A 45,645-nucleotide genomic window follows, 5' to 3' on the forward strand; every position below is an offset into this window, starting at 1 on the left:
GTCAATTTCAGTGAAAAGTTGCGTGAAGATAGTGAAGTTCATGGCATTCCTCGTTAACGAATCTTCAATTTTTTATTTTTCCTGTTGAAATTTTTCAGGATGGATTAAATTCTATAAACCCTTTCAATCTATGGAAGAGAGCTAAATATTATGCACTAACTTTCGCGTTTACGAGCAATAAGGAAAAACAAGATACAAAATGTTGGTCATAAAACATTTTATCTAATAAACCTTATGGTAGGCATTTTTGTATTTTTACTGTTCAAAATTCTTGCGTTGTGCTTGTCTTTTTGCTGTTTGATAAGTGATTGTTCAGAGTTGCGTAAATGTGCGACCATATATAATTTTGTTGTCTCGTTTTGAATCATTGCTAGCGTTCCAATAATGTGTGATTGCAATTCAGCAATACCTTTTAAATCTTTTGTTTTTTCGATTTCATTTAATAGTTTTTCAATTTGTGTAAAACGATTTTTTGTTTCTTGAAAAGTTTGCAAACTTACAGCTTTATCCACGAGGGATGCATATTCAATACGTTTAGCGATAGCATCACGAGATTCTCGGAAAGATGTAAGAATTTCTTCTTCTTTTAAGATATTTGCAAGTGATGCGGATATAGTTGAAGTTAAATAAGTATTTTTATTGTAGAGTGTCTCTGGATCCTTGAGAAAAAAACTGGTATTATCTGTTTGCTCCGTTTTGAGTTTTTTAGTGTTAAATTTTTGGACTCCCGTTATAGACTCGTGTATCCTTTTTGTTTTCTCAAATTGTTTTTTTAATATATCGAGAACTGGAGTAATAGGTTGCACTTTCTTTTGTTTTGGAGTTTTTTTAGACTCTGGGGTGCTTGAAGATGTTTCCCAAGACCAAGAATTTGCAATTTCTTCTGCCAAAGTTGCTGTTCCAAGGCCAAAACTCCAAGCCATTGCTAAATTTTGTGTTCCTAAAGTTACGGCTATTGCTATTGAAATGACTTGCTTCTTCATGTTTCCCTCCTGTCATTTTTTACGTGCTGTAAGAAAATAGGTAACCATATTGCTGGATCATCACCAACTTCCATGATAATTCTTTCAGCTAACTCTGCGTTATCAGGTGTGCCTGATAACACCAAAAGCTCGTCGCTAAAGTCATGTTCGATGGTTTTTCCGTCGCTTGTTATATGGAATTTACCGAGATTCAACTCTGCAAGTGCAGATTGGTTGCCCTGCTTAATGAGAAATTGGCGACTGAATTCACCAAGTCCTTTAATGAGTTCAAATTCGGTATCTGTTAGTTTAAAGCCTTTTGTATAATCTTCATAGTTTGCTTTGGGGTTGGCTAGAAAAATGTAAGTCGCACACTGTTGAATGAGTGTTTTGGCAATATTACTTTCCAAGGCATCACTAGGCTCTTGTGTTGCGTAAACAAAAATACCATTTTGTTTACGGATAGTCTTTTGTTTATTTTTTGCCAAATCCTCAAAGTATGGGTCTTGCAACGGTTTCCAAAACTCATCAAAGATATACATAAATCGCTGTCCGCTAATCATGCCTTCTGTGCGGTAAAGCAAATACATCATCACTGGAGTGCGAGTTTCCAGATTATCTAAGAATTCTGTAATATCAAAGCCGTAAATTTGATGTGTTGAGAGATCAAGAGCATCATGGGGATTATCAAATAACCATCCATAATCACGACCTTCACACCATTTTAGTAAGCGAGCGTGAACAGATGGGGAAGCATTATAATCACTTAAACGTGGATTTGGTAAGAATTGCACCAGAAAAGACAAACGACGCAGCGATGGGTCAATATTACTGCTCATAACAGACATGACAGCTTGGTCAATTTCTTCTTCGTCGTGATGCGTGACTTCACCACCAGCTTCTGCCAACTTTTTAACAAATTGTTTTAGAAAAATTAGATTATCTTGTGTGGGAGGAAGTTGGAATGGATTAAAGCCACTTGATCTACCTGGCTTGAATGTTAGGTATTTTCCACCCATTGCTCTAATGGCAATTTCCATGCCACGATCTTTATCAAAAACAACAGTTGTTGGCTTAAATTTTTGCGCTTGTGCTAACAAAAAGCCGAGCAGCACAGTTTTACCAGATCCAGATTGTCCGATAAGTGCGGTATTACCGAGTAATCGCTTATCAGTTGAATCCTCTTCAAGTCTGGAGGCATGAAAATTGAAATAAAGCGGCGTTTTACTGGTTGTTTTAAGAATTGTGACGGCTGGTCCCCATGGGTTACCTGTGGGTTTTCCTGACATAAAATTATGAAAAGATGAAAATGATAAAAAGTTCAGTGACGTAATTGGGGCGGGGCGGGGCCTCCATTTCCAATTGCCAGGAAGTTGTGCCCAATAGCCAGCCTCGATGGCTAAATCTACAGGTTTGGGCAATACTGCAACGTCTAACAATGCTGCACTTGCTTTGGCCATATAGTCGCGGACTTGTTGAATTGTATCACCATATATGGTCAATGTGCAGTGATGTTCCCCCATGACAAAATGCCCACTGATAAGCTGATTTAGCGCTTCATCAATTTGTTTAATTTGGCTCGTTGCTACATCTCGTGCATCAATAAGATTACGCTGATGTCGTTGTAAATAATCTTTAGCAGCATGTCGGGAGAGCACCGAAAAGCTCTGAGTCAATACGAACTCGAAGTCACTTTCCAGTAAAACATTCAGTTGTCCTGGTTTGGTTGTTGCGTCGTATTCTTTAATTTCTAGCATTCCAAATCGACGCAGTCCACTGGTTGTTCGCAGTTCACCAAGAGCACCCCATTTTGAGAAAAAAGGTCGATTGATAGACATATAGTCAGCGAAACGGTCATGGCAAATTGGCATGGGACGATATTCACCATTGACAAGCATTCCAAGGAATTCAAGTGCGGAAGAATAAGCATGTCCATTTTTTTCATAAGTACCAAGAATTTCCGCACCATAACGTTTTAACGATTGGCCTAAAGTACGATTGACGTCATTGAGCTCTTTGATACATGAATCTTGTCGCATCTTTTTTTGGTCAAGCGTTTCGCGTTCATGTTGAGAAAAGAACGACATAATTTTATCTGCTATCGGTTGAAAAACGACAGTCAGATACAGATCATTGACCATTAAATTATAACCAATAAAACTCTGCCGATATTTTTCATCCAACTGATAGCAAAACATTTGATCAAATGTTGAATCAGGATATTCATAAACACGGCGGCGCACAATATGCGTCCAAAATGATAAATTGGCAGATGCAATACCACGTAGAGTATTATTAAGCTCTTTTGTCCACTGAAAAATATCTTCTTCTGAGGCACTTTGATGCGAACGCCCATCAATTTTCCAAACTGACAGATATTCCGCATTCTTTGTAGAGATAATCGTATCTGTAATATGATGTGAATAGGGCAGGAACAGGCTTACAGGTGTCTCTGATGCGAGACGTTTGCTGCTTTCAACAGCTGTCATTCTTATCTCCTTTTACTATAATTAGAGGGACTATAACTTGATGCGCCCCAAAAGCCTTTGTTACGATTGCGAAATTTAGTATCGATCCATAACCACCAGATACGAAATGCTTTATCATCGTTTTTAGTAATTTGCACCATAATGAACCATAATGGTGGCGCTATAATCCACAAAAAGATATTTATTGTCATAGCAACAACAGCTACCCCCATAACCATAACAATAAAAGGCATCATGGGAACACCCCACATTGTTGGAACGCGTGTTGCTCCCTTGAATAAGGGGAATGATTTTTTTTCTTGTGATTTCATGGGGTGCTCTCGTTACTGGATGTAAAATAACATATGGCTAATATAGAAGGCTGCACCAGCAATGATGACACTGAATGCCCATCGTATAAATGTAGCTCTTGCGATGATGCGAAGTATATAAATAAGCAAAAGAAATAAAAGAATGATGGCAGCAGCGATAGGAACAACCATACTTAACCCATATTGCACACCTATTAAAACATCTAAGCTCTTTGAGCCCGTTTGAGCATATACAGATTGAGTCATTAAACATGCAATTGAAGTGATAACAATAGTATTAATATTGTTGCATGTTTTTGCTTGAAGAATATTTGATTGTTTCATATCTTTTATTCCTATTTTTACTAATAGTCATTATAAAGAACATTTCCTTTTTTGCAATATGTTGGAATTATTGTTGGTTCAAACTTACAATTGATGAATATGTTAAAAACATTATGTATTATACTTTGTGCATAGTTATGTTCATTAACCGTTTAATAACAACTGAGCAAGCTGGGTTGCTGAGCCGGCAATGATAACACCGATTGCCCACCGTATAAATGTCTCCTTTTCGATGTAGCGCCCTGCATAGCCAATTGCTAGACATAAAAGTATAACGGTAGCAGCAACAGGAATAATCTTACCAGTAAGATCATCTTTCAGAGTCTCTAAAGCTTTTTTAGCAGTATCTAGTTTTTGTGCATACACAGGGTGCATTATAAAAAAAGTGCTTATAACTGTAGAAATTACAGTGATTCCGTTTTTGGTTTTTGAGTAAAGATTACTTATTTGTTTCATATTTTTTACCTTATTTCAGCTAAGGGTGTTATGAGCACATTTAATTTTCCAATATGTATTATACTTTGTGCATAGTTATGTTCATTAACCGTTGAGTAATAACGTAGCGAGCTGGGTTGCTGAGCCGGCAATGATAACACCGATTGCCCACCGTATAAATGTCTCCTTTTCGATGTAGCGCCCTGCATAACCAATTGCTAGACATAAAAGTATAACGGCAGCAGCAACAGGAATAATCTTATCAGTAAGATCACCTTTCAGAGTGTCTAAAGCTTTTTTAGCCTTTTCTAGGTTTGCATACACAGGGTGCGTTATAAAAAAGGCACTTATAGCCGCAAAAAGCGTGGTAATTTTGTTATTATTTTTTGATTGGAGACTAATTAATTTTTGCATGTTCTTCTCTTATTAATAGCTTTAATCATATTTCATATATTCAATCTAAACGAAACTATCATTGGCTTATTTACAATTGATAAATAACTTTACCTTTTATAAAAACATTTTGTGTTATATGTTGTCATAGTTAAACTTAACCGGCTGCACCTGTGAATAAAAGCCTAGCAAGCTGGGTTGCTGAGCCAGCAATGATAACACCGATTGCCCACCGTATAAATGTATCTTTTTCGATGTAGCGCCCTGCATAGCCAATTGCTAAGCACAAAAGTATGACAGCAGCAGCAACAGGAATAATGTGTGTAATGAGATCATTCTGTAAAGTTTCTAGCGCTGTTTTAGCTTTTTCTAGAGTTTTTTGGGCATACACAGGGTTACTCATAACGAATACAGCTATAAATGCAGAAATCGCGATAATTTTTTTATTATTTTTCTGAAAGTTAATTAATCTTTTCATGTTATTCTGTCTCATTAAATTGTAGTTGGCATAAATACCCTTTTGCGTGACAAAAAAATTTATTGCACAATAAAAATACTGAAATCTAAGTTTTTCCTTTTATGAAAGAAACATTTCATGATTGAAATAATAAAGCGACAAGCTCACTTGCTGAACCAGCGATGATGACACCGATTGCCCACCGTATAAATGTATCTTTTTCGATGTAGCGCCCTGCATAGCCGATCGCTAAGCATAAAAGTATGACGGCAGCAGCGATAGGAATAATTCCAATCAACTGTGTCTTGAAAGTATTTAAAGCCTTTTGAGCAGGATCTAAATTTTGTGCCTGAGCACACATGGGATGTGCTAGAAAAAAAGCAGTCATTATTGTAGCAATTGAGATACTTTTATTAGCTGCTATTTGAAAGATATTTGATTGTTTCATGTTTTTTATCCCAATTTAGATTACAGTTGGTATGAATGTCTATTTTTCTATATAATTTTATTGATATGCATAAAACCTTTGAAATTTAGCTTCCTTTTTGAATAAAAAGTACTTTATCATTTTGTGAATAACATATGCGCAAGCTCACCTGCTGAGCCAGCGATGATAACACCGATTGCCCACCGTATAAATGTATCCTTTTCGATGTAGCGCCCTGCATAGCCAATTGCTAAGCACAAAAGTATGACGGCAGCAGCAGCAGGAATAATTCCAATCAATTCTGTTTTGAACTTATCTAAAGCATTTTTTGCATTTTCTAAACCTTTTGCTTGGGCATATACGGGCTGTGTTATAAAAAACACAGTTAAAACTGCAGAGATTTGAGCCGTTTTATTACGAATTATTGTTTGAAGAATATTTAATTGTTTCATGTTTTTTATCCTGATTAAGACTAAAATTTCCACAAATAACACCTCTTTCATGAAGAAATTTAAAGAGATATTTCGGATCTGCCCAAGTTCTTAGTTTTCCTCTTTGTGTAAGAAGCGTATATTTATTTGGTTCTCCGGTGATCGGATCATCGGCAACAAACGTAAAATACCACTCCCTTTCCGAGCGCATCACAATTGTAATTTCTCGTGCTGCTTTTTGATTAAATGCTCTATCAACGCTATTCTGTTCTATCATTTTCATTTTTTTGCCCTCAATTAGAAAAGATTTTGTCCAATCTTACTAATTAGAGCTTTAATATTTTTTTATCTACCTTTCATTGTAGTATCCTATCAAAATTTTAGTTTCAATTTTTGATAACATCAATATCACTCTAGTTGCTCTCTTAACGAAGAAGAATTCTCCGTTGTAAAAGCATCATGGGCGCTACTTGTTTTATGTGTAAATGCATCTTCTAGTTCTTCTTTGGAAAGAGGAAGAGAGTCTGTATTAGTTGTTTGTTCTTGTTCTTTTTCGTGAACTTCTATAGATTCTTGTGACATTTCATCATCTGCAAGTAGAGCCATTTTTACTTCAAAAAATGAAGAAATTTTTTGCATATAAGGATTATCTAAATTTTCCACATTGTAGAAATTTAGCACGGACTGCAATGTATCCTTTTTATAGTTGTATACGGATGTTATTCGTTCATAGCGGTAGGTTAAAGCGGTTTGTTCAGCTTTAATATTTTTACAGAAATCAAAAGTGCCAAACCATTTCATATCTTCAACATTAACTTGTTTCAAGTTTACATCAAAATTATGTCTACTTTGTTTAAACTGTTCACTTGTTGCAATTGTTTCTCTAAGCGAAGATGATTGACGCAATAATTTATCATTATCACCTGTTATATAGACATTGTTCCGCGATTCTCGTCCGATGAGAGCTAAAAGTGCTGTGAGCGGTGTATTGGATATGTATGCAGTAGCAAATATTGTGAAATCTGGAACAATCATCAGCAATACACCTTATTATGAAGAATTTTATTGGTACGAATGCCAATTCTGCGTGGTGCTTTTTGTCGCTGTCTTTTGATTTTATAAATTTGCAGAACGAGATTGTTTAGCTTAAAATATTCTTTATGATTATTTGCCTGTTTTTTTCTAAGAGGATTTCTAATGTATGCCAATGTACAACCAACGAGATCAGTGTGAGGGATCAAACAGGGCACATTACGCCAACCAGTATTATCAGATTTACGGAAAAAAACGCTGTTTTTAAGTAAGAATGGTTTTTGAAATTCTATTGAAGATGCTTGTTTTATAAAATTTTTTAGTTGCAAAAACCTTTTCAAAAAACATTTATATGAAGTAAAAAGCCGTTGTATGTAAGGGTTTCTCTTATTGTTATAATAAACTACACCATCATTATATCGAGAGGGCTTGTTCTTTGTTGCATATTGCCATAGTTTATAGAGTGGCGATTTATATTTACCTTTGACTGCTGATTCATGAGGGGCAGAGAGGTGTGATGTTGTTTGCGCACTGCACTTACCAGTTCCAGCGACTGAACTGAAAAAGAGCTCAGTAGTGATGACTGATATACAAACAAGTAGCTCTTTGTAGTCCAAAGCACATCTCCGTCAAAGTGATATATTATCGTAATTTTAATTTCGATAACAAATGGACAGAAATCGTCTATAATTATGTTTAAAATATGGCAAGGAACAATTCTTTTTTGCAAGGGGAGTAATTAAGGTGAATGATCTCAAAAATATGAATTTTGATGAACTACAAGAGATGCGTGCACAAATCGATGTGGAATTGAAAAAACGGCAAGCAAAGGAAAAGCAAAATGCGCGACGAAAAATTCTTGAAATTGCTAATGCTCATGGAATTGATATCGCTGATCTTGTGAACAAAGAGCGTCATTATAGAAATCCCAATAACCAATGGGAATTATGGAATGGGCGTGGACGTAGACCTAAGTGGATTAAAGAGTGGTTGGAGAATGGATATACACTTGATGAACTAGAAGTAACATAAAACATAGGCGATATTTACAAGATAAGGGAATACCAGGAAATATAAAGGTAAACAATATGCTCTTTTTGGTCATTTGATATATAAAGGTAATGAACGGATATAAAGTATTGAGTGAGCATATAAAATGATAGGAAGTATGAACAAATGTCTTTAAATGCAAAAGGTATTGTTGTAATAAGCTGGCATCATCATTATGTTTACCAGTTCAAAATATTGTAATTGCTCTTGGCATTTGAGAAGGGGAATTTTATCTCTTTTTTATTTTATAATTTTACTGACGTTGCCTTTTTAGTTTATGCGAAGTAAATAATTTTATTGATTCTTTAAAAAAATTGAAATGAAAAAAATTTATTGGGTAAGGATTCTAACCCAATATGTAAAATGAGAATTTTATAAATTAATATGTTGATAAATTAACATCCTTATATTTTTGAAATATTGTTTTGTAGAATAAAAACCTTATGTTTCTAATGGGTTTTGTTTTGGCTTTTTTCTGTAAGATTATATATGTGAGGTATTCATTTTAATTTGTCGTTCGTATAGTTAATTATGAGTAAATGTGTAGAAAATGGAAATTTTCTATGGCTAGTATGGGATTTAATAGAATTTTATGACATATTTCTAAGTGTTTGTAATTAAAATTCATTGATGTGCATGTATGAATAGTGCATTGAAAATAAAATGGTTGAGTAATTTTTACTTCTGTCTGTTTTTTATGGTGTGAGATAGAGGGTAATATGCACGTTTACAATTATGTGTGATGATTTATGTGTGGTGGTATAGAGTATGGAAACCTTTGTTGTATATCAGAGTTTTTTTAATCGTGGCATTTTCATATAAATTAAAGGACTTGTCGTAAAATATTCTTTTCCATCCGTAATCTGCTGAAGCAACATCGATTATAGTCAATACACGACGGATGAAGTACTAAACATATTGCATCGCGAACCTAAAAAACTCTTTATTTAATAGCAAAAAATTTAATAGCAAAAATGTTTTTTTAACTTCCTTCTCATCCCAAAAAGTAAAAATTCTCATTCAATCAGGTCTATAAACAGTTTAGGTTTTAGAGGATTCTACTTGGCTTTTATCCCTTATACTTCATTTTACATGAGGCTCGACTTAAATATTTAGCACGCACTTTAAAAATATTTCATATATCAAGCCTTGCATACTTTTATACCACAACGCTTCAAATGATATTATTTCACATTTATCAATTGATTTATAACGATAAATTATCATTTTTTAACGTGAATCATAACGCCGAATACAGTAAGATTTTTCATCATATATTCTTTCATATTGAATCAATTCAAATCATTTGCGTGCATGCGTTACAAACGAGGTGGACGTGTGGATAAATTATATAAGATAAGAAATAAAATATCTCTTATGCATCGTCTCAAGTGCTAAGGAGCTATCGCAACATTGAGAGTTGGCATGAAAGTTGGTAAAATGTGTGGTGATATCGGCTTTTCCCGCGTAGTAGGGTAAACACCTCTTTTTATAAGATATTATAAAAAAACGATTATAAAGATTTTTCAAAAGCGTTCTTCTTCGGCAGGAACTAAAATTTCTCGTTTCCCTGCATGATTTGCTGGACTAATGATTCCTTCTTCTTCCATCTTCTCAATTAATGTTGCAGCACGGTTATAACCAATGCCTAAACGACGTTGAATATAAGAAATCGAAGCTTTACGGTCACGAAGCACAATAGCAACAGCTTGACTATAGGGATCATCTTCTGAAGGAGAAGACAAAGAAACATCAGCACCATCCTCTTCAACTTCTTGCGTAATTGTTTCTAAATAATCAGGTCGCGCTTGCGCTTTAAGATGCGCAACAACTTGCTCCACTTCATCATCCGCAACAAAAGGTCCATGCACACGCTGAATACGTCCTCCTCCCATCATGAAGAGCATATCTCCTTGCCCTAATAATTGTTCGGCACCCTGTTCGCCTAGAATTGTTCGGCTATCGATTTTTGAACTCACAGAAAAAGAAATGCGTGTAGGAAAATTGGCTTTGATCGTCCCAGTAATAACATCAACGGAAGGACGCTGTGTTGCCATAATCACATGGATACCGGCGGCGCGCGCCATTTGTGCTAAGCGTTGAACCGCACCTTCAATATCTTTACCAGCGACCATCATTAAATCAGCCATTTCGTCAATAATGACCACAATATATGGCATAGGATTAAAATCAAGGGTTTCCGTTTCATAAAGAGGCTCACCAGTATTATGATCAAAGCCCACTTGAATTGTACGCACCATTGTCTCTCCTTGGCCTTCTGACTCCTTGAGACGTGCATTAAATCCATCGATATTACGAACGCCAAGTTTTGACATTTTACTATAGCGCTCTTCCATTTCACGAACAGCCCACTTTAAAGCAATCACAGCTTTTTTAGGATCTGTCACTACCGGTGTTAATAAATGAGGAATACCATCATAAACTGAAAGCTCAAGCATTTTCGGATCCACCATAATGAGACGACATTGTTCAGGTGTCATCCGATAAAGCAGTGATAAAATCATTGTGTTGATAGCAACAGACTTTCCTGATCCTGTTGTACCAGCAACCAAAAGATGGGGCATTTTTGCTAAATCCGCAATAACAGCTTCTCCCCCAATCGTCTTGCCCAAAGCAAGCCCTAATTTTGCTTTGCTTTCAATAAACTCCTGTGCTTGCACAATTTCTCTTAAATAAACCATCTCACGCTTTGCATTGGGCAATTCTATTCCAATCACATTGCGCCCTGGAACCACAGCAACACGAGCAGAAATTGCACGCATCGAGCGCGCAATATCATCTGCTAGACTGATGATACGAGAAGACTTAATGCCAGCAGCCGGTTCGAATTCATATAAAGTAACTACCGGTCCAGGACAAGCATCTATAATTTTCCCTTTGACTCCAAAATCTAATAAAACCCCTTCGAGTTCCTGAGAATTTGCTTTTAAAGAAGCAGGAGAAAGTTTTGTATCCCTAACAGATGGTGGTGGAACCGAAAGATAATCTAAAAGTGGAAGAACAAAACCACCATTTGAAGAAGCTGTTAAAAACTTTCGATTTTTAACAGGAGAAACATGTATTTTATTTTGATTTTCCTCACACTTTTCTTTTTCGCTCAAAAAAGTTGGTTCAATACGATCAAATGATTTTCCTTGTTTTTTACTCTGAGAACGCCTTTTGAAACAGAAAAGGCGAAAAAAACGCGCTTGTAAAAAATAGAAAAGGTGTAAAATAGCGCCAAAAGTTGTGGCAAAAAAACTGTGCTGCACATGATCATCCTCTACAGCATGTTCTGTATCTTCTTTCTCCTCAAAGATTGGATCAATGATTTCGTTTTTGAAAATGCTTTTTTCTTTTCTTTTCTTTGTTTGACGTCGCCATATCACATTGCCAGCAAAAGCAGCGATAACAAAACCTAAAAGAATAAAGACAACGCTGAAGCATATAATGTAAAGTGGAGAAAGAAAAAGAGGAAAGATTGAAGAAATAACACTTAAAGCTTTATCTCCTAAAACTCCTCCCAAGCCCATTGGCAATGGCCAATAGGTAAAAGAAGCAACAGGTGTCATAAGGGAAAAAGAAATTAAAAAACAAATTGTTGATACCACCCACAAAAAAAAGCGCAAAGGCAAATTGTAAATACTCTTTTGTGCTAACAAAAGAAAAGACCAAAATAATGGCGGCAATAAAACAGCAAGACTTGCCAAGCCAAAAAACTGCATAATAAAATCTGAAAAAATTGCTCCCAACCACCCCATAAGGTTTGTAACCTCATTGGTATTTGCATGGGTTAAAGAGGGGTCTGCAACATTCCAAGTTGCCAAAGCAAACACACAAAAAATAATAAAACCCAAAAGCCCAAGCCCAATGAAAACGCCAATTTGGCGTAGAAACATTTCAATAAGCCGCAAACCTTGAGAATTTCGCGTTTCTAATGAATCATAAGGAGAAGAACTTCGGTGCATCCATCAATTCCAAATACAAAACTTTTATATTTAAAGAGTTATAACTTCCTCCCTCTTAAAAAAAAGGACGAAGCTTCAATTTAAGCGTCGATCTATAAACAATCTGGCTTCTTATCTAGCGGGTTCTAGCCTCTAACCACTTCATATTGTTCATATATCACCACCCTAAGGGACAGTACTTTATAAGGCATAAGGCGTGAAAAAAGTCCACCTCTAAATATTTATCACACGATCAACCTCAAAACACCTTATGTGTAAAGTTTTACATGGACTCTATAGCGCCCTCCTAAATAGATGATGTTTTATGCTACATCATGATAATGGCAAAATATTAATACCGTTTTAACCATCACGAATGAGCACAATTTTCTTTATCTATCATACTCACTAAATGTATCCTTTCAAGGACGGTATATTAAAGTACATTTATACAAGTTAAAAATACAACACCTTCTTATTTAATTTTAGTTTTCTTTTTTATCAACCAAGTGTAAAAAGAGTTGAAGAGGGCATTCAAAAAGGGCTTATCCGATAAATCTGTGAATGAGTCATATTAAGTGGAAGGATTCTGAAAAAATAATCTGTCATAAGATTGGCGCCAAAAAGAAACCTCACCTTTGTCAAGTAGGGAGAAAAATGAAAGTTATGAGATTTTAGAGAATTAAAAAAATATTCTTTTTAAAAGAAAGCAAACTGTAAACAATGGAAGAAGCATTGTGTATTCTAATTGCCATAAAGATGTAAAAAACAATAAAAAAATAAAAGTTCATAAAACCAAACAATGTGATCTTCTCATTGCAGGGGGTGCGGCTGTTGGCTTAACACTAGCAATAGCGCTCAAGCAAACAGCCCCTAATCTGAAAATAAAAATCGTTGATGCTGCTCTGCAAGGAGATATTTTGGCTTCCAACATACGAACCGTTGCTCTTGCTGCTGCTTCTATTCGTATGTTAAAACAGTTACAATGTTGGGAACTTATAAAATCCTATGCACAACCCATTCATTCAATGGTCATTACAGATACAGGCACAAATGATCCTGTTAAACACCCTCTTTTAACCTTTGAAGGCGACATTAATCCGGGTGAACCCTTTGCTACTATGGTAGAACATAGAGAACTCATCAACACTCTAAAAAAACGTGTCAAAGATCTCAATATCCCTGTTATTACAAATACGCGTGTCATTGATTTTCATCAAGAAGATCAACATATAACCGTCACTTTAAATAATGAAGAGGTTTGGCAAACAAAATTACTTATTGCAGCCGATGGAACTCACTCGAAACTACGCAAAAAAGCAGGTCTTAAAAATTTTTCTCATCCCTACAAACAAACAGCAATCATCTGCACAGTTGAACATGAAAGACCCCATTATGGTCAAGCAATTCAGCATTTTTTACCTGCAGGTCCTTTCGCTCTTCTCCCTCTCAAAGGCAACAGATCCGCCATTGTGTGGAATGAAGACCATAAAACTGCGCAATATTATCTCAAAGCTGATTCACTTATTTTTGAAACAGAACTCGAAAGACGTATTGGTCATCGATTAGGAAAACTCTCTTGGAATGGTGAACGTCAAGCTTTTGCTTTGCGCCTTTCTTTAACACGTCAATGCATTAAGCCACGTTTTGCCCTCGTTGGTGATGCTGCCCATACCATCCACCCCATTGCAGGACAAGGACTCAATTTAGGATTACGCGATAGTGCTGCTCTCGCTGAAGTGATTATTGAAACAGCACGATTAGGTCTTGATATTGGCTCCCTCACTGCTTTAGAGCGCTATCAAAGCTGGAGACGTTTTGAAATTGTCCGTATGGCTTTAAGCAATGACTGGCTTAATAAACTCTTTTCTAACGATAACCTTTTCTTACGGATGCTTCGCGATACTGGTCTTGGAATCGTCAATCAAGCGCCAAAAATAAAAAAATATTTTATTCAAGAAGCTGCTGGACTCACCCCAAATGCTCCACGTCTTCTACTTGGCTTCCCACTTTAAGAAAAAATCTATACCATTTTACTTTTTACACCCTTTAAACTTCCTCACATACTTCAAAGAACAAAAAAATTCTTCCTGATCCGATCTGTTTACAGACTGGATTCTTGTCGAGAGGGTTTTCCTTGGCTTTTCACTCACGTATTTTACTTAACATTAAAAATCGACAAACAAGCTATACTTTAAGAATATTCACTACGCACTGAAAAAAACATTTAGTGTTTCAAGGAGGTTGCTTTATAGCAACTATGTTGGGATTATCATCTTAACCGGTAAAACTAACCAGAGGGCGATGGGGCAAGATGCTGGACAAATCATCGGCTCTTTTAACCGCAACACTGCAGTAGCCCACTAGGCTGTCGCACCGATAGATACTACATCGCTTGAGAGAGCCGTGCATAATCGCTTAGACATGATCAATAATTTATTGGATGAAGGATTGGGATACTGGGACAAAATACGCGCAATCACAAATGTCAAAGAGCATCCAGTGGGTGAGGTTGAGCATGATGAAAATGGCAATGTCCTCTATTTAACTGATGAAAATGGAGAGTATATAAAAGACAGCGATGGAGAATATATTACTTTGTATCACTTTTTAAAAGCTGAAGAAAAGCAACATTTACAAGCTGGCTCTGATGGCAAGGTGCATGTGTTCCTCCAAGCCGATTCTGCCATATCAAAACTTCTGGTCGCGGGTTATCAGAAGTTTATGGAAAATAACTTTTGGGGTTTGACCAATTCCGACACAAGAAGCAAAAGATTTGGTGTATAGCCATGGTATTACAGGGTTGGAACTTTATGGACATAGCCGTGGTACCATGACATTGGGGAATATGCTGTATTTCTTTCAAACAAGAAGGTGTTCACAGTATAGCCGACAACACGAATATCAATTTCTATGGATCAGCCTTTAATGTTTTAGTTGCATCCGGTCTGTTAGGTTATGTGAGTGATGGCAAACAAACTACCATTGGCTTTGATGGGCATAGATTTGACTTTGTCAGCAGAATTATTGGCGGCAATGGCTATACTTACGAGACAGCACCTGCTGGTAGTAACATGTTTAAAGAAACATGGAATATGTTCTCAGATCCTATAAATCCCCATACTTTTCTTGGAGATGTAGGTTATAAATGTAGATATGGTTCATCTCATCGTGAACAATTTCCTTTAAGTAAATCATGGGGTAAAAAATGAAACACATCGTAAAATTATTAAATGCTGTAACTTTGTTAAGTATAGCTGGATGTTAGTTTAATAAGCCTCCTTCAGGATATTTGACTGCTTGGGAAAAACCAGGAGCAGATTTTACAGAGATAGGAAAAGGCTTGTTAAAATGTGGTATGCCAACCCCTTATGATGTCGATCCAGAAAGCAGCAAGCTCAGTAATAATGCAATAGCAACAATTCATGCTTGTATGGTTCAATCAGGATTCCGCTATAAAGATGAAAGGGGGGGATGGTGTGTAGATCATAAAGCCGAAAACTTACCCATTTGTCGTCCGGGCGCTGTGATCCCGAGGCCCAGTGTCAAGAAGCGCTTAAACAGCCCTTTTTGTAAAAAATATAAAAATGCACCTGAATGCAAACCTTAAGTTTTGCTGTTGGTGATGGTCAACAATCCGCTATCCTTGCTTTTGCTTGGAATGGCGGGATTGTTTCCTCAATCCACCATCTCAATATTGTTCACCGTTGTTTTAATGAAGCGGTGACAGAAAATATCAACAGGCTTGTGAGCTCTGTTTTATTGTAAATAAATCCATTGAAAGAGGGGAAAAATGAAGAAAATCTTAAAACTATTGAGTGGTATAATGCTTTTAAGTATCGCTGGATGTGTTAACCAACCTCCTCCATCAACTTTAGCATTATGGGAAAAACCAGGTGTCGATAAAGCGATGATCCAACAATCTTTATCAAAATGTGGCTGGAAACCGGTTTATGCTTCTTCTAGTGATATGAATTCGTATGCGAGTGAATTTGCCTCAGTTTATGAGTGCATGAAAAAAGCAGGTTTTCGGTATAAATTGCAAGATTCAAAAGGGCTCTATTTTGTACAACCTCTGAAAAGTGACTCGTTTTTAGCTAATTTGATGCTAGCTGGATATCAGCAATTTATGGACAATGACACCTTTGGTGTGACCAACAAAACGAAACAGGAACGCGCTTTACTAACGCATTTTGAGGATGAAAGAAAACGTCAACAAACGACAAAATCTTTACAAAAGCGATCACCAAAGCGTCCTCCCCATCGTTAAAAGCTCGTTGGATAAAATCACGAATGAAGTAGGGGATCGAAAGCCGTTTCCTTCTTTATTCACGCGGAGGGGCACTTTTAATTTGGTGGTTAAGATAGTCGACAATAATGAAAAAATCTTATGATATTTGGGGCTCTCATTTAATATGAATGACGCTAAATTATCATTATAATTAATATGTTATCTCTATTATGCGCTTAGTAAATCAGCAAAAAAGTAGGAATTGGGGGACTTTCAGAACCTCAAAAGCTGATTGATTATTGGAAAATAATACCGTAAGCGGTTGAGAATATAGGAGGGATGTTTCTTTAGCAGATGATCTCTATTGTCAAGCTGTTGCTATTGTGCTTCGTGATCGTAAGGCTTCAACTTCTTATATTCAATGTCGTTTAGGCATTGGTTATAACCGTGCCGCAACATTGATTGAAAGGATGGAAGAAGAAGGCATCATTAGTCCAGAAAATGATATGGGTAAGTGAAAAGTTTTGGAGGCTGTCGAAGAAGAAGACTCTTAAAAATCTTTTGATAGTTTTTTCAAACAATATCTTTATCTTATAAAGAAAGGTATTTATTCATCGTTGATCACTTAAGTTATGAATTATAAAATCAATTAAGTATTGCTTGGGAGCATTTTTTATGAAAACGTCTTTTTTACTGCAAAGAAGAGTCTTTGGGTTGGTGGGAATTATTATCTTTTGGTGTTTAACTTTTCCTGTTTTTTCGCAAGTATCTAATAAAGTGATAAAGGCACAAAATGTTGTGAATCACTTTGCGGCAATCAAAACAATGACAGGTGATTTTATTCAGTTTAGTCCAAAGGGAAAAATGTCTCAGGGGACATTTTATTTAGAACGTCCAGGGAAAATTCGTTTCATTTACAAAAAAATGCCTTTACAAATTATTGCAGATGGCCAATTTGTAGGTATTAACAATCGGGCTTTGAATACTTGGAACTTTTCACAACTTTCGCAAACGCCAATGAAGTTTTTGTTGGATGATAAAATTGATGTATCTTCTGGGCGCTTGTTCGCATTTCGCGAAGATCCAGGGGCTGTAACGATTGTTCTGCGTGATAAAACGATTGGGACAGGGCAAATAAGGATGGTTTTTGATTCTAAAGGCTCTGCTTTGCGGCAGTGGACAATTGTTGACCAACAAAATTTGGAAACTACTGTGCAGATTATGAATGTGCGGACAGACGTTCGGTTCGCTAATGGGATGTTCACACTTCCTTCGAAGAAATGAAGAAAGAATGTTACGTCATTGGGATTAAAACAAATGTTCTTTCGTATTGCGACTTGGAATATTAATTCTATTCGTTTGCGTCTTGCACAAGTTTTTCAGTATTTGGAACTCTTTTCCGCAGATATTTTGTGTCTACAGGAAACAAAATGTCCAGATGCTTTATTTCCAGTGGAGGCTTTTGAAGCAGCGGGTTATAAGCATATCGCATTGAGTGGACAAAAATCTTATAACGGGGTGGCTATTGTTTCTCGTTTGCCTTTTAAAAAGGTAGAAAAGCGTTTTTTTTGCCAAAATCAAGATTGCCGTTATATCTCAGTTATTGTGGAAGCCCATGGGAGAAGTTTGCGGATTCATAATTTTTATGTTCCTGCTGGGGGAGATATTCCTGATGCTGATGTGAATGAAAAATTTCGTCATAAGCTTGATTTTTTAGAAGAAATGTCCTCCATTCGTGCGGATCAAGGCGATGGTCTTTCTTCTCTTTTGGTGGGAGATTTAAATATTGCTCCTTTGGCAGAGGATGTTTGGTCTCATCAGCAATTGTTGAAGGTTGTAAGCCATACTCCCATTGAAACCGAGCGTTTACAGGATTTGTGTTGTCAAGGTGGATGGGTTGATCTGATGCGGTTGCATATTCCTGTTCCTACCAAGCTTTATACATGGTGGAGTTATCGTGCTCGCGATTGGGCCTTTACCGATTATGGGCGGCGGCTTGATCATGTTTGGTCTTCTCAAGATTTAGCTCCTTTTGTTGTAGATCTTTCGACTTTTCGTGATGCGCGCGGATGGGAACGTCCTTCAGATCATATTCCTGTGCAAACTGTATTTGATTTTTCACGTCAAGTTTGAAATAAGAGGTAAATAAAGTATTAATATTAAATAATGATTCTGAAAGAATGCGGAAGACTGGATGTATATCAGAAATCTCAAATGGAGTGCTTCTCGTGGATTATTTTCTAGTGTTTTGTTGTGTTTGCTTTTGTCAGGATGTATGGTTGGTCCTAATTACCAGAAAACATCTTTTCGTGTTCCAGCAGTTTGGGGAGAAAAATCTGCACAGACTGCAGGGCAGCCGGTTGCCCTTGCCGGTTGGTGGCGGCGTTTGAATGATCCTGTTCTAGATGCATTAATGGATTACGCGATTTCTGGAAATAATAATGTCGCTGTTGCCAAAGCTCGGGTACGTGAGGCGCGTGCGGGGTTAGGGCAGGTTGTGGGAACTCTTTTACCAAATGTATCCAATTCAATTTCAGGAACCCGTAGTCGTTCTGGACAGTCTGATGCATTGTTAAACCAGTATAGTAGTGGTTTTGATGCAAGCTGGGAGCTGGATTTTTTTGGTGGGCATAAACGTGCGGTTGAAGCAGCGCGTTATGTCCTTGATGCGGCTGTGGAAGATATGCGCGCTACCATGGTGACATTACTTGGAGATGTGGCAACAAATTATGTGCAAATGCGTGGTTGGCAACAAAAGTTGTTGATTGTGCGGCAAATTGCTGTATCACAACGTAAAACTTATGAACTGATGCGCACTAGATTAAAAGCTGGTGATGTTTCAGAGCTTGATGTTTCAAATGCGCAAGCACAAATGGCAAATACAGAAGCAGATATATCACAGATGGAAGCAAATTTAGCAATGAGCGTTCATCGCCTTTCTGTCTTAACTGGTCGTGTGCCTACGGCATTGAAAGATCTTTTACAAAAAAATGCTAAGCATGCAAAGATTCCACAACCACACTGGCCGATACCAGCAGGAATTCCAGCCGATATTTTGTTAACACGTCCGGATTTACGACGGGCAGAGCGTCAATATGCGCAAGCGACAGCACGGATTGGTCAACGTGAAGCAGATCGTTATCCATCACTTACTTTAACAGGTAATATTTCGACAGCAGCAACGGCAATTGATCAATTATGGAAAAATTCAACGATTGGCTGGTCTTTTGGACCTGGTCTTCGTTTTCCTCTTTTTAATGGAGGTCAGGTCGAGGCTTCTATTGCGGTAGCGCGCGCGCAGCGTGATCAAGCTTTTATTACTTATCGAGCTGCTGTGTTGGAGGCTTTAGAAGATGTAGAAAATGCGCTTGTAAGATTAACGAAGGAACATCAACGCTTAGAAAAGCTAATCGTTGCGAATGAAGCTTCTCTTCATTCCTTAAAACTTTCACGGAGTCTTTTTGAGAATGGAAATACTAGTTTTCTTGAATTGTTAAATGCTGATCGCTCTTATTATTCTGCACAAATGGCGCTTAAAGATAGCCGTGTTTCTTTGGTTACGCAATATATCACGTTGATGAAAGCATTGGGGGGAGGCTGGGATGGCGTTGTTGATGTATCGCGTCCAGAAGTTGTTGATAATGCACCTCGTTCGCGTGCAAAGGTAGGGAAATGAAAAAAAACTTACTCAAAAATTTCATTACAAAACACAAAAAACTTTTCTTCTTTTTAACTGTTATATTTCTCATTTTCTCGTTGTTATGGTTACGTTCTGTTTTTTTTGGAACATCTACTCCAACTTATATAACAGCGGTGGTGAAGCGTGGGGATATTGAGGAAAGTGTTTTAGCTTCAGGTCTTGTACGTCCTTACCGGTTGGTGGCTGTTGGTGCGCGTGCAACAGGGCGTGTGGTGTCAATGCATGTTTCCCCTGGGAGTGTGGTGAAAGAAGGCGATCTCTTGGCAGAAATTGATCCTACAGATCAGGAAAATGATTTAAAAAGAAAAAAAGCAGCATTATCACATTATTATGCGAGTTTGGTAGAACAAGAAGCCTATTTTTTTCTTGCTCAGAAAAATTTAGAACGTCAGAAAAAAATGATCGAAACACGTGCGATTTCACGGGCGAATTTCGATGAAGTTGCGACACAGGTGAAAATACGTGAGGCGCAAATTGAACAACTTCGTCAGCAGATTGTGCAAGCACAAATTGATGTGGAGAGTGCAGAGGTTAATTTAGGTTATACACGCATCACTGCCCCTTTAGCAGGAACAGTTTTGGCAACAGTTGTGGAAGAAGGGCAGAATGTGAATGCGGTTCAGTCGGCGCCAACAATTGTTATTTTGGGTGATTTATCAAAGATGACGATCAAGGCGCAAATCTCAGAAGCTGATGTTCTTAAAGTCCGAGCTGGACAACCACTTTATTTTACAGTTTTAGGTAATTCACAGCGTCGTTATGAAGGCGTTTTAGAAAAAGTAGAGCCGGCTCCTGAAGAAATTCGTGCTGATGTGAGTATTAATCCTGGTATGGTGGGTGGTTCTAGTGCTTTAATATCATCGGCTATCTATTACAATGGAATTTTACATGTTGATAATGCGGACAATTTTTTGCGAACCTATATGACTGCTCAAGTTCATATTATCTTAGGGCGCGCGCAGAATGTCTTGTTGGTTCCAAGTGATGCTTTACGCGATGAGACAAGAGAGCGTAAAGCATGGGTTTCTGTTTTGGTGGGGGAAAATAAAGTGGTTACTAAACAGGTGAGCGTTGGGTTGAATAATAAGGTTATGGCAGAGATTATTTCAGGACTTAACGAGGGTGATGTCGTCATCACCAATTCATCTGATGGAGTGATGCCAGAGTCTTCTAACATGCATAGCGAAGACGAGAGTTAAAGTATGAACACAAATCAAGAAGATGCTGTCTTCGTCTTGGAAAATATTGTGCGAAAATTTCCTGCGGGAGAAACGTTTGTTACCGTTTTGCACAACATTAATCTTACCATTAAACGTGGTGAAATGGTGGCAATTGTAGGTTCTTCTGGTTCAGGTAAATCTACTTTGATGAATATTTTAGGCTGTCTTGATCGTCCAACTTCTGGCCGTTATTGGATCTCTGGTAAAGAAACAGCTTCTCTTTCTGCGGATGAGTTGTCCGCTTTGCGACGTAATCATTTTGGCTTTATTTTTCAGCGCTACCATTTGTTGAATGAATTAACAGCTCTTGGTAATGTTGAAATTCCGGCTATTTATGCGGGATGTGCCGTGGAAGCAAGAAAAAAGCGTGCACAGGATCTTTTAACGCGTTTGGGCATGGGTGATCGGATAAATCATCGTCCAAATCAGCTTTCCGGTGGTCAGCAACAACGTGTTTCTATTGCTCGGGCGCTCATGAATAATGCGGAGGTCATTCTTGCAGATGAACCAACTGGTGCATTGGATAAAAAGAGTGGGCAAGAAGTATTGCATATTTTGGATGAACTTCATCAAGAAGGGCGTACTATTATCATTGTAACCCATGATATGCAGGTGGCTGAAAGAGCAGAGCGTATTATCGAAATCAGTGATGGGGAAATTATTGCCGATAAGCGGTCAAGGGTTGCAAAAACAAAAGTTGGTAAAAAATCTCTTCAGGAACAACAAAATCTAAAAGGCCGACAAAAACTGGGCTTTTTTCGTTCTTTTGTTGAGCGATTCCGTGAGGCGTTTGTGATGGCTCTGTTGGCAATGAATGCACATCGCATGCGGACTTTTCTAACAATGCTTGGAGTGATTATCGGTATTGGGGCGATTATTGCTATGGTAGCTTTAGGGAATGGTACACGAGAGAAAATTCTGGAAAATTTTAAAAGTTTGGGCTCTAATACCTTGACAATCTTTCCTGGGAAAAGTTTTTCTGATCCACAAGCAGAAAAAATAACCAGTTTGGTTGAAGCTGATGCAGAAGCCTTGTCTGGATTACCTTATGTTTCTGGTGTAACACCACAGATTTCAGCAAGCTCGAAAGTGCGTTTTGGTGCAGTTGAAGTCAATGCCGTCATTGCGGGGGTGGGAGAACAATTTTTTCAAACACAGGGGCTCAAGGTTTTCAAAGGACAGTTTTTTGATCAAAAAAGTGTACGTGATCGGGCGGTTGATCTCGTGATCGAGAAAGAAGCATTGTCTATTCTTTTCCCCCATAGCCATGAAAGCCCCCTTGGAAAGGTGGTGCATGTGGGGAATGTTCCTGCGCGTATTATTGGTGTTGTTGATTCGCAAAATAATGGAGGGACTTCAAATACATTGCAGGTTTATTTGCCCTATACAACCTTGCAAACTCGTTTTCTTGGAACAACGCAGGTTCGTGCCATTATGGTTAAAATTGCTGATGAGGTTGATTCACATTTAGCAGAGACTATGGTTCGACGTTTTCTCATTATGCGCCATGGTGAGGAAGATTTTTTCATTAGAAATTCCGAATTTTTCCGTGAACGTGTCATGGAGAGCACGCATATTTTGACACTTTTAGTGTCTTCAATTGCATCAATTTCACTGATTGTAGGGGGGATTGGGGTGATGAATATTATGTTGGTCACAGTTTCTGAACGGATCAATGAAATTGGAGTACGTATGGCTGTTGGTGCACGGCAGAGTGATATTTTACAACAATTTCTCATTGAAGCAATTTTAGTGTGTATGATTGGAGGTGGTTTAGGGATCTTGCTTGGGCTTTCTATCGGTGGCTTATTTCTTCTGTTTAAGGCACCTATCCATTTGGTTTATACACTTGACTCTATCATCCTATCTCTCACTTTTTCGACGATTATTGGGATATGTTTTGGTTTTTCGCCAGCGCGGCAGGCTTCACGGCTTGATCCTGTTGTTGCGCTCTCGCGTGATTAAGCGGTTATTAATTGCGACATGTGTTGTTATATCAATTGAGTGAAGCGTTTGTGAAACAAAGTATGGATGAGAAAAAGTTTGAGAGGTAGAAAGCTTCTCATTTTGAATGATGTATGAATGAAAAGAGCGCTGATTTATTGAAAAAGTCTAAGCTCATACTCAGCAGGTGTGAGATGGAATAAAAGAGCATTATAAAACCATATTGCAGTTAGGCAACCAAAAAAAATAAAGAGAGAAATAATGATCATTGGTATGTGTAATTGGTGTGACAGTTTCGCTCTTAGGTAGGGTCCGAGACTGAAAGATTAATATTTTGCGTATTATAGCGAATACTTTCCGTAGAATGCGATATTTTGTGTGTGAAGTTTCTTCCCTATTATCTATTTCATTTGCAGGTATAGTGCCCATTGCTCCCTTCTCATTTTTAAGATAAATCCTCATATGACAGCACATTTTATTTTGTATTATTACAAAATGCAAAATAAATATTTTTAAAATCATCACACCTTACGTTTATATCCATAGGGATGTAAACATCAGTAAACGTGTCATATGATTTGGGGTTTTAGACCAAGTGAACAAAACGACTTCCTCATGTTATTCAATTAAGCATGAAAAAACTGTCTTAAAATCAAGACATTTAAAGTCTTTTGGGCAGAACGATAGGCATTGACGAAATGGTCTAGACTCGATAATTGAAGATGTTTTTAATAGGGCGGAAAGCATGACGCTACAATCGCTTTTACAGATATATCGTGATAAAGCGCGTACCGAACGAGATAAAGGAACATATTTTGAGCGTTTTGCTCTTGCTTATCTGACATATGATCCTCTTCAGTTTGATCAGTATGAAAGGGTTCAAACCTTTAAAGATTGGGCGCATGAAAATGGTTGGGATGGTCGTGATACCGGTATTGATCTTGTGGCAAAGATTCGTGATGAAGAGGGCTTTGCGGCTATCCAATGTAAATTTTATGATGCAGCTTATCGAATTAAAAAAGCAGATATTGATAGTTTTATTTCGGCATCAGGTAAAGCTCCATTCAAACGGCGTGTGATTATAGACAGTACTGAAAGTGCTTGGAGTGACAACGCTGAAACAATGATACGGGGGCAGGATATTCCTGTTATACGGATTAATCTTTCCGATATGCAACAAAGTCCTATCCGTTGGGAAACTTTTGCAGCCAACGGCAAAGTTGTGTTGGAAGATAAAAAGAAACTGCGTCCCCATCAGCTGGAAGCATTGCATTTTGTGCGTGCGGGGTTTGCTGAAGCAGATCGGGGCAAGCTTATTATGGCTTGTGGTACTGGTAAGACATTTACTAGTCTTAAGATTGCTGAAGATTTGACGGGTGAAGGCAAGTTTGTTCTGTTTCTTGTGCCTTCCTTGGCTTTAATGTCACAGACGGTTCGTGAATGGACAATGGATGCAGAAATTGAATTACGCTCCTTTGCTGTTTGTTCAGATACACAAGTGGGAAAGCGTCGTAAAAATAGTGATGATGTTGCTGAAATTGATGTGTTTGATCTTGCTTTTCCGGCGACAACTGATGCTGCTAAACTGGCAGAACGTGCGAGCGATGGTGTTGCAGATAAGATGACCGTTGTGTTTGCAACCTATCAATCGATACAAGTGGTTTCTGATGCACAGAAAAACTATGGTTTGCCAACATTTGATCTTATCATTTGTGATGAGGCGCATCGTACAACAGGTGCAACGTTGGTGGGAGAGGATGAATCTAATTTTGTTAAGGTGCATTCCAATGATGTTATTTGTGCTAAGAAGCGCCTTTATATGACAGCAACACCACGCATTTTTGGTGATAATGCGAAAAGTCGTGCAAATGAAGCCAATGCAATTCTTGCTTCAATGGATGATGAAAAGTTTTTTGGTAAAACACTTTTTTATCGGGGTTTTTCATGGGCAGTACAAAATAACCTTTTAACGGATTATAAGGTTATTGTCTTAGCAATGGACGAAAAATTAGTCAGTTCCGCTGTTCAGAAGCGCCTTAGTGATAGCAAGTCTGAGCTTGTCCTTGATGATGCAACGAAGATTATTGGCTGTTATAAGGCTTTGACAAAACAAGATATGAAGGCTGATGTTGGTGTTGATCGACACCCCATGCATCGTGCTTTGGCGTTTTGTAAAACTGTTGAAAGTTCTAAACTGGTGCGTGATGAATTTTCTGCGGTTGTTAGAGAATATCTTGAGTATACTCAAGAGAATGCGGAAAACGAGAATTTTTTAAAGTGTGAAGTTGAACATATTGATGGCAAGTTTAAAGCGAAAGATCGTGGTGCATTACTCGATTGGCTGAAAGCTGATAGTGGGGATAATGTTTGTCGCATTTTGTCTAATGCCCGTTGTTTGTCTGAAGGAGTGGATGTTCCGGCTCTTGATGCTATTATGTTTTTAAATCCACGCAAGAGTCAGATTGATGTTGTGCAAGCTGTTGGGCGGGTGATGCGTCGCTCTGAAGGCAAAAAGATGGGGTATATCATTTTGCCAATTGGTATTCCCTCTGGGATTCCAGCGGAACAAGCTTTGAACAACAATGATAAATATCGGGTTATCTGGCAAATTTTAAATGCTTTGCGTGCGCATGATGATCGTTTTGATGCAACGATTAATAAGGCATCCCTCGGGCAAGATATCAGCAATGTGATTGAGATTATTGGGGTGACGCAGAGTACTGAGTTACAGGTTGTTACGGCTGTTGTAGACAATTTTCCTGTTCGCGCACAACCTGCACGAGCGAAAATTGGAACACCGGAGGATGATTTTACTCTTACAGATCAAGTAAACGAGGAGTTTTCTTTTCCGGTGGATGAACTTTCTCGTGCGATTCTGGCAAAGATTGTCAAGAAATGTGGGACACGTGATTATTGGGAAGATTGGGCGAGCAATATTGCTGAGATTGCCAAGAATCATATTACGCGTTTAACAGGCATTCTCGCAGGGCCAAATACTGAGGCGCGTCGAGCTTTTGACAGGTTTGTTGCAGAGCTGTGTGATGACTTAAACAACACGATTACAGAGGCTGATGCGATTGAGATGTTGGCACAACATATCATCACGCGTCCTGTCTTTCAGGTGTTGTTTGAGGGGTATCAGTTCACACGTAAGAATCCTGTATCGCGTGCTATGCAGCGTATGCTTGATGTGCTTGATGAGGCGAATCTTGATAAGGAATCCAAAGATCTTGAGAAATTTTATGCAAGTGTAAAATTACGAGCCAGTGGCATTACGGATCTAAAAGCAAAGCAGAGGTTGATTGTAGAGCTTTATGATAAGTTTTTTCGTTACGCTTTTCCACGCACAGTAGAAAAACTAGGCATTGTTTATACTCCCGTTGAGGTTGTGGACTTTATTATCCGTTCTGTTGATGATGTTTTACAAGAAGAATTTGGGCAAACGCTTGGCTCATTGGGTGTGCATATCATGGATCCCTTTACAGGAACGGGGACTTTTATCACACGGCTTTTACAATTGGGGCTGATTACACCAGAAGAAATGAAGCACAAATTTTGTCATGAAATTCATGCCAATGAAATTGTGCTGTTAGCTTATTATATTGCAGCTATTAATATTGAGACAACATATCATAGTCTTATGGGGGGAGATTATGTTCCGTTCGAGGGAATTTGTCTAACGGATACATTTCAGCTTTATGAACAAGATAAAGACCTGATCAGTGATTTACTGGTGGATAACAGCACTCGTCGCTCACACCAGAAGGAACTGGATATTCGTGTTATTGTTGGCAACCCTCCTTATTCTTCTGGACAAAAAAGTGAAAACGACAATGCGAAAAATATTGCCTATCCTAAATTGGATCGTCGCATTCGTAAAACTTATGCGGCTCAATCTAAAGCAAACAATGTTAATGGACTTTATGACAGTTATATTCGTGCTATTCGGTGGGCTAGTGATCGTATAAAAGACTGTGGTGTTATTGGCTTTGTAACAAATGCAGGTTTTATTAATGGATGTTCTATGAGTGGTTTACGAAAAGAATTGTGTGAGGAATTTTCCAGCATTTATATTTTCAATTTACGGGGTGATATTCGCAAAAATATGATGAGCAAAGGACGTGCTCAAGAAGGGCAAAATGTTTTTGAAAGTGGAAGCATGACAGGAATTGCTGTGACACTGTTTATTAAAAATCCTAATGCCACGAAGCATTGTAAAATTTATTATCATGATATTGGTGATAATCTCACAACAAAAGAAAAGCTACGCAAACTTCAGCGATTGAGCAGTGTTGACGGTATAAAACGTGAATATGGTTGGCAGATGATTACACCCGATGAGCATGGCGATTGGCTGGATCAACGCAATAATGATTTTGAAAAGTTTCTGGCTTTGGGTGACAAGAAAGGCAGTGATAAAAAGCTCTTTGAAACGTTTTCTCGTGGCATACAAACTAGTCGTGATGCGTGGGCATATCATTTCAGCTATGAAAACCTAACAAAAAATATGAATAATATGATTGCTTTTTATAACAGTGAAGTAGAGCGTTTTAATGTTGCGCATCTACATTCTAACCGCAAGATGCGTGCAAATGCTGTGAACGATTTTGTCAATACAGATGCTGAAAGGATTAGTTGGAGTAGTAGTCTTAAAGAAGAATTAATAAGGGGAAAGGCTTTTAAATTTAAAGATACGTATATTACTCAGAGCCTTTATCGTCCTTTTACACAACAATGGCTTTATTATAATCGTGTTTTTAATGAGAGAGTATACCAAATGCCACGTATCTTTCCTTTAGAAAAGGCGGCTGAAAATAAGGTGATACAAGTTACGGGAGTTGGAGCAAGCAGTGGATTTTCTGTTCTGATGAGTAGGGGCTTGCCTAGCTTGGATGCAATGGAGAAAGGCCAATGTTTTCCACGGTATGTTTATGAAGATGTTGCGTCCTTAAGAGCTAAAAAAGGGAATCAGGTTCATTTGTTTGCAAATTTTGCAGAGGAAAGCAAAGTAGCTGGTTTGCAGCAGCGCGATGCACTCACGGATGAAGGGTTGTCCTATTTTAGAGCAGCATATCCTGGTGAAATGATAACAAAGGATGATTTGTTTTATTATGTTTATGGGATTTTTCATTCTGAAGATTATCGTGCACGTTATGCGCATAATCTGTCTAAAGAATTGCCACGTATTCCAACAGTTAAAAAGGTAGAGGATTTTTGGGCTTTTGTAACAGCGGGGCGAAAGCTTGGTGATTTGCATATGAATTATGAAGAGGTGGAGCCATATCCCGTTACCTATAAACAAGGTGATCCACGCACTTGGGTGATTGCTGATGAGGTGCGTTTTTACCGTGTTGAAGCAATGAAATTTGCTGGTAAGCGCGGTGCTACTGACAAAACTACCGTGATTTATAATGCGCATATCACGATGCAGAATATTCCTCTTGAGGCTTATGAGTATGTAGTGAGTGGCAAGCCTGCTCTTGAGTGGGTTATGGAACGGCAAGTTGTTAAAACGGATAAAGCGAGCGGTCTTGTTAATGATGCCAATCGCTATGCTGTTGAAACGGTGGGTAATCCAGCTTACCCTCTGGAATTGTTTCAACGGGTTGTTACTGTAAGCTTGGAAACAATGAAAATTGTGCGCAATCTTCCAAAATTGGAAGTGAGAGAAACTGAAAATGTTAAGTTATTCATTGTGCGGTAAAACTGCGTCTTTGAGATGTGGTGGTACAACATAAGCGTTTAGAGCGGTAATATTAAGGCTTGTGTAAAGCTTTTCACACGAGATGTTTTTAGAGTATGTGGTGAATGTTCTTAAAGTATGGCTCGTTTGTCGATCCTTATGTGAGTGACCATAGTATAAATGGGGAAGCCAAGTGAAACCCGCTAGACAAAAAGCTGGATTGTTTGGTTATTGTTTACAGATCGTTGGAAGTGATGCTGTCCTTTGAGAAAAAAGTCGGCAGTATCATTAAGCATTGAAAAGATTGATAACAAAAACAATCCTGTACGGATTGTTTTTTTAATAAAAGAACAAGAGAGTGAAATAAGGAAGCGAGATCAAAACTGTGCAAAGCCTTTAAATTCTGCTATACGGCATTTTTTTACTCAATAGAAAGAAAAGCTAAATTGGCGGTGCTATTGACTAAGTTTTGCAACAATCTTTAAAAGATCTTGAATAGGCGTAACTTTGATAAGCACCTTTTTTGCTCTTTAAAGAGAGCCTTTCATAAAGAATAGAACGCGATACAAATATACATGTGTTGCACATTCACGTGCTTGTTTTAAAGAGATATCTCTTGGTGCGTCCAAAGCCCATTTCATGATGCTGAAGCGTGTATGATTGTAAAGAGCCTTCGTTGAGAGGAAGATTCCTAGACTGCTAATATTATACCATTGGGATATCATCTATAAATCGGGAACGCCGAGATAAGTTTGGGATGTGAGAGATGTTTTTTAAGCGTGTGAATGTGCAAGTGTATTGAGGCATTCTGCTTTACCTTAAGGGCGGTTTTTCTATCACCTTATGGAAGAAACCTGTGTGGAAGTGAAAAGAGAGAACGCTATGAAGCGGTCAGAAGGTGGTAAGGTTTTTAAAAAGTCAGAAGGATAAAGATTAGAATGCTGTTCTGATATAGACTTGGAGCGTTTTAATATATTGGAATATGAGAATGCGGATTTGATTGATCTGTTGTATTGCGCTTTCAGCATTGTTCTTTTTAACAGGATAGGCAATGAAATGGATATCAGGCATTAAATATTTAAGTTCTCGCATCGAGCGCCACATATGGTAATCATGGGTGACGATATAAAGGGTTTTATAGTGGTGTTTTTTGATCCAATCGGCACTTTCTTTGGCATTTCCTCTGGTGTTAGTCGCTTGATGTCCGATGTCAATACAACAGGAGATAAGCCGTGGGGTAATATGCATGTTATGCATAAAGCCCTTCAGATTGGTTGTGGTGTTTACACCACTGATGAGGAGACGTGAACCAAGCCCCTTTTGTAAGAGATAAAGTCCTGCCTCTATTCGGTTTTCTCCGCCTGTAAGCACAATGATTGCATCGGCTTTGGGAAGAGGGGTTGGGGGATAGAGACGTTCGGTTTTTTCAGAAAAAACAATGAAACCACCCCAGAAAATGAAAACAGTGATTGCAAGAGTAAGGGTTGTCGGTGGAAAATAACGAAATAAGAAGTGCATAGACCAACGATAGTGTGCCCGTTTTGGAAGAGGGCGTTCTAAATTATTTTGCGTCAATGAGTTGAAAGTGTTGTGAGTCATAAAATTAAAATAAACCGTTTTCACATTGATCGATTTTTTTCAGTTGCGCTAAAATAGTCATGCGGTTGGTAAGGGTGGTGAGAAAAGAAACGAAAATAATAAGGAGAATGATTTTTCCATAAGGGATAGAACTGATGGAAAGATGTCCAAACAAAGCTGTTACTTGGCTGGCTTCTACTCTTCCCAAGTTATAATTCGTCCAGAAGCAAAAGGCTGAAAACAGAAATATGCTTGTAAGACCACCATATAAAGCACCACGCAGCGCAGTTTTAAAAAAATGCCAGTCAAATTGGCGCGCAATGAAAAGAGTTTCAGTACCAAGGAAATATAAGACATTGATAATATGTGCATTTTCTGCCAATGCATTGCGGGTGGCAAAAATGATGGTAAGAATAAGAGAGCCTAGAACCAATGCTAAAATTGAAAAACCAATGAAAACAGTGGTGTGTGCCATGGTTGCAAAACGATGAACCCAAACACGATGATCATCAAATTGACCTCCTGGAATTTGGGTTTTAATGGCGTGATTAATAGCTGCAAAATTGATTTCTGTATCCTCTTTTAGAGTGACAATGATAAGGCGGGGAAGAGGTAGTTCATTGATATTAAAACCTGTTCCAAGCCATGGTTCCAGTAACTTTTCTGTGGCTTTTTGGTCAACAATTTTTGCATCTTGTACACCAGAAAATGTTTTAACCAATTGTACGGCATCACGGAGTGCTTTGTTGATATCAACATTGTCAATGGGGCGTATTTGTATTGTTGCTTCATAGCTAATTTGACTGCTCCAATTTTTGGCCGCACGGTGGACTAAATCGACACCGATTAAGGTGAGACTTGAGAGAAATGTCATAATAGCAATCACGGCAACGAGTGCTTTTCCAGAAATATTACCACTGGGAATAATCGCTGTTGTGTTTTTTTTATTGCTTATAAAAATGGGGAAAGATTTATTCATGAATCGTCATCCGTCCGTTATGGAGAAGCATACGCCGTGCTGCAACTTGTTCCATTAAGGCTATATCATGGGTGGCAATGATAACAGCTGTTCCAAAACGATTTAATTCAATAAACAAACGGAGGAGGCGTTTTGCCAAGGGCGGATCGACATTCCCTGTTGGTTCATCCGCAAGGAGGATTTCGGGTTGATCAATGAGTGCGCGTGCTATGGCTACCCTTTGTTTTTCTCCACCGGAAAGAACCGGTGGTAAAACATGAATATGATCTCCAAGACCTACCCAACAGAGAAGATCTTCCACTTCACTGCGATAGGTTGCTTCTTCTTGTCCTTTAATGCGTAAAGGTAAGGAGACATTTTCATAAGTGGTCATGTGGTCGAGTAAACGAAAATCTTGAAAAACCACACCGATACGTTGTCGCAGCGCAGGGAGCTCTTGTCGTTTGAGTAATGCTGTGTCTGTTCCAAAGAGATCAATATGACCGCGGGTGGGTTTGAGTGCCAAAAACATAAGACGCATCAGCGACGTTTTCCCTGCTCCAGAGGCACCTGTGAGAAATTGAAATGATCCAGGAGGAATATGAAAGCTAATATCACGAAGGACCTCAGGGCCCATTCCATAGCGTAGGCCGACATTTTCAAAATGAATCACTTTTTATTATTACTCCTGATTTTATATTGCATCATTTATTCTAAAAACTCTTACTTTCATTGCTTTAGATTTTTGTTGTAAGCTTGTTTATTTTAGATTTCATGGTTTTCAATATTTTTTATACACCCTCGTTATAGATAAATATTTTTGCTCAAGAATATTATCACTTATACTTTCTTTTTTTAGCTTTATTTATGATTTTAGCAGGAATTTCAAAGGGATTCTAGCATAAACATCAGAACTATTTTTCCTTCTTACTCAGAGGCTTTTTTTGCATTGAGTGGATATTGGGTGATTTTAAAAAGCTATGTTGCTCTTTTTATCTTACTTTCTTATTCTTGTTCGCATCCCAATCCTGAGGTTTTTGCTTAAATTATTTCTTACCTGTCATGAAGAAAAGCGTTTGTTGTTAGAATGATTGAGCTTTTCATGAATTGTTTTGTTTTTTATTCTCCTCGGTGGTTTTCGTAATAATGCTGAGATAATTTTAGCAGAAAAACAAAAACCACCGTATGTTGTATTGCGTCGTGTTTTTTAGTTTTGTCGGTTGGCAATCAGATCTTCAACAACTTGTGGTTCGGCAAGAGTTGAAATATCTCCAAGAGTATCAAAATCGTTTTCAGCGATTTTTCGTAAAATACGTCTCATAATTTTCCCTGATCGCGTTTTGGGAAGCTGTGGAGCAAACTGAATTTTATCCAATATGGCAATAGAGCCTATTTCTTGTCTCACATGCTTGATAAGGTCTTTTTTTAATTCTTCACTTGGCTCTGTTCCTTCCATAAGGGTGACAAAACTATAAATTCCTTGTCCTTTAATGGGATGCGGGTAACCCACAATAGCTGCTTCTGATACAGCTGGATGAGAAACAAGGGCTGATTCAATTTCAGCGGTTCCTAACCTGTGCCCCGAGACATTGAGAATGTCATCAACCCGTCCTGTGATCCAATAATAGCCGTCGCTATCGCGCCTACAGCTATCGCCTGAAAAATATTTTCCTTTATAGGAGGAAAAATAAGTTTGAATAAAGCGTTCATGATCCTTATAAAGTGTGCGCATTTGTCCGGGCCATGAATCACTGATACAAAGAGTGCCTTCTGCTTCACCTTCTAAAACATTGCCTTGGGCATCAACAATTTGGGGTTGAACACCAAAAAAAGGACGTGTGGCCGATCCTGCTTTGAGGGGTGTTGCACCGGGCAAGGGTGTGATCATATGCCCTCCTGTTTCCGTTTGCCACCATGTATCGAGAATCGGACAACGGCCATTTCCAACTGTATGATAAAACCATTCCCATGCTTCTGGATTAATCGGTTCTCCTACCGTGCCTAAGAGACGCAACGATGTTCTGTTTGAGTGTTCAACAAACGCATTTCCTGCTCCCATTAAGGCGCGGATAGCTGTTGGTGCTGTATAGAGCGTATTGACTTGGTGTTTGTCGACAATTTCCCAAAATCTGCCTTTGTCAGGAAAGGTTGGTGTGCCTTCAAACATTAAAGTGGTCGCACCATTGCATAAAGGTCCATAAACCAAGTAAGAATGACCGGTAATCCACCCAATATCAGCTGTGCACCAGTAAACTTCATCGGGGTGGTAATCAAAAACATATTGGTGAGTCATCGAGGCAAAAACAAGATAGCCTGCTGTGGTATGCAAAACACCTTTAGGTTTGCCGGTGGAGCCTGAAGTATAAAGAATAAAAAGTGGATCTTCAGCATTCATTGGTTCTGGTGGACAAGCTGTTTTGGCATGAGCTATCTCTTCGTGGTACCAAAAATCACGCTCCTCTACCCATTGAATGGGTCCACAAGTTCGCCGTATAACCATGACTTGGTCCACATGCACGTTTTGGCGCGTGGCTATCTCAATGGCATGGTCAACGTTGTCTTTTAAGTTAATCCGTTTGCCGCCACGCAAGCCGTGATCAGCAGTAATCATAAAGGTTGATTCACAGTCAACAAGGCGTCCTGCTATTGCTTCAGGAGAAAAGCCTGCAAAAATAACCGAATGAATGGCTCCAATGCGAGCACAAGCAAGCATGGCATAGGTTGCTTCGGGAATCATAGGAAGATAAATGGTTACTTTATCGCCTTTCTTAATGCCGTGGCTTTTTAAAAGATTGGCAAAACGACAAACATGTTCATAAAGCTCGTTATAGGTTATTTTTTTATCATGATAAGGATTATCTCCTTCCCAAATGAGCGCGATTTTGTCTCCATGGGTTTTCAGGTGGCGATCAATGCAATTATAGGTAACATTTGTTATCCCATCTTCGTACCATTGAATCGATACATCTCCGTTAAAAGAAGTGTTTTTTACTTTTGTAAAAGGTTTAAACCATTCAATGCGTTGACCATGTTTTGCCCAGAAGCTTTCTGGATCATCGATGCTTTCTCGATACCATTGTTGATAAGTTTCCTCATCGAGTAAAGTATTTTTTTTGATCTCTTCTGATATTGGATAAATTTTTTCAGTCATGTTTCCCTCTTTTTATTGTTTGGAAAAATCTGCCTCTGTATTTTTGTATGGTTATATTTGTGGCAGAGTTTTCCCAAAAGCTTTTCATTGTGAGGTTAGACTAAATGACAAAGATTAGAATAGTCAATTTTTAAAATCTGATACGTTTGTATTCAAAGAGAGTATTTTATGCTTATTTAGGATACGTGAATGCGAAAGAATCTATTGTAGTACAGAGTTTTTTATAAAAGTATAAAAATATTAAAAAATATCATATAAAAAGGGAGAGGAAAGTGCTTTATTGATTATCGCTTTGAATGTTTTTTTATTTTGTATTCCCGTATTCAAATAAGAATAAGTTCATTAATAATTAAATAAACCAAAATATCTACACAAACTATCAAAAACAATGAACAGAATTACTGTATATAATGTTGATTTATAGCTCCTTTCCAACTGTAACTACCAATTTTTTTAAAACCAATAGCATATATGGGATGAATACAATGAGAATGCAAAACAGCCTTATTATTTCATAAAGAATATTCATTATAAAAAAAATCCGATTATAAGATGTGATCTATAGTAGATATCTCTGAAAACTATTTTCTTCAAAGATGTAGATATTTAACTTTGGTATATTCTTTCAAATATATTTACAAAACTACTAATTTCAAAGATATCTTTGTCGCTATTCTCTATAAATTAGAACCAACACTCACGACCTTTTTCTATAAAGCCCCAAGCAGCACCTCCTATGTATCCCAATGACAAAGCTCCTATTCCACCTGTAAATGCATCCACTGGTCCTCCACTTGTACCACCTAGAATTGCACCGCTTACTCCTGACTGCATTCCTACTTCGAGGCCACGTGTATTCATGTGAGACATAAAATCATTAGGACTACATGCATTTCTATGAGTAGGTCTTGAATTGTGCGAATGACCAAAAGAAGGCTTTGTCGCTATATGACCTATTAATTCTCCTTAATTATCTATATTAAAAGTAGTATCATAATGATACATTTCAAATGGCTATTATGTATTTTATATCAGCGTAAAAGATAAATTTAAAAAAATAACAATAAAAATACTGTATAAATCATATATATGGTATGTATGTATGAAATTTTATTCTTAAAAAGATAATAATATTATTTGAAATATTTTAAAATGTAAGAAATATCTCCTGTTTTTTCTTAATTAAAGTTTAAATTTAGAAAAATTGCGTATATGAAAAGTTGAAGTTTTTCTCTTTGTTTAAGAGAACGACAAAGGAATATCGTTATTGAAATCTGCTTTGTTGCTATTGTTTTGTGTGTATGTGTTATGCCTACATGCACGGGGTTCGTTCTTTTATTTTTCAAGCAGATATTGACCGTATTTTACGCTTTGTAGAGCATAGAAAGTCTTTATGCTACGTTGGACCTTATAGATTGCTATTCATGTTGTTTAGCGCGGCTTTTGGTGCTCTATTGGGCAATTGAGATGTTTATTTTGCTCAAGTGGCTTACATGAAAGAGTTTTGTTACTGTATTATGCAGCCATAAGCCTCTTTTTTCCTGCTTTACGCCATTGGCATGTGGGGAAATTGTTTACGCGTGTTGGAGAAGTTAAGAGAATTCATGATTTTCAATGGAAATCATTGCGATGATCTTATTCAATATTCTTTTGCTATTAGTGATTTTGCGACAGTTTTTTCATTCATGCGCAACGCTCCTCTTATCATTTTGCCTTTATATAAGGATTTATTTTTTATGTTGCTTGTGCTGGAGAGGCGGTCAGAGGGGAGTAAAGTAGAGCCAATGTGCGAGAATATGAGAGCCAAATTGCAATGCTAATTTGAAGTTATTGTATGTGTTGTGGATGTGCCGGTGAGAAATTTGAGAAGACTAGCTTTTTTGCTAATTTTGCTAACAGGATGAAAGAGGGGCTAGAATCTTTTTTGCTAGAATTGCTCTTTTATTGATATTGAAGGAAATATTTTTTCTCATTTCTGCTGTTTTGGGCTTGTTCGTAGAATCTTCAATGGGAATTTATATGAAGGGGGGAATGAATTTATATGAGGGAAAATTGCTTTACACAGGGCGTTTTCCAAATAAAGCAGAGCCAATGCGAAGGACATTAGAGCCAAACTGTAAGGCTGTTTTGAAGTCATTGGACATGCCCATGGAAAGCTTTGGAAGACCGGCTTGTTTTGCCAGCTTTGCTAACAATGCGAAATAGGGGCCGGGGTTTTCGTCGACAGGGGGGATGCCCATAAGACCGATGATATCAAGTCCATAATTGTTTTTGCATAGAGAAACAAAAGGGATCACTTCTTGGGGTGCAACACCACTTTTTTGCGGTTCTAACCCAGTGTTGACTTGAACATAGCAGGGAAGATGCCTTTTTTGCTTTTGCATTTCTTCCATCAAAACTTTGGCTATTTTTTCACGATCAACCGTTTGAATGACATCAAAAATCTTTACAGCTTCAGCGGCTTTATTTGATTGTAGGGGACCGATGAGATGGAGTTTAATATTTTCAAATTGTTGACGTAACCCGAGCCATTTTTGTGCCGCTTCTTGTACGCGGTTTTCTGCAAAAAGACGTTGCCCTGCTTGTAAAATGGGGCGTATATCAACAGCAGAAACAGTTTTTGAAACAGCGATAAGTTCAATTTCTTCTACAGGGCGTTGTAACTCTTGACATGTTTCAGCAATGTCTTTTTGAAGGTTTTGCCATGCTTCAATGGAAGGGGTATCAAAGGGTGTTTGTGTATTCATGTTTTTGTGCTTTACCGTTTTTGTTCAAGAGTTGGTCGTTTTTTTAAAAGTTTTATAAAATACTTAGGGAAATATTTCACGAAAATGTTGACGATGAGGTTAATCCATGGTCAAGCATAATAAAACAAGTTTTTTGGTTCAGTTTTATTAAAAGAGTATAATGGGAATGACGATTGAGCATTATAAGATAGGCGAACGCTATAATCCACGGGCGAGAGAAAAAAAATGGCAAGAAATTTGGGATGAAAAGAAAATTTTTCAGACTGTCCAAGAAGATGCTCGTGAAAAATATTATGTTTTAGAAATGTTTCCTTATCCTTCTGGCCGTATTCACATGGGGCATGTGCGCAATTATGCCATGGGGGATGTGGTTGCACGCTATAAACGCGCCAAGGGGTTTAATGTGCTTCATCCCATGGGGTGGGACGCTTTTGGGATGCCGGCTGAAAATGCTGCTATGCAAAATAAAGTGCACCCTAAAACTTGGACTTATCAAAATATTGCAGTGATGCGGGGGCAATTAAAACAATTAGGGCTCTCGATAGATTGGACTCGGGAATTTGCGACTTGTGATGTGGAATATTACCACCGCCAGCAAATGCTGTTTCTTGATTTTTATCAAAAGGGGTTGGTTGCGCGTAAAGTGGCTAAGGTGAATTGGGACCCCGTTGATCATACTGTTTTGGCCAATGAACAGGTGGTTGATGGACGGGGATGGCGTTCTGGTGCGTTGGTTGAACAGCGGGAATTAACCCAGTGGTTTTTCAAAATTAGCGACTTTAGTGAAGATCTCTTGACTGGGCTTGAAGAGCTTGAACAGTGGCCTGAAAAAGTTCGCACCATGCAAAAAAATTGGATTGGAAAATCACAAGGTTTGCTGATTCGTTGGGCTTTAAAGTCGACAGGTGATACTGATGATGTTTGTGAGAAATTTGATGAGGTTGTTTGTTATTCAACGCGCCCTGATACACTTTTTGGTGCCTCCTTTTTGGCTCTGTCTGTTGATCATCCTATTGCACAAGCTTTGGCAAAAAAAGACAAAGCGTTGAGTGCTTTTATCGAAAATTGTCGGTGTGGTGGAACGACAACAGCAGCACTTGAAACGGCTGAAAAACAAGGGTTTCTCACTCCTCTTTTAGCGGTGCATCCTTTTGATTCAACGATGCATATTCCCGTTTATATCGCTAATTTTGTGCTTATGGACTATGGAACAGGGGTTGTGTTTGGTTGTCCGGCCCATGATCAGAGAGATTTTGATTTTGCACGTAAATATGACCTTCCAATAAAACCAGTGGTTTTGCCTTTAGGAGTTGAGAAAGAAGATTTTGTCACACCTGAAACCCCTTATGTTGGTGATGGGGTGATGATTAATTCTAGATTTTTGGATGGTTTAACACCCCAACAAGCCTTTGAAGAGGCAGCGAAAAGGCTTGAAAAACAAATGCTCAATGGGCAACCGCAAGGGAAAAAAACAGTGCAATTTCGTTTGCGTGATTGGGGGATTTCGCGGCAACGTTATTGGGGGTGCCCCATTCCCATGATCCATTGTACAACTTGTGGGGTTGTCCCTGTTCCACGTGCTGATTTGCCGGTTGTATTACCTGAGGATATTACTTTTGATCAACCGGGCAACCCTCTTGCACGGCATGAAACATGGCAGAATGTTGCTTGCCCGATCTGTGGTCAACCTGCCAAACGTGAAACCGATACCATGGATACATTTGTTGACTCTTCTTGGTATTATGCACGCTTTACGGCTCCTTTTGCGCAGGAACCGGTTGACAAACAAGCAACAGCTGAATGGTTGCCGGTGAAACAATATATTGGTGGAATTGAGCACGCGATTTTGCATCTTCTTTATGCGCGCTTTTTTATGCGTGCCATGAAATTGCTAGGTTATGTGACGGTCGATGAGCCTTTTAAGGGGCTTTTTACCCAAGGGATGGTGGTGCATGAAACCTATCGGGATGAACAGGGTTGGGTTTCTCCAGCAGAAATTTCGATTGTTGAAAAAGATGGAAAGCGTCAAGCTTATAAATTAACCGATCAAAGTGAAGTGACGATTGGTTTGATTGAAAAAATGTCTAAATCAAAAAAGAATGTTGTTGATCCTGACGATATTATTGCATCTTATGGTGCTGATACTGTGCGCTGGTTTGTGTTGTCAGATTCTCCTCCTGAGAGGGATGTTATCTGGACAGAATCTGGTGTTGAAGGGGCTCATCGCTTTGTCCAGCGTGTTTGGCGCCATGTGGCTTTGAGTGCTTCTGTTTTAAAGGATATATCCCCTTGTGCAGGGCATCAGGGAGCGGCTTTGGAACTCTCAAAAGCAGCTCATCGTACGCTCCACGCTGTAGAAGATGATTTGGAAAAATTCGCTTTTAATCGGGCTATTGCACGGCTTTATGAATTCTTGAATATTATGGCACCGTTGTTAAACAGGATAGCAAGTGTTGACGATGAAATGAAAGCTTCTTTACGTCAAGCCATGGATTTTTTTCTTGCCATGATTGCACCAATGATGCCTCATTTAGCAGAAGAATGTCATGCTGTTTTAGGGGAAGAAACTTTAATGTCTACGCTTGCTTGGCCTGTTTATGATCCCGCATTAATTGTTGAAGAGTGTTACACTTTGCCGGTGCAAATTAATGGTAAAAAACGTGGTGAAGTGACTGTTGCAGCAACAGCGAGTGAGACGATGATTAAAGAAGCGGTTTTGGCTTTAGACTTTGTAAAGGCGCAGCTGATTGAAAAGCCTATGAAAAAAATCATTGTTGTTCCAAAAAGGATTGTGAATGTCGTTCTTTAAAAGTTTTATTCTTTTCGTTTTAGCTGGTGTATTCACACTGTTGTGTGGATGCAAAGTTGAGCCGCTTTACCGTCAAGAATTGCAGAGTTCAATGGCGATGGATGCTGCTTCTTATGGGAATTCTTCTTCTACACACCCTTCTGGACAAGCTTCTTTGGGGCTTGCGCAAAAGCTTGCCTCTATTGTTGTGGAAGAACCTTCGGATCGTTTTGGTCAAATGGTGCGCAATCATTTACTGTTTCTTTTGTATGGGAATGGGGGTAAATCTTCTCTACCGGCTTATCGATTGGCATTGCAGACGTCCGTATTTACAAGAGAATCGATGCAGATAGAGGTTGATTATGATAAAAAGAGAGAGGGACGATCTTCTGTTGGAATTATTATGAGCAGAGCTTCTTATACTTTGCAGGATATGAAAAATACTCTTATTGTAAAAGGAACTGCAACACTGAACGCCTCTTTTGAACGCCTTCGTCAAGAATATGCAACGATGCAAGCAGAAGAAGATGCAAAAAAACGTGTTGCGGAAGAGTTGGCGGAACAGATTTTTTTGTTACTTTCAAAAGATCTTTCCAATACAACTTCTAGATATTAAACAATATTTTGTCCTGTTTTTTTCCAGTCGTCGAGAAATATTTGCAACCCTTTATCAGTAAGAGGATGTTTGACTAGGGCTTTTAAGACTGTTGGTGGAACTGTTGCAACGTCAGCACCGCTTAGTGCTGCTTCTTTGACATGATTAACGGTACGGATTGAAGCAGCTAAGATTTGTGTTTCAAAGTTATAGTTATCATAAATTGTGCGTATTTCATGAAGCAGTTCACTGCCATTATTTCCGCAATCATCAAGTCTTCCGATAAAAGGTGAAACGAATGTCGCACCTGCTTTAGCTGCTAATAAGGCTTGATTGGCAGAAAAACAAAGGGTGAGATTTGTTTTTAATCCTTCTTTTGTGAGGGCTTTACAGGCTTTTAATCCATCAAGTGTTAAAGGAAGCTTGATGCAAATATTGTCGGCAACCTTTGCTAAAACAGCCGCTTCTTTCATCATGTCTTCAAATTGAGTTGCGGCAACTTCAGCAGAAACAGGTCCGCGAACAAGGGCGCAAATTTCTTTTGTAACATCAAGAATATTGCGTCCTGATTTTAGGATAAGAGAGGGATTGGTGGTAACACCATCAACAAGACTTAAATTCTGTAACTCTTGGATTTCTTCAATATTGGCGCTATCCACAAAAAACTTCATCTCTAACCTCTTCTTTTTAGCTTTTACCCTATTTTTTGTTATGCGCTATTGTTGACGGCAAAAGCAAGAGCAAGAATTAATATAAAGAACAAAAATGCCAGGGTATTAATTATGTATCTACTTTTTGTAAAGAAAGCTCTCTTATTGTTTTCACGTCCATTTCATGGTGTTGCTCGTAATAAGGCGTAGGATTCATTTCGCACTACCATCTTTGTATCTTAGCATCTTTGCTTGATGATATCTTTATGCTTATGGCAATAAGCCAGTATTATCATACACTGTGCTCATTTCCCATTGGTGATTGCTCTTGATATTTGAGAATTTTTATAAGACGTTTCCTTTTTTCACGAGGTTTACATTTAGTTTTTCTTGTTGCGTGTCAGTGAATGGATTTTTGTGTCGCAAAACACCGTTGATGAAAATATGCGCTTTATGCATGAAGTTTTTCTGTGCTCAAAGAATTTGTTTATAACGAAAAAAATTCTCGTATTGAAGGTTTTTGTTACAATATGTATAATGATGATTATATCTTTATAAATCAGTTTGTTGAAGATAAATTGAGATATGAGGCAGTAAAAAAAATAAAAGTGTGCATTGGGAAGAAGTCACACTATGGGGTCGCTTTGTTGAAGGACGCACTTACGATATCATGTTGAATGCGTGATGAGCTTTATTTGCACAGAAGGATGGCGCTGTTTTTTTGCTATAGAAGAAGAGATTGGTTCTTTATATTGGCACTTTGGTGATGGAATGCGTGTTAAAAAGAATTTTTGTTAGAAAAGTGTTGTGATCGGGGGGATTGAATCCTGCAATGAATTTTATAAGAGTGTTTAAAGATAAGCTGTAGATCTGTTGGTGCTCAATAGGTCGTAGATTGGTTAAAAAGATGAATTCAAACATGATAGAGGAAAAGATTGTATCCGTATTGGTTCCTCTTCCTGTTGCTCACCCTTATAGTTATAAAGTTCCGTCTTCTATGGAAGTGAATATTGGTTCTTTTGTTCGAGTTCCGGTGATGGGGCGTGAACTTTGCGGTTTTGTTGTGGATGTTGGAGAAAAAATAGCGGATGGGAAAGGGGCTGCTCCTGTGGCACGTGAAAAATTACGCTTTCTTCTTCATGTTTTTGATTGTCCTCCATTAAAGTCAGAAATGATCACATTTTTGCGTTTTGTTAGTCGCTATACAATGGCACCTTTTGGTCTTGTTGCACGATTGGTTTTGTCTGTACCGGCTGCTTTAGAGCCGGAAGCGCAGATGCTGGGTTTGCGATATTGTGGTGGCAATGTAGAACGTCTCACACCAGCACGATCACGGATTTTGGAATTGGTACGTGATGAGAAAATATGGACACGTTCTGGTCTTGCGCATGCGGCTGGAACTTCGGTTTCTGTTGTTGAAGGTTTAAAAGCTCTAGGGGTTTTCGAAGATGTTATGGTTCCTGCTCCTGATCTTGTGGAAATGCCTGATCCTGATTTTTGTCCTCCTCAGTTGCAGGGAGCACAAAATGAAGCAGCAACAGTATTGCGGGAAGGTGTTTTATCTTCTCAGTTTCAAGTTTTTTTGCTTGATGGTGTGACTGGGTCTGGAAAGACAGAAGTTTATTTTGAAGCGGTTGCTCAAGCCTTCAAAGGGGACAAGCAGGTTTTAATTTTGTTGCCGGAAATTGCTTTAACTCAGCAGTTTTTAGATCGTTTTTATGCACGCTTTGGCGCTGCGGCAGCAGAATGGCATTCCGATTTAACACCGCGTCGTAGAGAACGCGTCTGGCGGCAAGTTGCAGAAGGGCGGGTGCGTGTCGTTGCGGGGGCTCGTTCGGCACTTTTTCTTCCCTTTCCTAAGCTTGGCTTGATTGTTGTCGATGAAGAACATGATAGCGCTTATAAACAAGAAGAGCGCATTTTTTATCATGCTCGTGATATGGCTGTTGCACGGGGCTCTTTTGAGCATTTTCCTGTTATTTTATCTTCAGCAACACCGTCGATTGAAAGCCAAGCCAATGTTTTAAAAGGGCGTTATCAAAAGGTGCATTTACCTTCCCGTTTTAAAGAAGTTGCACTTCCACAGTTGCGGGTGGTTGATATGCGCCAAGGAGGAGTGCAAAAGGGGCGCTTTATTTCCTTTTCTCTTGAAAGGGCTTTAAAACAAACGCTTGATAAGGGCGAACAAGCTCTTCTTTTTCTTAATCGTCGTGGTTATGCACCTCTGACTTTATGCCGAATTTGCGGACATCGTTTTCATTGTACCGATTGTTCAAGTTGGCTGGTAGAACATCGTGCGCAAGGGCAACTGAAATGTCATCATTGTGGATATCATGAACCACTTCCTCAAGCCTGTCCTGAATGCGGGACATTAGATCATCTTGTGGCTTGCGGACCGGGTGTGGAAAGAATTGCCGAAGAAACACAAATGCTTTTTCCTCAGGCGCGATCATTGATCCTTTCAACAGATCTCAAAGGAGGGATTGGACAGTTGCGCAGCGAATTGCAAGCCATTGCCAATGGCGATGTGGACATTATTATTGGAACACAGTTGGTCGCTAAAGGACATCATTTTCCCAAGCTCTCTCTGGTTGGCGTTATTGATGCTGATCTTGGTCTTGCCAATGGCGATTTACGCGCAAGTGAACGTACCTTCCAGCTGCTTTCTCAAGTTACCGGAAGAGCAGGGCGTGTGGGATTGAAGAGTTTAGGATTATTGCAAACCTATCAACCAGATCATCCGGTCATCAAAGCCTTACTTTCATGTCAACCAGAAGATTTTTACACACGTGAGATTGCGGCACGGCAGCATTATCATTTGCCTCCCTATGGGCGGCTTGCCTCTTTGATCGTATCTGCACAACAGCGTCAAGAAGCAGAATATTATGCGCGCGCATTGCGTCAAGCAGCGCCACGGGAAAAAAATATCTCGGTTATGGGACCAGCAGAAGCGCCTTTGGCTTTAGTTCGGGGGCGTTATCGTTTTCGGCTTTTGCTGCAAGGACAGCGCTCTTTTGATATACAAGGGTTTATACGTGCAATGCTTAGCGGGACACCCAAAATGCCCAGTTCCGTTCGGGTTCAAATTGATATTGATCCGCAAAGCTTTTTCTAAAACCCGTGCAATATTACAATGAAGGGGTGTGGGTTTAATGAAGGTCGTGGTTTTGATGTTGTTTGACGTTCAAACCTCATACAGCAGCATGTAATAGAAAATAAAATGTTTTTGTGCTGTATGAGTCGTTTTGATGTTATGCCAAATTAGAGTGAACATATTATATCTGTTTTGTTTATCTTTGATGAGAACATAGATTCATTTTGGAGCGTAAAGGTAAAAACAAGTGTTTACCGTTATCATCTTTTTTATTTGATTTTTTTGTTTTTAAAAGCGTTCATAGCAATATTTTTTAATTATGGAGCTGCCCTAGCTCTTCAAGCTTTTGTTACTCTTGTTCTTTAATGGGGCTGCGTTTTTCATGCAAAGCAGAGCAGCCAAAACAGAATATCATTGTATTGTTACATTATATATGCTTGTTTAAGTGAATATTTCTCAGCACGCTCGAATTCATTTTATGATGTTACCCGTGTGAATAATATCATGAGTAATATAATGTACAAGGTTTTATGAATACAGAAGCCGTTAGGGAGTACCATCTTTATTTTATAAAGATACCGGTTGGCACCATTATATTATTTTCGCTCTGAGTGTTACGAAAGCTCTTGGTCCTTGAGAGCGTTTATAAGAGATGTTTTGTCTTTAATCATTTTATCCCTCTTCCTTACTTGTAATGGAGCAAAGGAATGATTTTGATCAAAGAACTTGAAATGAGAGAATGATGTTGGGAGGACTTCAGTATGAAGAAAAATATGTTATCATTATAAATCAATGTGTTGTATATTTAAGTTGTATATTTTAAAAGTGGTTTTAAAAGGAAATATATTTGGTGAAATGTTTTCAAAAGCGTGGGTATTTGAAGAAAAAAGATCAAATTTTTCTTAATATTAAGGGGGATATCCGTTATTTTTTCTTGCTTATGAGTTTGAAATAATACATTTTTTCAGTCGCAGTCGCAGTCGCAGTCGCAGTCGCAGTCGCAGTCGCAGTCGCAGTCGCAGTCGCAGTCGCAGTCGCAGTCGCAGTC

General features: G+C 38.5%; 35 protein-coding genes and 2 pseudogenes. 17 read left to right on the forward strand and 20 right to left on the reverse strand.

What is annotated here, in order from left to right; translation table 11 throughout:
* Positions 1 to 218 precede the first annotated feature (218 nt).
* The 12 genes from ACFIKI_RS05410 to ACFIKI_RS05465 all read right to left on the reverse strand — a co-directional run bounded on the left by ACFIKI_RS05410 (position 219) and on the right by ACFIKI_RS05465 (position 7,878).
* A complete protein-coding gene (locus ACFIKI_RS05410; RefSeq protein ID WP_375666169.1) occupies positions 219 to 983 on the reverse strand; it encodes a type IV secretion system protein in 765 nt (254 codons plus the stop codon).
* Positions 980 to 3,451: a VirB4 family type IV secretion/conjugal transfer ATPase gene (locus tag ACFIKI_RS05415; protein WP_375666171.1), complete on the reverse strand. Its 2,472-nt coding sequence runs from the start codon at positions 3,449 to 3,451 to the stop codon at positions 980 to 982. Before ACFIKI_RS05415 ends, ACFIKI_RS05410 begins: the two co-directional genes overlap by 4 nt.
* Positions 3,452 to 3,453: 2 nt before the next feature.
* Positions 3,454 to 3,762 (reverse strand): type IV secretion system protein VirB3, encoded by a 309-nt coding sequence (locus tag ACFIKI_RS05420; protein ID WP_375666173.1) that lies wholly within the window; start codon positions 3,760 to 3,762, stop codon positions 3,454 to 3,456.
* Positions 3,763 to 3,774: 12 nt separating this feature from the next.
* Positions 3,775 to 4,086 (reverse strand): conjugal transfer protein, encoded by a 312-nt coding sequence (locus tag ACFIKI_RS05425; protein WP_375666175.1) that lies wholly within the window; start codon positions 4,084 to 4,086, stop codon positions 3,775 to 3,777.
* Positions 4,087 to 4,230: 144 nt separating this feature from the next.
* Positions 4,231 to 4,542, reverse strand: coding sequence for a VirB2 family type IV secretion system major pilin TrwL (trwL, locus tag ACFIKI_RS05430; protein ID WP_375666177.1), 312 nt, complete (start codon positions 4,540 to 4,542; stop codon positions 4,231 to 4,233).
* Between the two features lie 84 nt (positions 4,543 to 4,626).
* Positions 4,627 to 4,935, reverse strand: coding sequence for a VirB2 family type IV secretion system major pilin TrwL (gene trwL / locus ACFIKI_RS05435; RefSeq protein ID WP_375666179.1), 309 nt, complete (start codon positions 4,933 to 4,935; stop codon positions 4,627 to 4,629).
* A gap of 136 nt (positions 4,936 to 5,071) precedes the next feature.
* Positions 5,072 to 5,392 carry a VirB2 family type IV secretion system major pilin TrwL gene (gene trwL / locus ACFIKI_RS05440; RefSeq protein ID WP_375666181.1) on the reverse strand — a complete coding sequence of 107 codons (321 nt, stop codon included), beginning with the start codon at positions 5,390 to 5,392 and terminating at the stop codon, positions 5,072 to 5,074.
* Positions 5,393 to 5,507: 115 nt separating this feature from the next.
* Positions 5,508 to 5,819 carry a VirB2 family type IV secretion system major pilin TrwL gene (gene trwL / locus ACFIKI_RS05445; RefSeq protein ID WP_375666182.1) on the reverse strand — a complete coding sequence of 104 codons (312 nt, stop codon included), beginning with the start codon at positions 5,817 to 5,819 and terminating at the stop codon, positions 5,508 to 5,510.
* 116 nt (positions 5,820 to 5,935) lie between these two features.
* Complete coding sequence (gene trwL / locus ACFIKI_RS05450; protein ID WP_375666184.1) at positions 5,936 to 6,250, reverse strand: VirB2 family type IV secretion system major pilin TrwL; 315 nt, start codon at positions 6,248 to 6,250, stop codon at positions 5,936 to 5,938.
* The gene (gene korA, locus ACFIKI_RS05455; RefSeq protein ID WP_375666186.1) at positions 6,213 to 6,512 is read right to left on the reverse strand and encodes a KorA family transcriptional regulator; all 300 of its coding nucleotides are present in this window, start codon (positions 6,510 to 6,512) and stop codon (positions 6,213 to 6,215) included. The genes trwL (ACFIKI_RS05450) and korA overlap by 38 nt, the downstream gene beginning before the upstream one ends.
* A gap of 125 nt (positions 6,513 to 6,637) precedes the next feature.
* The gene (locus ACFIKI_RS05460; protein ID WP_375666187.1) at positions 6,638 to 7,264 is read right to left on the reverse strand and encodes a hypothetical protein; all 627 of its coding nucleotides are present in this window, start codon (positions 7,262 to 7,264) and stop codon (positions 6,638 to 6,640) included.
* Positions 7,264 to 7,878, reverse strand: a complete 615-nt coding sequence (locus ACFIKI_RS05465) for a hypothetical protein (protein WP_375666188.1) — start codon at positions 7,876 to 7,878, stop codon at positions 7,264 to 7,266. The genes ACFIKI_RS05460 and ACFIKI_RS05465 overlap by 1 nt, the downstream gene beginning before the upstream one ends.
* A 127-nt stretch (positions 7,879 to 8,005) precedes the next feature.
* Here ACFIKI_RS05465 and ACFIKI_RS05470 point away from each other — a divergent pair, with 127 nt between their 5' ends.
* Positions 8,006 to 8,293, forward strand: coding sequence for an H-NS family nucleoid-associated regulatory protein (locus tag ACFIKI_RS05470; protein WP_375666190.1), 288 nt, complete (start codon positions 8,006 to 8,008; stop codon positions 8,291 to 8,293).
* A gap of 1,544 nt (positions 8,294 to 9,837) precedes the next feature.
* On the opposite strand, the gene ACFIKI_RS05475 is transcribed toward ACFIKI_RS05470, so the two are convergent.
* Entirely contained in the window at positions 9,838 to 12,279 is a 2,442-nt protein-coding gene (locus ACFIKI_RS05475) for a DNA translocase FtsK 4TM domain-containing protein (protein WP_375666191.1), read from the reverse strand.
* A gap of 716 nt (positions 12,280 to 12,995) precedes the next feature.
* Between ACFIKI_RS05475 and ACFIKI_RS05480 the strand changes: the two genes are divergently transcribed.
* The 13 genes and pseudogenes from ACFIKI_RS05480 (at position 12,996) to ACFIKI_RS05540 (ending at position 29,057) form a co-directional block, all read left to right on the forward strand.
* On the forward strand, positions 12,996 to 14,273 hold the full coding sequence (locus tag ACFIKI_RS05480; protein ID WP_375666193.1) for a ubiquinone biosynthesis hydroxylase: 1,278 nt from the start codon (positions 12,996 to 12,998) through the stop codon (positions 14,271 to 14,273).
* Between the two features lie 391 nt (positions 14,274 to 14,664).
* Positions 14,665 to 15,045, forward strand: a complete 381-nt coding sequence (locus ACFIKI_RS05485; protein WP_375666195.1) for a hypothetical protein — start codon at positions 14,665 to 14,667, stop codon at positions 15,043 to 15,045.
* 173 nt (positions 15,046 to 15,218) lie between these two features.
* Positions 15,219 to 15,470: a hypothetical protein gene (locus ACFIKI_RS05490; protein WP_375666197.1), complete on the forward strand. Its 252-nt coding sequence runs from the start codon at positions 15,219 to 15,221 to the stop codon at positions 15,468 to 15,470.
* Positions 15,467 to 15,868, forward strand: a pseudogene (locus ACFIKI_RS05495) (hypothetical protein). The gene ACFIKI_RS05490 and the pseudogene ACFIKI_RS05495 overlap by 4 nt, the downstream one beginning before the upstream one ends.
* The gene (locus ACFIKI_RS05500; protein WP_375666199.1) at positions 15,856 to 16,026 is read left to right on the forward strand and encodes a hypothetical protein; all 171 of its coding nucleotides are present in this window, start codon (positions 15,856 to 15,858) and stop codon (positions 16,024 to 16,026) included. The pseudogene ACFIKI_RS05495 and the gene ACFIKI_RS05500 overlap by 13 nt, the downstream one beginning before the upstream one ends.
* Positions 16,027 to 16,051: 25 nt before the next feature.
* Positions 16,052 to 16,528, forward strand: coding sequence for a hypothetical protein (locus tag ACFIKI_RS05505; protein ID WP_375666200.1), 477 nt, complete (start codon positions 16,052 to 16,054; stop codon positions 16,526 to 16,528).
* A 311-nt stretch (positions 16,529 to 16,839) separates the two neighbouring features.
* Positions 16,840 to 17,007 (forward strand): annotated as a pseudogene (locus ACFIKI_RS05510) (DNA translocase FtsK); the annotation flags it as partial.
* A gap of 157 nt (positions 17,008 to 17,164) precedes the next feature.
* Positions 17,165 to 17,773 carry an outer membrane lipoprotein carrier protein LolA gene (locus tag ACFIKI_RS05515; protein ID WP_375666201.1) on the forward strand — a complete coding sequence of 203 codons (609 nt, stop codon included), beginning with the start codon at positions 17,165 to 17,167 and terminating at the stop codon, positions 17,771 to 17,773.
* Positions 17,774 to 17,806: 33 nt separating this feature from the next.
* A complete protein-coding gene (locus tag ACFIKI_RS05520) occupies positions 17,807 to 18,622 on the forward strand; it encodes an exodeoxyribonuclease III (RefSeq protein WP_375666203.1) in 816 nt (271 codons plus the stop codon).
* A gap of 61 nt (positions 18,623 to 18,683) precedes the next feature.
* On the forward strand, positions 18,684 to 20,165 hold the full coding sequence (locus tag ACFIKI_RS05525) for an efflux transporter outer membrane subunit (protein ID WP_375666204.1): 1,482 nt from the start codon (positions 18,684 to 18,686) through the stop codon (positions 20,163 to 20,165).
* On the forward strand, positions 20,162 to 21,388 hold the full coding sequence (locus ACFIKI_RS05530; RefSeq protein ID WP_375666205.1) for an efflux RND transporter periplasmic adaptor subunit: 1,227 nt from the start codon (positions 20,162 to 20,164) through the stop codon (positions 21,386 to 21,388). Before ACFIKI_RS05525 ends, ACFIKI_RS05530 begins: the two co-directional genes overlap by 4 nt.
* A 3-nt stretch (positions 21,389 to 21,391) precedes the next feature.
* Complete coding sequence (locus tag ACFIKI_RS05535; RefSeq protein WP_375666206.1) at positions 21,392 to 23,374, forward strand: MacB family efflux pump subunit; 1,983 nt, start codon at positions 21,392 to 21,394, stop codon at positions 23,372 to 23,374.
* A 724-nt stretch (positions 23,375 to 24,098) separates the two neighbouring features.
* The gene (locus ACFIKI_RS05540; RefSeq protein ID WP_375666207.1) at positions 24,099 to 29,057 is read left to right on the forward strand and encodes a DEAD/DEAH box helicase; all 4,959 of its coding nucleotides are present in this window, start codon (positions 24,099 to 24,101) and stop codon (positions 29,055 to 29,057) included.
* Positions 29,058 to 29,969: 912 nt separating this feature from the next.
* Here ACFIKI_RS05540 and ACFIKI_RS05545 read toward each other — a convergent pair.
* The 6 genes from ACFIKI_RS05545 to ACFIKI_RS05570 form a co-directional block, all read right to left on the reverse strand.
* Positions 29,970 to 30,635, reverse strand: coding sequence for a YdcF family protein (locus ACFIKI_RS05545; RefSeq protein ID WP_375666208.1), 666 nt, complete (start codon positions 30,633 to 30,635; stop codon positions 29,970 to 29,972).
* Positions 30,636 to 30,639: 4 nt separating this feature from the next.
* Positions 30,640 to 31,593: a cell division protein FtsX gene (locus ACFIKI_RS05550; protein WP_375622516.1), complete on the reverse strand. Its 954-nt coding sequence runs from the start codon at positions 31,591 to 31,593 to the stop codon at positions 30,640 to 30,642.
* Complete coding sequence (ftsE, locus tag ACFIKI_RS05555; protein WP_273723097.1) at positions 31,586 to 32,245, reverse strand: cell division ATP-binding protein FtsE; 660 nt, start codon at positions 32,243 to 32,245, stop codon at positions 31,586 to 31,588. Before ftsE ends, ACFIKI_RS05550 begins: the two co-directional genes overlap by 8 nt.
* Positions 32,246 to 32,779: 534 nt before the next feature.
* A complete protein-coding gene (acs, locus tag ACFIKI_RS05560) occupies positions 32,780 to 34,723 on the reverse strand; it encodes an acetate--CoA ligase (RefSeq protein WP_375666209.1) in 1,944 nt (647 codons plus the stop codon).
* Between the two features lie 684 nt (positions 34,724 to 35,407).
* The gene (locus ACFIKI_RS05565) at positions 35,408 to 35,584 is read right to left on the reverse strand and encodes a hypothetical protein (protein WP_375666210.1); all 177 of its coding nucleotides are present in this window, start codon (positions 35,582 to 35,584) and stop codon (positions 35,408 to 35,410) included.
* Between the two features lie 1,196 nt (positions 35,585 to 36,780).
* Positions 36,781 to 37,470: a YggS family pyridoxal phosphate-dependent enzyme gene (locus tag ACFIKI_RS05570; protein ID WP_375666211.1), complete on the reverse strand. Its 690-nt coding sequence runs from the start codon at positions 37,468 to 37,470 to the stop codon at positions 36,781 to 36,783.
* A 166-nt stretch (positions 37,471 to 37,636) separates the two neighbouring features.
* Here ACFIKI_RS05570 and leuS point away from each other — a divergent pair, with 166 nt between their 5' ends.
* Positions 37,637 to 40,279, forward strand: coding sequence for a leucine--tRNA ligase (leuS, locus tag ACFIKI_RS05575; RefSeq protein WP_375666300.1), 2,643 nt, complete (start codon positions 37,637 to 37,639; stop codon positions 40,277 to 40,279).
* Entirely contained in the window at positions 40,266 to 40,874 is a 609-nt protein-coding gene (gene lptE / locus ACFIKI_RS05580; protein WP_375666212.1) for an LPS assembly lipoprotein LptE, read from the forward strand. Before leuS ends, lptE begins: the two co-directional genes overlap by 14 nt.
* Here lptE and fsa read toward each other — a convergent pair.
* Positions 40,871 to 41,524 (reverse strand): fructose-6-phosphate aldolase, encoded by a 654-nt coding sequence (gene fsa, locus ACFIKI_RS05585; RefSeq protein ID WP_375622527.1) that lies wholly within the window; start codon positions 41,522 to 41,524, stop codon positions 40,871 to 40,873. The two genes, lptE and fsa, sit on opposite strands and share 4 nt — an antisense overlap.
* 886 nt (positions 41,525 to 42,410) lie before the next feature.
* Here fsa and ACFIKI_RS05590 point away from each other — a divergent pair.
* Positions 42,411 to 44,618 carry a primosomal protein N' gene (locus ACFIKI_RS05590; RefSeq protein WP_375622529.1) on the forward strand — a complete coding sequence of 736 codons (2,208 nt, stop codon included), beginning with the start codon at positions 42,411 to 42,413 and terminating at the stop codon, positions 44,616 to 44,618.
* Positions 44,619 to 45,645 lie beyond the last annotated feature (1,027 nt).

The organism is Bartonella sp. TT121SHDZB, assembly GCF_042193415.1.
GTDB lineage: Bacteria > Pseudomonadota > Alphaproteobacteria > Rhizobiales > Rhizobiaceae > Bartonella.

What these genes read in the sequence shown, in the direction of transcription:
- ACFIKI_RS05410 (WP_375666169.1), bottom strand. Translation starts at nt 983, where the DNA reads ATGAAGAAGCAAGTCATTTCAATAGCAATAGCCGTAACTTTAGGAACA.
- ACFIKI_RS05415 (WP_375666171.1), bottom strand. Translation starts at nt 3,451, where the DNA reads ATGACAGCTGTTGAAAGCAGCAAACGTCTCGCATCAGAGACACCTGTA.
- ACFIKI_RS05420 (WP_375666173.1), bottom strand. Translation starts at nt 3,762, where the DNA reads ATGAAATCACAAGAAAAAAAATCATTCCCCTTATTCAAGGGAGCAACA.
- ACFIKI_RS05425 (WP_375666175.1), bottom strand. Translation starts at nt 4,086, where the DNA reads ATGAAACAATCAAATATTCTTCAAGCAAAAACATGCAACAATATTAAT.
- trwL (WP_375666177.1), bottom strand. Translation starts at nt 4,542, where the DNA reads ATGAAACAAATAAGTAATCTTTACTCAAAAACCAAAAACGGAATCACT.
- trwL (WP_375666179.1), bottom strand. Translation starts at nt 4,935, where the DNA reads ATGCAAAAATTAATTAGTCTCCAATCAAAAAATAATAACAAAATTACC.
- trwL (WP_375666181.1), bottom strand. Translation starts at nt 5,392, where the DNA reads ATGAAAAGATTAATTAACTTTCAGAAAAATAATAAAAAAATTATCGCG.
- trwL (WP_375666182.1), bottom strand. Translation starts at nt 5,819, where the DNA reads ATGAAACAATCAAATATCTTTCAAATAGCAGCTAATAAAAGTATCTCA.
- trwL (WP_375666184.1), bottom strand. Translation starts at nt 6,250, where the DNA reads ATGAAACAATTAAATATTCTTCAAACAATAATTCGTAATAAAACGGCT.
- korA (WP_375666186.1), bottom strand. Translation starts at nt 6,512, where the DNA reads ATGAAAATGATAGAACAGAATAGCGTTGATAGAGCATTTAATCAAAAA.
- ACFIKI_RS05460 (WP_375666187.1), bottom strand. Translation starts at nt 7,264, where the DNA reads ATGATTGTTCCAGATTTCACAATATTTGCTACTGCATACATATCCAAT.
- ACFIKI_RS05475 (WP_375666191.1), bottom strand. Translation starts at nt 12,279, where the DNA reads ATGCACCGAAGTTCTTCTCCTTATGATTCATTAGAAACGCGAAATTCT.
- ACFIKI_RS05500 (WP_375666199.1), top strand. Translation starts at nt 15,856, where the DNA reads ATGCAAACCTTAAGTTTTGCTGTTGGTGATGGTCAACAATCCGCTATC.
- ACFIKI_RS05505 (WP_375666200.1), top strand. Translation starts at nt 16,052, where the DNA reads ATGAAGAAAATCTTAAAACTATTGAGTGGTATAATGCTTTTAAGTATC.
- ACFIKI_RS05515 (WP_375666201.1), top strand. Translation starts at nt 17,165, where the DNA reads ATGAAAACGTCTTTTTTACTGCAAAGAAGAGTCTTTGGGTTGGTGGGA.
- ACFIKI_RS05520 (WP_375666203.1), top strand. Translation starts at nt 17,807, where the DNA reads ATGTTCTTTCGTATTGCGACTTGGAATATTAATTCTATTCGTTTGCGT.
- ACFIKI_RS05525 (WP_375666204.1), top strand. Translation starts at nt 18,684, where the DNA reads ATGTATATCAGAAATCTCAAATGGAGTGCTTCTCGTGGATTATTTTCT.
- ACFIKI_RS05530 (WP_375666205.1), top strand. Translation starts at nt 20,162, where the DNA reads ATGAAAAAAAACTTACTCAAAAATTTCATTACAAAACACAAAAAACTT.
- ACFIKI_RS05535 (WP_375666206.1), top strand. Translation starts at nt 21,392, where the DNA reads ATGAACACAAATCAAGAAGATGCTGTCTTCGTCTTGGAAAATATTGTG.
- ACFIKI_RS05540 (WP_375666207.1), top strand. Translation starts at nt 24,099, where the DNA reads ATGACGCTACAATCGCTTTTACAGATATATCGTGATAAAGCGCGTACC.
- ACFIKI_RS05545 (WP_375666208.1), bottom strand. Translation starts at nt 30,635, where the DNA reads ATGACTCACAACACTTTCAACTCATTGACGCAAAATAATTTAGAACGC.
- ACFIKI_RS05550 (WP_375622516.1), bottom strand. Translation starts at nt 31,593, where the DNA reads ATGAATAAATCTTTCCCCATTTTTATAAGCAATAAAAAAAACACAACA.
- acs (WP_375666209.1), bottom strand. Translation starts at nt 34,723, where the DNA reads ATGACTGAAAAAATTTATCCAATATCAGAAGAGATCAAAAAAAATACT.
- ACFIKI_RS05565 (WP_375666210.1), bottom strand. Translation starts at nt 35,584, where the DNA reads ATGAATACACGTGGCCTCGAAGTAGGAATGCAGTCAGGAGTAAGCGGT.
- ACFIKI_RS05570 (WP_375666211.1), bottom strand. Translation starts at nt 37,470, where the DNA reads ATGAATACACAAACACCCTTTGATACCCCTTCCATTGAAGCATGGCAA.
- leuS (WP_375666300.1), top strand. Translation starts at nt 37,637, where the DNA reads ATGACGATTGAGCATTATAAGATAGGCGAACGCTATAATCCACGGGCG.
- lptE (WP_375666212.1), top strand. Translation starts at nt 40,266, where the DNA reads ATGTCGTTCTTTAAAAGTTTTATTCTTTTCGTTTTAGCTGGTGTATTC.
- fsa (WP_375622527.1), bottom strand. Translation starts at nt 41,524, where the DNA reads ATGAAGTTTTTTGTGGATAGCGCCAATATTGAAGAAATCCAAGAGTTA.
- ACFIKI_RS05590 (WP_375622529.1), top strand. Translation starts at nt 42,411, where the DNA reads ATGAATTCAAACATGATAGAGGAAAAGATTGTATCCGTATTGGTTCCT.